The sequence below is a fragment of the Pacificoceanicola algae genome, assembly GCF_049341065.1.
Classification (GTDB): Bacteria; Pseudomonadota; Alphaproteobacteria; order Rhodobacterales; family Rhodobacteraceae; genus Pacificoceanicola.
The window spans coordinates 1-57324 of record NZ_JBMPIX010000022.1 but is presented as its reverse complement, the minus strand read 5'-3'; the positions used below and the strand labels follow the sequence as shown (position 1 = coordinate 57324).

Below are 57324 nucleotides of genomic sequence, written 5' to 3'. Positions count from 1 at the left end.
GACGACATCTCCGGCCAACTGTCAATTCAAGAGCCGATTTCCGCAGTTAGAGATGTTGTCGGAGAGGCTGAGCGCTTCACGTTGCAAGTCGATGGCGTAGCCCGCATGTCGCCGTCGCAACTGGCGACCTTCGACAAATGCCCACGGCGGTTTTTCTTTGCTCATGTTCTTCAAGTTGGGGGGCGTCGCATGGAGTCGGCGCCCATGCGGATGCATAATGCTGTGCAGGCTGTCGTTGATGAACTGACGGCGCGACCCGCCGAGATGCCGGACGAGACAGAGTTAAGGACGATCATCGAAGCTGCCTGGGTCGCACATGGACCTACGGAGCATGGCTATGCCGCCGAGTATCGACAGATTTCCGATGATTTGTTGCAGTTCTTCTTCCAGCTTCGGCGAAGTGAGACCCGGAAGGTACCCCAATCCCTATCGCTTAGGTTTGAAGATGCGGAGATTGTCGTGTCGGCCCATGAGGAGATCGAAACCGGTCACGCGACGGTTTTCCGACGTATCCGCACGGGACGCAAGACAAGCACAGCATTGGATGCGCTCGATGCTGCGGCGTTTCAGATTGCGGCAGAAGGGCGTGGGGAAGCGGAATTTGTGTATTTGACGGGCGGTGATCGGGATCGTTTGAACATGTCAGAGGGTAAAATCAGCACCAGAAAGAAGAAGATCGCGGACGCCGCGATCTCCATCATCGAGGGAAGGTTCCCACCAAACCGTAGTGATCGATGTGCGCGGTGCCCTTACTTTTTCATCTGCAATCCGCCGCCATCCGGCACGCTGAGAAAAAAGATTGGATCTAGCTTACCGGATTCTTCCTGACGCCGCGATTGTCCTTGTGAAGGCGCAGACATGGGGTCTGCGTTCTGTAACATTACAAGGACTAAAAATATGAAACCGCAAGAAAATGATCCTCGCTTCCGTGTTCTCATCGCCGATGAGGACCTCAACTTCAAGAAACACGTCTTCGACGATCCCAAGGTTCTGGGACGCCAGTTGATCGAAGCCGCTGATGGGCACCCTGTTGATGAACATGTGGCCATCGCAATCCTGCCCAACGGCGACTTCGAAGACATCCGGCTCGACGAAAGCTATGATCTGCGCGGTCGTGGTATCGAGAGAGTGCTGGTCGCCCGCTCTGATCGCAGCTTCAAGTTCAAAATCGACGACGCTGATCTCGAATGGCCCCGAGCCTGCGTCAGTGGCTTCGTGTTGCGCAAACTGGCCAAACTGCCGCCCAACTACAATCTCTGGCAAGAGATCCCAGGGCAGCATGACAAGAAGATCATCGATACGGATGTAATTAACCTGGCCGATGCCGGCGTTGAGCGGTTCGTGTCACTGATTGATCAAACGACGGAGGGCGATGCCCTTCCGTCGAAGGACCAAACATACCTTTCCGGTCATGGGTATGAGTTCGAAGTAGTGACAGAGGGCGGCAACACAGGCACCATCCTGAAAGCTGTGCCGCTTCCGGCGGGCAAGTTCGACCATTTGTCGGCTGACGTTCTGATCCTACTTCCCAAGGGCTATCCCGACTGCTCGCCGGACATGTTCTATGTCTCGCCGAAGCTCACCCTGGTGGACACGGGCCAAGTTCCAAAAGCTTGTACTGTTGAGCACCGTTTTGGTGGTCGCGTTTGGCAGCGTTGGTCGCGCCACAACACTGCCTGGCGTCCGGGGGTCGATGGTCTGCAAACCATGGTCGCCCGCGTTCAAACTGCTCTAGCGGAGGCACGGGCCTGATGGATGCCATGGACCTCATCCTTTTGGAGCCGCATGAGGCGCAAATCCAGTCCCTGCTCGCGGCAGGGGCAGGATCGGAGCGCTCGGCCTACATGCTTTTTGGCGTTGCTGATATCGAGTGTGATCCATGGTCAAATCAACCTCGGCGGCGTTTGGTTTCGCATCGGTTCGATCCGGTTGGCGATAACGAACTCGTGTCGGCGTCGGGGCGCCATGTCACCTGGCAAACCGATGGATTCATGCGACTACTAAACGAAGCCAAGACGACTGGCCTCACCCCAGCTCTCGTTCATACCCACCCGAAGGGCAAAGCGCGTTTTTCCGAACAGGATGACCGTAACGAAGCCGAACTCGCCCGCACAGCCCTATTGAAGGGAATGCAGGGTCTGGTGAGCATTATTATCGCAGAGAATGGCGACCTCGCCGCTCGGATCTGGACAACAACTGAAAATGCTGTCGAAATTGGACGTATTCTGCATTCTGGACCTCGCTTACGGATTTCTGGTCTCACTGGAACTCCGGAGAAATTCTTGGATCGTCAGGTCCGGCTTTTCGGCGACGATGCATCACGGCAAGTGTCAGGCTTTCGCTGCGGAATCGCTGGCGGCGGCGCAACTGGAAGTGCGGTGTTACCGCTGCTTTTGCGGCTTGGAGTGAAAGAGGCAGTCCAATTCGACAAAGACATAGTGGACCTGACCAATCTCAACCGCCTCCACGGGGCGCGGCGATCAGATGCTGATGCGAAGTTGCCAAAGACCAATATTCACGCACGAACTGTCGAGGAATCGGCTCTCGGCATGAAGTTGGTAAGCGTCGACGCTTGGGCCGGAGACCCGGTGACATGGGATGCACTCAAAGCCTGCGACGTGATTTTCTGTTGCACAGACGATCATGCAGGTCGGCTGTTTCTGAATCGATTTGCAAGGTTTTACGGCATCCCTGTCATCGACGTCGGGCTGGCCATGCAGCGACGGACCGAAGCTGCATACGACCTCTTTGCCCGGGTCTCGACACTTGTGCCGGGTCACCCTTGCTTGCTGTGCGGCGGATATGTCGATCCGCGCCGAGCCCGGGAAGAAACGTTACGACGCGATGATCCCGATAGCTATCAGCGGTTGAAAGAGGAAGCCTACGTCTTGGGCGAGGGCGATCCATCTCCAGCCGTGGTAACTTTCACGACCGAGGCCGGAGCGATGGCGGTCAATGAGTGGTTGGCGGGTATAACCGGACTTGCCGGAGAGGCCGGTATGTTGCCAACCCGCATGCGGCGATTTCACGCCCGAGACGAACGTAAGCCCTTGGTTGAACCGCAACCGGATTGCCCTTGTTGCAGCCAGGAAGCGACGCTCGGCCGCGCTGACATGCAACCATTTTTGGATGTGGTGAGCTGACATGAAACACATGATCACACGACTTTTCCGTCGGTTGCATCTTCTGCGTTTCGATTTTTTGACGACCCGCGCACCAAAGATACCAGACCGGTCGATGATCGCCCCGGAGGAGCTCACCGTCGTAGAAAACGGCGATATCAAGAAGTGGGCCTGCCTTAACTGTCCGGGCGGATGCGGGGAACTCATCAGTCTTTCTCTTAACCCAAACCAACGACCGCGGTGGCGGATCACCGAAGATTTCTGGTCCCGCCCCACCGTACATCCTTCCATCCACCAGAAGAACGCATGTGGATGCCATTTCTGGATCAAGAAAGGGGAGATAAACTGGTGTCGGGGTGGACGGCCTTCCAATCTGGGGCAAAGGCGAAATCGATAGATGCTGTCCTGAAAAACAGAGGCCAGACTAAGGTCCGCTTTAGGGTAACCATCCGGCGTGGGCCGTCTGACGAGATTTCGGCGGCGGTGCTAAGTACATGGCGAGATAGACAATCCGACCGCAGCGAATGCCCGCATTCCGCCGTCTGTTACGGTCGCTCGAAGGGGGCAGGTCAGCCACACTGGCTGCCCAGATGAGGCCACTCTTTTCCTGCGCGGCGCCAGGCCAAAATGACCGGGTCAGGCAACGCGCAGCCTCGGGCACTTTAGCCGCAGGGTTGGTAAACTCTGAGCGGATTTCCAGATCACCGGCAGTTGTGCCAGCAGCTAGCGCGTCCACGAACCACTGTGGTTTACGCCCACGACCGGACCAGGTGATGGCCGGGTTGTCAGGGTGCTGGTACTTTGGTGCGACTGGGGCGCGCTTGGGTTTGCTATCTGTCCCGACCAGTTCCGCCAGAGAGTAGCCCATTTCTCTGGCCACAGCTTCCACCTTGGTGCGGGCTTCCGCTTTCTGTCGATCCTCTTAGGTGGAGATCGCCTTGGCGACGTCCTTCTGCATTTTCTTCAGCTCGGTGAGCGACAGCGCCTCGATGTCGTAGTCAGCCATGTTATGCCTCGTGGCCTAAATGTTCCGGTATCGATTCCCGTCGTGGCATGACCCCGCAACTCCCGTAGGCAGGGTGCAGGGGGCGAGGGTTGGTTGATCCAAAGTGTCTGCTGCCTTGCGTGCTGGGTTTGGGTTCAGGCGGTTCCGACTGGCAGGATGACAGGGTCTGGCATGGGCTCCCCGCGCCTCTCTGGCTTCTGGTCCATCCCTTCGACTGACAATCCCCTAATCCCGTTCGGTCCCCTGCGCGCAACCCCGCGTCAGCCCGGGCCGTGTTGGCCGCCTGTGGCGTCCTGCCCGCTCCACCCCGGGCCTTTGGGGGTTTCCGATGTCCATGCTGTCCACCGTGCACGCGTCACCCGACGGGCTTTTTCAGGGTCTTGTCGAAGGGACGGTCCCGAAGACAGGAAACACAGGAGCTTATTATGCAGAACATCGTCATCCTCGCCGGCAACATCGGTCAGAAACCCGAAACCCGCACCACTCAAGGCGGCACCAACATCACCAACTTCAGCCTCGCTACCTCGCGCCCCCGCCTCTCGGAAGGTCGCGTGCTGCGCGACGACAACGGCTACCGGGTCATGGACACCGAATGGCACCGCATCACCTGCTTCAACGGGCTCGGCAAGACGGTCGCGGAGCATTGCGAAAAGGGCATGAAGGTCCTCGTCCACGGCCGAATCCACTACACCAAGTGGATCGACAGCATGGGGAACGACCGCTACGGCTGCGAGATCATCGCCGAGAAGGTCGACTTTCTGAGCCGCCCGAAGTCGGCCGAGAACGAAAACCCCGAGCTGGTCGACCGCGACGATGAGATCCCGTTCTGAGGAACGGGGTCTCCCCCTCGAACCCGGCTGGGCAAGCCGCCGGGTTCGCTTCTGCCGCAACGCAGCAAGAACGCCGCGAACGACACCTACTCGGTCCGCAACACGATGATATTATTCAAGAGCGCTGCGACCGGCAGGCACTTCCGATAGGCCTATCACTTGAGAGTGGCATCGCAGCGTGTGATGTTGCTCGTGACGGACATGCAATGGGGGAAGCAAAAGATGGGCACCGATATTCCGAATAGGTGTATTATCAATCTGACCGAAAAAGAACTCGATCAACATATCTACAGGATCATGTCCGAAGATTATGTAATTAGCCTCTTCGCCAAACGAGAGAATGTGCTGAGCCAGATTCATAACTGGAAGGATAAGTTCGAGAATTTTCAGCTCAAGCTGGGAGGTATCCTGAATGGTGAGCCCTTTGAATACGGGTTTCAGGACGATTTCGTGGGTCAGTGTTGGACGCGCGAAAATCTTTCGGAAGCGATGTGGGGGATCTACGCTAACGACCCGCAGTACCGTTTTCTCCGGATCCGGTCAACGCCGCGCAAGCTCATTAATGCGCTTGTCCAAGAACATCCAAAGATGCCACAGGACACCTGTTTCATAGGCAAGGTACTGTACAAGCGCGAAAAAGACCTAAAAGCCCATGTCCATAATGGTGGCACATTGAATCTCGATGTGGAGTCGTTTGCGAAAAGCCTGTTGTTGAAGCGGCGTTCGTTCAAGCACGAAAGCGAGGTGCGCCTAATTTATTCCGGTGAGTCAAAAAACTATGATGAGAAAGGCTTATATCGATATACTGTTGATCCGCATCAGATGATTACACAAATCATGGCAGATCCAAACCGGGACCGCACCACTTGGTTGGCGGACAAGGAGAAGCTTCGAAAGACTACTGGTTACGTCGGCGAGATAAAGCGTTCGAAGATGTACGACCCACCGGAATGGGCCGCACCTACCTTCCACGGCTAACAAAACCCGAAAAGTGACGAACGATGTGGCGGTATTTCCATCCGCACAGAATACGATCGTTCTTAGCCAGAAAGGCCCGGACCTGCATTGCGCTGCAAGTGTGCCGTCACCGGGCGCGCGCTGTCTTTCTAGGTCAGCGTAGGGCGCATCATCCGCATTTCTGCGGTTCATGCCAAGATCTTGAGAGCAAGAGCGAGGTTGGTTGCTTTCGCGATGGGTTGAAGGCTGGGAGAGTGGCTCCCGGTGCCTGTCATGGAGGAATGCCGATGGGCGTTGTAGAAGTTTTGGACCCTGTACAGCCAGCACGGACGGGTGGTTACAAGGTTGATGTGAGCCGAGGTGAGCGGAACGGGCGGGTGTCGTCCGAATGGTTCAACCGGCCCGATGACGAGCGGTATCTCTCGCTCGACGATCTCTGGGCCAATGTGAAAGGTCGGTCGGAACGCAGCCGCAGCAGGGTGGTGCAGACGGCGGATATCCGGGTCGAGGCCGCGCGCGACAACCCTGAGCGGCTGCACCTGATGCTGCCGAAAGCGCATGAACCTGTTGCGCCGACGCATTGGGCGTTTGGCCAGCTTGCCAGTATCGTTGGCGCGCCGGCCTCCTATCTGCGGCAGTTGCCCGCGCCGCTGGCGGGGATCAATCTGCAGTATGGCCTGACCAATCATCGCGCCGAGCAGGTCAAAACCTTCGAGACCGAGGATGGGCGCACGGAACTGCGCGCTGTGACCGGCCCCGATTATGGCCGCATCCACGATTTCGAGCTGGTCGAGGCGGTGCAGCGCATCGCGGGCAATGGCACCGGCGACACACGCTGGAAGGTGCCAGGCGTGCTTGATTGGTCGACCGGGGTCTACAACCCCGATGTCGAGATCAGCCGCGACACGACCACGCTCTATGCCTCGGACCGCGATGTCTTCCTGTTCCTGGTCGACGATCGCAACCCGATTGAGGCGGGCAAGCTGCCCGACGGTTCCCCTGATCTCTACTTCCGGGGCTTCTATTGCTGGAACTCGGAGGTCGGAGCCAAGACGCTCGGCATGGCGAGCTTCTACCTGCGGGCCGTGTGCCAGAACCGCAACCTCTGGGGCGTCGAGGATTTTCAGGAGATCCGCATCCGCCACTCGAAATACGCCGCGTCTCGCTTTGCCCATGAGGCGGCACCCGCGCTGACGCGCTTTGCCAATTCCTCACCACAGGGCTTCGTGAATGGCATCAAGGCGGCCCGTCAGCAGATCGTAGCACGCAGTGACGAGGATCGCGCAGATTTCCTCCGCAAGCGCGGCTTTTCGAAGGCAGAGAGCGGCAAGATCATCGAGAAGGTGCTGATGGAAGAGGGCCGCCCGCCGGAAAGCATCTTTGACTTCGTGCAGGGGATCACGCGGCTGGCGCGCGACAAGACCCAGCAGGATGCCCGCCTCGACATGGAGGGGCGCGCCAAGAAGCTGCTCGACCGGGTCGGCTGACGCGGTGCCGGAGGCTCTGTTGCCTCCGGCCACTTTATTGCCAAATTGAATTGCTACTTGCTTGAAGTGATTCAAGTTGGGCGAACATAAATGGAAGAAATAGATTGGTCGGATCGCGCATTTTACGATGATGGCGAATGGGTTACCTGGTCGGAGATCGACGAGCAGCTTCGCTACAAGGAATGGGGCGCAAAATACCCGAACGCGATCAGGTCCATGATCCCCTATTTTGAGGATCTTATCTCGCTTGCTGAGAGCTATCATCTGGAAACGGGCCTTCACCTTTCTGTCTACGGCGATATCGGTGAACTGTTTGGCGCTATCACATACGGCATCAAGCTGAATAAAACCTATGCCCAAGGGGCTGATGGAAGGCTTGGCAACGACCACGTGGAAGTTAAAACCATTACGCCGTTCAAAACGAAAGACGTGGTCGTGGTCGACACAAATGGAAATTTCAACAAGCTATTGGTCGTGAAGATCAACGAGGACTTTCAGGTGTCGGGCCGAATGATCGACCGAAAGGAATTGCCAAAACGCGAAGGTCGCTACCTGCGGGTTCGATGGAGCGATTTACCAGCGTCCAAATGACGGATCGTTGTCGCTCCTTCGAGTGAGAGGGCAGCTGTTTGGTCTTTGACGGGTGAAGTGGGGAGAGAGGCTTCCCGCACCGTCGGAGATACCCACATGTTCGATCTTCCTTTCCAGACTCAACCGATAACACGCACGACGGGCTTCGCGACGGCGCTCCGGAACACGCCTGCCGATCCCTGTTTATCCTTTACGTTGACGACTGCGACGCGAACGCCTGCCGCCATGATGTCTGGACAGGCGCACCCCAAGATCCTGGATCGTTTCGATACGCTGGCCGAAGCCATGCGAGGGGCGATCGACCATGCCGAAGATATCGGCCCTGATGCCGCTCCGCAGCTTCTTGCGATACTTGATCGCGACGAACGCCTTGTTCTGGCGGGGGCCGCCAGCGACGGCGCAGTCGCATGGTGCAATCCTGTTGCGAACGCAGTCGAGGCTCGCGCTGTCGTAATCGAAGCCTGCCAGTCCCGCACACAAGCCGCCCGCGCTGCCGAATGGGACGAATCCGATCTCGCGCAGCGGCTGCGTCGCCGGGCCGATCTTCTGGACGCACGCCTTGTCGATCCGCTGTGGCGCGCGTTTGCCGCCCGGGCGCTGCAGATCGCGGCGTGAGACTCGAGAGACAGAGGAGGGCCGGGGAGGGTTTGAGCCTTTGGGGGTGCAGAAGAGTGCGCCACCCGAGGGGTCTGACCAGTCCACATTGAACGGAGATTCCCATGACCCATACTGAACCCACTCTTTCAGCCCCTCTGCAGCCTTCCACGGTCGATTTCGGCGCGATCCTCACCGGGCATGCCGAGCTGGCCGACCGGATCGAGGCCCTTCGGCCCGGCAACAAGGACCGCCTGTTCGACGGCCTGATGGCAGCCGGCATCACCCATGTCACCGTGATTTTCGATGGTGCCGGTGACAGCGGCCAGATCGAAAGCATCGGTGCCTGGTCCGGCGATAAGGCCGTCGTCTTCCCCGCAACCGAAATCTCCTATGCCGCGATCACCTGGGACGCCCCCGAGGTCGAAATGCGGAGCCTCTCTCTGGAAGTTGTCGTCGAGCAGCTGGTCTACGATTTTCTCAGCGACACCCATGGTGGGTGGGAAAACAACGACGGTGCCTATGGCGAATTTTTGCTTCGACGCGGGCGCGCGCTGCATCCATCTGGAGTTCAACGAGCGGTTCACCTCGTCCGAACTCTTCACCCACGACTTCTGAGGGGGCTAACGATGGCACATCCTTATCACCATGCCCTGTCGTCGGTGAAGAAATGGTACGGTCGAAGATACCTTGGCCGTGCACGCTTGGTTTGACGCCTCGAAATCGATCACAGCGGATTTCCGGCACCGTGCGTTGCGCCACCATGCCGAGGGCATCTTCATGGCCGAGAAGATCTTCGGGCCTACGATCACCCTGTCTACCGGGCGCGTCATCCCGACCCGGTGGGTTGGCGAACAGCACGTGAAAGAAGACTTGGGTTTTATCCCAAGCTTCGCCGACTGGGTGAAAGCGATCCGGCCCGATCCGTGGATGGGCCGAGCCGAAAAGATAGAGGTATTGCTCGATTCGCACATGGTCCCTCGTTTGGCTTCGCCCGTGTTCGAGGTATCCTGACATGACCGACTCCGCTTATCAGCGCCTCGGCCTGCCGCCGACGGCGTCGCCCTTGGCCGTCGTCCGCGCGGCGGTCCGGGCACTACACCCTGACACGCGCGCGGTCCGCGGTTTTCGGACGGCACGCAAGCGCTTCTACCGACAGATGCTCTTCCAGCATGCTGCGCGCCAGGCCGCGACCGAACAGCCTTCCAGCTGATCGGCCGAGCTTAGTCCCAGACATTACAATCAGTGCCCGGCCCATTGGCCGGGTCACTCTCATTTTCAGGAGGTTCCTATGGCGGACTACTTCACCCATTTTTCGTGCCTGATCGACGTCGGCACACCCGACAATGCTGCCCGCGCGCTCGCGCTGTTCCAGCAGTGTCGCGACAAAGATCAGGATGCCAACGAGCCAGAGGTCGCGGGCTTTGATCTTTCCCGTCAGGACGCACCGGAGGGCAGTGTCCTTTGGATCCACGATGACGACCACGGTGATATTGAGGCTGTCATCCGTTTCGTATTGCGCCTTGCCGAAGACCTCGATCTCTCCGGCCTCTGGGGGTTCGAATATGCCAACACTTGCTCGCGTGCACGGCTTGGAGCTTTTGGCGGCGGCGCGCATGTCATCGACCTTGGCAACCGCACCACGACAGGTTGGACCAACACCCAAGAGTGGTTGGCCGCAGCGCTGAACGGGGAGGACGTCGATGCCTGAGGTGATCTGCACGACAGTCTACCAGTTCCCCGAACTCTCTGACGTCGCCAAGGACAAGGCCCGCAGTTGGTATCGCGAACTCGGGCCCCACGACGATTGGTGGGACGCCGTCTACGAGGATTTTGAGCGCATCTGCGATATCCTCGGTATCCGCCTCAAGACCAACCTCGTTCGCCTTATGGGCGGCGGGACAAGGCAGAAACCCTGCATCTGGTTTTCAGGGTTCTGGTCACAGGGGGATGGAGCTTGCTTCGAGGGCTACTTCAGCCACGCCAAGGGCGCGGTCGCCCGCATCCGCAATTATGCCCCGCAGGATCCAACGTTGCACGGCATCGCCGACCGCCTGTTGGCCGTACAGCGGCGGAACTTCTACCAGCTTGTCGCTGAGGCCAGTCACCGCGGCCGCTATTACCACGAATACACCATGTCCGTGGATGTCACCCGGGACAGTCCGAACTGGCAGCCGCCCACCGAGGACGCTGAAGAGATCCTGACCGAGGCACTTCGCGACCTTGCGCGCTGGCTCTACCGCCAGCTTCAGGCCGAGTATGACCACCTCACCTCTGACGAGGCTATCGAGGAGGGGATCATTGTCAATGAATATACCTTCACCAAAGGAGGACGGCGGTTCGGGTGAACCGCCACGCCATCTTGTCTGTCGGAGCGGACGGCTACCTTGCGAGTGACCGCACGAGTGCCACCAAGGGCTCGAAGTCGTGCTGATCGGCGGCTCTGAGTGCTGCGATGTAGGCTGACCGGTGTGCACTTTCGGCGTTCAGCGTTCCACCACCAGACCAGTCGAGGAAGATGTCCGGATTGATCTTCGCCAAGTAGGCGTCCGCCATGATCCGCGCCCAACGTCCATTGCCGTTCGCAAAGGGATGGATCCAGACAAGGCGGTGGTGAAGGCGCGCCGTTGCTTCCAGCGGATCGAAGCTCTTATGGTCACGCCAGTAACGGGCGTCATCGAGACAGGTCCGCAACTCGGTAGAGACGTGCCAGACCGGCACCCCGATGTTCTTGTCGGTCAGACGGAAAACGCCGGCCCAGTCCCAGACTTCCCCGAAAAGACGCTTGTGGATTTCGCGCACCGCGGCATCTGTCAGGACGTCAAACGATTTTGGGCGCCGGTCGAGCCAGGTAAGGCCTGAGATGATGTTCTCCCCTTCGAGTTCGTTCAGCTCGCCGCGCGTCGCAATATGCTTGGCCTTGAGGCCAAGCAACTCGTCGGGCGTCAGGGGGGTGGCGCCGTAAGGTTCGTGAAGCTCGAGCGTCATTGCCAGAAATCCCGTCGACCTTCACGGATAATGTCGGCGGCGAGTTCCTCGATCATCTCGGCTTCGCTGCGCAAACCCTCTGTCTGCTCTTCGAGAGCCATATGCGCCCGCGTGCGCTGGATAATGCGTCGTGCCTTCGCACGGGCTTGGGCCAGAACGATCTCTTCAACGGGGCCTTCGCGCGGGATGATTGCATAGACAAAGCGGCCGCCCATGGCTTCGGCGATCTTCTCCAGTTGGTTCACGGAGATGGTTCCGGCCTGTTCGTTCTGGATCGCGGCATAGATGTTGTTTCGTGAAATTCCGAGGCGTTCAGCAAGGGCCGGGGCATTCATCCCGATCGCTTCCTGGAAGGTGGCGATCCAGCCGCCGATCGGCTTTGCAAGCGACTTCGCCAGGCTGGCAGCCTGGTTGATCCTCTCTTGGGCCTGTCTTTGCTTCGCTCGAGTAACCGACATCTGCCAACCTGTGATCTTGCATTTGCGGCCATACCGCCATGCCACAGTATGGCATAAAGTGAATTTACGCAATGCTATAGATTTTCAACTATATCAATTATGATCTGCCACAGCATGGCGGATAGTCCATGCTTGCAATGCTACGGGATTGCAAGTCTGATGGTCCATCACGGGCCTCAGCTAGAATCGAAACAACTCAGGTACGCTTCCTGCTTCTTCATCCATTAGAATACAGTCACTTGTTCCCGTCGATCCACTTTGACATGAGCCCCTTGTCGCGAAAGCACTCATCCGGCACGGCGCGCCGTTTGATGCGCGCGAGACGCTCGGCGAAGGCGACTTGCTTTGAGGTTGGGCGGTCGTCCTGCGCGACAGGGTTCAGCTTGGCCTGCGCCTCGATCCAGGCGCTGAGGGATCGGCGATCCTGCTGAACATCCCACGGCAGTAGGGTCTGATTGCGCAGTGCCAGTGATCGCGCATAGGCGATCTGCTTTGGCGTCGCGGGCAGGGCATAAATGGTGTTTTCCATCGGGGAATTCCCTTTCTGGCTTTTTTCTAAACATAGAACATAACAGGAACACAATCAAGCTGGCTGTCCAGATCAAGGCGTTTGAGAGAAAGAGGAGGGCCGGGGAAGGTTAGGCCTGAGGGTGCCCGAAAGAGGGTGTCCGGGCCTGATCCTGTCCCTCATCCCGGAGTTTCCAAATGACCCACCTCGCCCCCGTTGCGCCTGCGCGCGCGCTTACGCCCGTCGCCTCAATCCCCTCCCCAGATACTGCTGCAGCGATCATCGCCGTTGCTGAAGCGCTGCAACCCGACCTGGCACAGGGCTTCCAAATCGACGGGCTGCGCCTGCGCCTTGAGATGGAGCACGCCTTTGGCGGCTCAGATGCGACAGGCGCCTGGGACTGGAAGCTGGCCTATGAGGCTTGCGAGGTGGCGCTGGTCCTCTTCTTGCGGAAATTCGGTCGCGCGCTGTTGGCCCGGGCTGGATCGCCTACAGCCTTGCTGCCGATCCTTGCCAAGGTATCAAACCTGTTGCCAACTCATACCCGGCGGTCGGAAGAGATGGAGCGTTTCCAGCAATTCAGCACCCCGCTGCCCATGGGGTTCGCGGCACTTACGGCCGCGCAGATATCCGCGCGCGATCTGGTCTTGGAGCCTTCAGCCGGGACTGGACTTCTGGCCATCTTGGCCACGATCGCAGGCGGCAGCCTCGCGCTCAACGAACTTGCCGAGACCCGCGCCGATCTGCTGCGCCTTCTGTTTCCGGAATCCCCTGTCACCTGCTTTGACGCCGCTCAGATCGACGATTACCTCAACGCGCACCTCCGCCCGAGTGTGATCCTGATGAATCCGCCGTTTTCCGCTCTGGCCAATGTCAATGGCCGCACGACAACGGCGACGGCTCGGCACATCCGTTCAGCTTTGGCGCGGCTTGCCCCAGGTGGGCGACTTGTGGCCATTACTGGCGCAAGTTTCGCGCCCGACGCTCCCGCCTGGGCTGAAGCCTTTGCCCGACTGAGCGAGACCGCGCATCTGGTCTTTACAGGTGCTGTGTCCGGCGCGGCCTTCGCCAAACACGGCACCAGCTTTGAGACGCGGATTTCAGTGTTCGACAAATGCCGCGGTGGTGAGGCAGGTGGCATCACCGCTGATCTGACGCGTCCTATAGGCCCTGATGTGACCAGCCTGCTCTCGCTGATCACAGCCCATGTCCCACCGCGCCTGACGCTGGAAACGCCAGTATTGCGCGCGCAAACTCCTCTTTCCCCCTTTTCGGGAAATTCTGCCCATGCCACGCGAACCGCCAATGGCAGGTCGCACGCTACGTCCGCAACAGCCACCACCAGCACCGCAACACAGATCAAGGCCGAGGATCTTGCCTATACGCTGCGCGATGCGACCGAGGACGGTGCCAATACGCGCTTGTCGGATGCAATTTATGAGACCTTCCGGCTGCAGGCGATCGACATCCCGGGGGCGGAACCGCACCCGACCAAGCTGGTGCAATCGGCGGCCATGGCCTCGGTCGCTCCCCCAAAACCCAGCTATCGCCCCAAGCTGCCCGCTGCCGTACTGTGTGATGGCCTCCTGTCAGACGCGCAGCTTGAGACGGTGATCTACGCGGGCGAAGCGCATGGCACGCATCTCGCCGGGTTTTGGAGTGTGGATGAGACCGGCGATATGGTCTCGGCCGCCAAGGACGACGATCCCGACGCCATCCGTTTTCGGCGCGGGTTCTTCCTTGGCGACGGCACCGGGGCGGGCAAGGGCCGCCAGTCGGCCGGGATTGTGCTCGACAACTGGGCTCAGGGTCGGCGCAAGGCGCTCTGGATCTCGAAGAGCGACAAGCTGCTGGAAGATGCGCAGCGCGACTGGTCCGCACTCGGGCAGGAACGCTTGCTGGTGACGCCGCTGTCGCGCTTTGCGCAAGGCAAGGATATCCCGCTGACCGAGGGCATCCTGTTCACCACCTATGCAACGCTGCGCTCAGAGGAGCGCGGGGCCAGGAAATCCCGCGTCGACCAGATCGTCGACTGGCTGGGGGCGGATTTCGACGGGGTGATCCTGTTTGACGAAAGCCATGCCATGGCCAATGCCGCAGGATCGAAAGGCGAGCGCGGCGATGTCACGGCCTCGCAGCAGGGCAGGGCGGGCCTGCGCCTGCAGCATAAGCTGCCCAATGCCCGCGTGGTCTACGTCTCGGCCACGGGGGCCACTTCGGTTCATAACCTCGCCTATGCGCAGCGCCTCGGTCTTTGGGGCGGCGAGGATTTCCCGTTCGCGACGCGCGCGGAATTCGTCGAGGCGATTGAAGCAGGTGGCGTGGCGGCCATGGAGGTCCTCGCCCGCGACCTGCGGTCCCTTGGCCTCTATACTGCCCGGTCGCTTTCCTACGACGGCGTCGAATACGAGATGCTGGTTCATACGCTGACGCCTGAGCAGCGCGGCATCTACGATGCCTATGCCGGGGCCTTCGCCATCATCCACAACAACCTCGCCGCCGCGATGGAGGCGGCGAACATCACTGGAGATTCTGGCACGCTGAACCGTCAGGCCAAGTCCGCTGCGCGCTCGGCCTTCGAATCCGCCAAGCAGCGCTTCTTCGGCCATCTGCTGACCTCGATGAAAACCCCAACCCTGATCGCTGCCATCGACGCCGATCTCGCCGCGGGCCACGCGGCCGTCATCCAGATCGTCTCGACAGGCGAGGCGCTGATGGAGCGCCGCCTGTCGGACATCCCCACGGACGAGTGGAACGATGTGCGGGTGGATATCACGCCAAGAGAGGCTTGCCTGGACTACCTCGCCCATTCCTTCCCGGTGCAGCTCTATGAGCCGTTCACCGATAGCGAAGGCAACCTGTCCTCGAGGCCCGTCACGCGCGACGGCCAGCCAGTGGAATGTCGTGAAGCGGCGCGCAGGCGCGATGCGCTGATCGAGCATCTGGCCTCGCTGCCGCCGGTGCCCGGCGCGCTGGACCAGATCGTCCAGCGCTTCGGCACTGATCTGGTGGCGGAAGTGACAGGCCGCTCGCGCCGCATCGTGCGCAAGGGCGAAGGGCATGCGGCGCGCCTCGTGGTCGAATCCCGGGCGGGGTCTGCCAATCTCGCGGAAACCGCCGCGTTCATGGATGACCAGAAGCGCATCCTGATCTTCTCGGATGCGGGTGGCACGGGGCGCAGCTATCACGCCGATCTGGGCGCCAAGAACCAGCGCCTGCGGGTCCACTACCTGCTCGAGCCGGGCTGGAAGGCCGATGCCGCGATCCAGGGCCTCGGGCGCACCAACCGCACCAATCAGGCGCAGCCGCCACTGTTCCGCCCCGTCGCCACGAATGTGAAAGCAGAAAAGAGGTTCCTGTCGACCATCGCGCGTCGCCTCGACACGCTCGGGGCGATCACGCGCGGCCAGCGTCAAACCGGCGGGCAGGGGCTGTTCCGGCCCGAGGACAATCTGGAGTCTCCCTATGCCCGCGATGCCTTGCGCCAGCTTTACCGCCGCATCTATCGCGGCGATGTCGCGGGGTGCTCACTTGGCGCTTTCGAGGATGCCACAGGTCTCAGCCTGACCGATGACAATGGGCTGAAGGATGATCTGCCCCCGATCACGACCTTCCTCAATCGCCTGCTGGCGCTGACGATCGACATGCAGGCCGTGCTCTTCGCGGCCTTCGAGGAACTCCTCGACCAGCGAATCGAGGGCGCTATCGCGGCCGGGGTCTATGATCTCGGGCTCGAGACGCTGCGCGCCGAGAGCTTTCAGGTGACGGACGCACGGGTGATCTACACCCATCCCGGCTCCGGCGCGGAAACCCAACTGCTGACCATCGCGGAGAAGCGGCGCAATACGCCGACCTCGCTGGCCGATGCGCTGGACTGGCTCGGTGATCCAAAGGCGCGCCTGCTGGTCAACAGCCGTTCGGGCCGGGCGGCGGTGCAGGTTCCAGCCACTAGCCTGATGTTGGATGACGGCACCATCGAGCCCCGCTTGCGGCTGATCCGGCCAACGGAGGCCAGCACTGTCCCTGCCCGGATGATGGAGGACACCCATTGGCTCGAAGCAGATCGGGCGGCCTTCGCCGCCGCATGGACCGCGGAACTGGCTGAAGTGCCGGAGTTCTCGGAAACCACCCTGCATATCGTGGCGGGGCTTTTGCTGCCGATCTGGAAGCAACTGCCGCAGGACGAGACCCGCGTCTACCGGCTACAAACCGACGATGGTCAGCGCATCATCGGTCGCCGCGTCTCGCCGTCTTGGGTCGCGGCCACGCTGGCCGCTGACGCGCCGCAGCTGACAGCCGCACAGGTTCATGCCCTCGTTCTGGAGGGCAAGACCGTGGTGCGGCTGGCCGAGGGGATGGAGTTGCACCGGTCCCGCGTCATGGGGGTGAACCGGATCGAACTGTCCGGCTTTTTGGGTGCCGCCAAGGACCGGCTGAAGGCAGATGGGTTCTTCTCGGAGATCATCAGCTGGAAACTGCGGCTCTTCTGCCCAACAGACTCGAGCGGCATCGCAGTGCTTGATCGTCTGCTTGCACGTTGTCCTGTGACAGAACTACATGCGCGCGGAGGGTGCTGAGCCATGTATTCTGAGACTGAAGATGTGATCCGCGGTCTGGCGGAGAACGCAGAGAGCGTGTGTCGCGCCTACCTTCCCGCCGGACGGCGGGAAGGGTCCTACTGGATTGTGGGCGATTTGCAGAACAACCCTGGCCGGTCGCTCTTCGTGCGGCTGACTGGGCCTGCGTCAGGGCCGGGTGCTGCCGGCAAGTTCACGGACGGCGCCACGGGTGAGCATGGCGATCTCCTCGATATCATCCGCGAGCGAACCGGGATCTCGCGCTTTCCCGATCTTCTGGCCGAGGCCCGTGCGCATCTAGGCCGTCCCCAGCCGTCCCTCCCGAATACGCCAGTGCCGAAGAAGGCCAAAGCCCCCGGTGGCACGCCAGCGGCGGCGGCGCGATTGTTTGCAGCCTCGGTGCCGGTCGCAGGCACGCTTGCCGACACCTACCTCCGCTCCCGAGGCATCACCCAAGGCGGCACGATGAGCGCGCTGCGCTTCCACCCGAAGTGCTGGCATCGGGATGAGGGTCAGACCCGAAGCATCCCCAGACCGGCGCTGATCGCGGCTGTCACCGATGGGGCAGGGGCCTTGCAGGGCGTGCATCGCACCTGGTTGGCGCCTGACGGACAGGGAAAGGCGGCTGTCGAGACGCAGCGGCGTGCCATGGGTCACCTCCTCGGCAATGCCGTCAGGCTGACCCCGCATGATGACATCCTCGTGATCGGCGAGGGCATCGAGACCATGCTGTCCCTGTCCGAAGCGGCCCCCGGCCTTCCCGTCTGGGCGGCGCTCTCGTCGGGTCACCTCGGGGCGGTCCAGTTGCCGAAGGGGCTGCAGCGCCTTTACATCGCCATCGACCGCGATCCGGCCGGGCAACGCGCGGCAGAGAGGTTGAGCGCCAGAGCAACCGAGGTCGGGATTGCCGTTCGGGTGTTGGAACCGCTGCTCGGAGATTTCAACGATGATCTCCGCGCGAACGGCAAGGAGGCGCTGCGCCAGCATCTGGCAGGGCAGATCGGGCTTGAGGATCGCCAACGCCTGTTGGGCTGAGCCGCATCGCGCAGGGGGCGGTCAGGGGCAGAGGGGGTAGGGGTCCTGCAGTCCTGTCGCGGGTGTGGATCATCACCTTTGCCTCTTCCCGGGTAAATCTCATCCACCCGACACCCGAGCGGCCTTCAAGAGATGGGCAGGCGGCCGTCAAAGGGGACGCCTCATCAAGGGCGGCAGGCAAGCTATTTCCGCCGCGGGGGACGAGCCCCCGCTTTGCATCGCGAAACAAATAGCTTGCCTGCCGCCCTCCTCCACATGCGTTCCGGCCCCGAAGGCGGGGTGAGGGGGCGTCCCCAGTGACAGCTTTCGCAGCCCATGAAGGCCGCGCGGGTTGTCGCGCGGATGAGACAGGCCCGGAGGCAAGAAACTGATGACGATCCACACTCACGACGACACGTATGAACCCGCCCACACCGCATCCCAGACCGCCCATGCGCTCGACGAGTTGCAGCTTTACGGCTACCGCCCCTTTGATGAGCCCGATCCGCGCCCAATGCCCGATGGGCAGCGCCTTGCGGTCGCCGTCGCAGACATTTTCGATGCCCTCGTCGCGACCCTGGAAGACACCCGCATGGAACCCGACCTCGAAGAGGTGCTCTGGGGCCAGGTCAACCTCTTTCACCGCGCCACGGCGAGGATTGAGCGGTCGCTCGACGAGAACGAGCAGGTGCAGCGCCGCCTCCAGCGGGAGCAGGACGGCTCCGAGGTGAAATCCACCGAACTCGAACGCCTGACGGCCGAAGGCCTGACCCTGATCGAACGTCGGAACTGCATGGACATGATGCGCGATCACGCCGCCACCGAGTTCGTCCATCACACTGGATCGACCTGGCGGCCCCGCACCGGCTCGATGGTGAACCGTCAGCACATGACCGCGGCGCTCATCGACAGCCGCGACTTCCTGGCCGCCAAGCGCCGCGCAGAAACCGAGGTGATGTTGCCCGCAGGCCCCAAGGTCGCCCTCACCGGCGGGACCGACTTCAACGATCACCGCCTGATCTGGGGCAAGCTCGATCAGGTCCGCACCAAGTATCCCGATATGGTGCTCTTGCACGGTGGTAGCCCGAAGGGCGCAGAGCTCATCGCCGCCAAATGGGCCGAGGCCCGGGGCGTTACACAGGTGGCCTTCAAGCCCGATTGGACCAAGCACGCCAAGGCCGCGCCCTTCAAGCGCAACGACGCGATGCTGGATGTGCTCCCCGTGGGTGTTCTCGTCTTTCCGGGCACCGGCATCCAGGAGAACCTTGCTGACAAGGCCAAAAAGCTCGGCATCCCGGTCATGAAGTTCGAGAAGGGGGCATGAGCCCCCTTTTCCTCTCGCGGGGAAATCGAGGTGGAAGAGCAGGCTTCCACCTGATATTTTGGAAGAAAGCCTGCTGGATCACGATATGTCTCACTCTGTCGCTCAACTTGAGGTGTTCCCGACCGACCTGCAGATGCGGCGGATCGATCCAGCCTGCAACATGCGGCGGTTTTACCGCATGAGCATTCAGCTCGATCTCTTTGGGGGCGCCAGCTTGGTGCGCGAATGGGGCCGCATTGGCGCGCGCGGGCAGATGATGATTGAGCAGCATCCAGATGAAGGGCGCGCCGTAACCGCGCTGATGAAACTTGCGGCGATAAAGAAGCGGCGGGGTTATGCATGATGCGCGGCCGCGGTTCGAAAAGCGGGCAGACACAGGAAAACGAGGGGGAGATGGCACTCGACACTGACAAGATCGATGATGCGGCTCTCGCGATCCTTAGCCTGACGCTGCATTACGGCGATCAGGTCTGGAAGGGAATCGATTGGGCCATCACCAACCGGCTTTTCGAGAAAGGCCTGATTTTTGATCCCAAAAACAAGGCGAAATCGCTGAGCCTGACCCCAGAAGGGGTCGCGCATGCGCGGGAAATTCTCGCGCGGGAGTTCAGCAAGGCCGAGTGACGGGCGGCTTTGTGGGACCTTCCAGTTGTTCGCTGCTTCTGCGCCGGAGGCTTGGTGCAATGACCTGAGCGGACATTCCTAGGGTCGTCATCATTGTCCTGCGTGCCAGCCACTTGGTGCTGAATTGATCAGAGCTTCACTGCGATGGTTGATCGGGCAACGAGAAACCCATCTCAAGTAAAAAACGTGACGGCTGCTTATTCCATCCCCGATAGTTGTCGGCATAGGAGAGGCAGAGCCACTCTCGCGCACGCGTGATAGCCACGAAGCAGTTGCGTCGCTCCTCTTCCATTTCAGCGCTATTCTCGCCTGCTTTCAGGCTTTGAAAGCTCGGCAAGATGTCCTCCGCCAGTCCGACCACATAAACATGATCGAATTCCTTCCCCTTGGCGCCGTGGATCGTCATAAGGGTCACGGTATTGCTGCCGACTGGGGCCTCCTTTGAGCGGATGGCCAGTTCCTGAAGAAACTGTTCAAGCGGCGCATCGCGGCCGATGGTTTTACCGATACTTCTCACAAGATCGGACCAAGCCGCCCGGTCTTCTGCAATGTCACTGGCTTCATCGTCCTGCGCCGGGATCATCGCGAGGACTGCATCAACAAACTGCCTGAACCGCGCGGGCTCCTTTGCGAAGGTTGCAGCTAGGTCGACGAGAGCGTTGCCATTGACGTCATCTCCAAGCCCGGCTTTGACCGCTACCGCCCATTCATCGAGCAGGGAGCGTTCGGTCAGTTCGGTGGCGGTAACGATGAGATCGACACGGGCGTCAGTGCCAAACCAACGATTGAAAGCGCCGGTCAGGATTTCCAGCGCACGTCGATCAAGCGGACGCAGCCCTTGGCGAAGTACGGCAGCGAGCCATAGGAATTGAGGTGATCTGAAATCATCGCGGCGCTGAGAAATGACCGCGTTGACCTGCTTTTGCGTTAGGGCGGATTGAAGCTTTTCGAGCATGTAGCGCGTGCGGGCCAGTACCGCGACCTCTCCCCATTGAGCGCGGTCGATTTTGGCGATGCCTTCCGCAATCGACGCGGCTTCCACGTCGTCGGTGGAATAGCGTAGGACGCAGATGTGCTGTTCATCGGGATACTTCAGCGAGGTTTTGCCCGCCTCCAGCGGCTGCTTGGCAGTCGTGCGCTGCAGATTGTGGACCACAAGACGGTTGGCGACAGAAACAATTGCAGGTGGACAACGGTAGTTTGTAGGAAGCTGCAATTCCTGCGGGGAAAAGTCGGCCCGGAACCGCTGGATCTGTTGGTAGCTCGCACCGTTCCACTGGTAGATGATCTGGTCATCGTCGGCAACGGCGAAGACATTCCTGAAATCCTCGCCGGCAAGCGCGCGGATTAGTCGGTACTGCCCGTCGGTAGTGTCCTGAAACTCGTCGAACATCCAGTAGGCATAGGTCTTGCGATAGCGTCCAGCAATGCCGGGGAAGGCTGTGACTAGCCGATGAGCTTGGGCGATGAGCGAACCAAAATCTAGGGCGTTGGCTTGGGTGAGCGCCGCCTCGTAAGCGGCGTATACCTGCTCCACGCGTGAGCCATCAGACGGATCACGAAAGTATCGGGCCGAGCCTGCCGGCTGGATGAGCTGCGACTTAAGCTTGTCAATGGTAGACAGCAGCCGAACGTCGTCTGGCCTCAGGCCCGCTTGTTTGATCGCGTCGCGCAGAATTTCCTGACGATCTACGTCGAGCGAGTAGATCGCAAAATCAGGGTTGATGCCAATGTGGGAGCCGTGCTGTTGCAGCATCTGCATGCAGAACGAGTGAAAGGTCCCGATGAGAGCACGGCGCTCCTGTTCAGGTACCAGTGCAGTGACGCGGGCGGACATTTCGTCAGCGGCCTTGTTGGTGAAGGTTAGAGCCAGGACGCGGAACGAACGATCCGGCGTGTCGGCGAGCAATTTGGCGACACGTGTTGTCAACACTCGGGTCTTACCGGAGCCGGGGCCGGCGAGAACGAACATCGGGCCATCGCGCCAAGCGACAGCAACGCTTTGAGCCTCGGTCAGTTCTGACAATGCGACGCTGAGGGAGGAATCGGTCATGTGAGGCCTCTGAGTGCCAGGATTGCATCGCGGAACGGTGCAGGCATGCGCTGAGCCAGCGCCTGGTTCTCGGCGCACTGTTTCGCGAGAACAGCAGCATAGCCACTCTTGTCGTTCTCGAGTGCCGAAATCAACGTTTCATTGTCAAAGTCCGTCGCCGCTGCATTTCCAAAAGAGACGAGGATCGCTTTTAGTTCGTTTTGCAGACCATCTTCTACGAGCTGCTGCTCAAGAAATCCGGCAGGCAAAGAGTAGGTACGTCGTGCGATTTCTGCGGCAGAGAAATTTCTGGCGGTGATCCTGGCGATGTAATCATGCCCTGCGTGGTCTCCGTCTACGACGGCAAGCCATGGATAACCCAGCGCTCGTGCAAGTACCGCAAAAATTTCCGGGCTGCCATTATTCTGAAAATCGATGACGGCGACGCCGTGTTCATCGAGATCATAGCCCAAGCCTTTGGCGATGCCATGAACAAGTTGGTATTCGGATTGCCCTTCAACGAGAAGCCATCGGCGTGCGAAGAAAATTTCGCCGCGGATTCGCCGGGCAAATGTCCCGAGTTTCTCCAATTCTGCGTCAGAGATAAACTCCTGCGATGCATCGCATGCTTTTCGCAGTGCAGCGTGGATGCCCTGCGTGTCGGGGCGTCCGGCATAGGCCACGAGGAGATTGCGATACTGGTTTTCGGGCAACGTGCCGGATAAAACGAGTTCGTTGAGGCTGCGGTCATAGGTGATGATTCCGTCAGAGTCGGCGATGATGGCGTCGATCTGAGGAACATGCGGAACGGGCGCGCGGAATTGCCGAGGGAGTGAGCTCACCGTTGTGCCGTTGGCCTCGACACGGACAACGCGAATATCGCGGAAGGGAACGTGCTGAAGGAAGTACGGCGAATGTGTTGTTACGATCTTCTGGCCTGGCAGTTCACTGATATGACGCCAAAGGCTGCGGGCCGCCTGCGGATGAAGATGTGTCTCCGGCTCCTCCAGCGCCAAGACAGCCGTGCTTTCAGGCCGATACAGGTCGCTAAGGATCAGTTCAACGAATGCTTTGAAGAGGAACATCACAGAAAGGCTCTGCACACCTTGACCGTGCCGCGCCAACGGGAGCCACGGTTTGCCGCCCTCCGTCTGATAGATGACCTCCGCCTTCGAGAGGATATCCCATGTATTGAGGGGCAACAGCCGTAAGTCAGCTTGACCCGGTGCGTCGGAGGCGGCGACACTACTGATATGGGAAAGACCGGTGGCAAGATTGGTCAGAAGCGGATCAGCATCGAGTAGGCGTCGATTCAAGAGATCGAAAATACGCTTTGATCTCTGTTCGAGAGGCTCGGGAATTTGCACCGTCCGAAGCAACTTGCCCCAGAATTGGCTCCTTGAGGAAAATTCGTCTGTGACGTCGCGAAGCGCCTCAAGGTAGAATACAGGCAGAAACTGGAAGAATTCCTGGAGATTGACGGCGCGGGCGCCGCGCCCGGCGAGTGGGTTCCTGTCGACGTTCAGGAATTCCCATCGTGGAACGAAACTCTCTTCGGCCGCGTCCCATGAGCAGCTGACGCGCATGATGATCGACGCACGGCCGGTTACCGGGTCGAGCTGGATGATGTCTTCTAGTTCGCCTTGGAGGTCCTCGGGCCACTCGTTGGCTACAGCCTCCTGGAGCTCGACCTCGATAACAACTGGATCGCCGACTTTTGGATCTGGCCTGCCGTCGCATAGATGCACATCATATTCAGTGAATCCGGTTCCGCGCTGTCCCCACCGTCTGGTCAGCGCGATGCGGATCGCTTCCAGTATTGCCGATTTCCCGGCGTTGTTGGTCCCTATAAGGACTGTAACCGCACCAAACTGAATTTCTGCCTCTTTGATAGAGCGAAAGTTTGATATTTTAAGTCGACTTATTTGCACTATTGAACATCCCTTACGCCCTTGGCCAACGATACCGAGAGAACGGCGCTTTGCACAGCTTGAACCGCACGCATCCGCCGACGGCGGCAGCCGTGTCTTACGGATCGGGTGGTTTTCCGTTCCGCAAGAGTTGGGTGTCCGCTTTCAGGTATATCGCCGGGCGGCACCGACAGGGTTCGGATGTCGGCTATGGGCCGAACACAATACTGCACCTGCGAAATAGGCTTCCATGCTGCGATGTGCGTGACTGTGATGGTGAAGGTTTCGACATGGGCAAGCCCCGCAAGCGGGGTCGGGCTGCTGAGGCTCCGCCCTGAATTCCGACCTTGCTGTCTTCCTGTGCCAATACGTCTTGGTCTGTCTCATCCTGAGCCACCCCAAGCCGTTTGTCACATGGTCGCCATCACGATCCGCTTTCAGCTCTGACGGGTCTGCATCCCTCTTGCAAGGCGGACGCTGCCGCCAGGCGAAGCCGAGGGGCTCTAGTGTTCGCCACTTGGCATATGATTCCGAAGGGCTATGCGTCTGGCTTCTGGTCGAAAAGAATAACATGCGCGCCTTCTTCACTGTCAGGGTTGCCTACCAGCACGAACGGCATATCCGACCCGTACTTCTCGTAGAGACAGCGGTATTTCATCTCGCCGCTGAGCGGATCGCGCACTTGGTCATAGCGAAAGCTGTGCTGAACGCCGTCTTCGATCCAGGCCTTGACGCCATCGGGGGTCACCAGTGCAAGCGGCGCGCCGTCCAGCAAGATTGTCTCGCCAACGTTGAAAATCTCTTTCATCTCATGGGTCTCCTATCGGTCTTCTTTGGCAGCGTTACAAACCGTCGTCGCCTTTGCAACGATCTCTGCCCCGCGTGTTCCCTCTCTCGGTGTCATTGGCCCGGATCACAATCGTGTCCTGCTCCGGTCGCTTGCGAGCATTTTAGGGCTGGAGGCGGTCTATCCCGCGTCCTCATAGGGCTCGTACCTCAGGTTCGCGCCGTCCGCCTGATCAAAGTCATCGGACCATCTGGTACGGCGCATGCCGCAGCTCCATTGGAATACGACGCCGACCTCGACGTCTTCACCGTTTACCGTCGTCCAAATGACTTCGACGGGGTATCCCGCATACTTCTTCATGCTCTTCTCCTGACCTCCATTTGGTCGGAGCCGCAGTAATCAGGTGGCAGGTATCTGCCTGTCCCTATATATGCTTGGCCAACACAAAACGGAGTTTAGTAACTTGCTTTACAGGCCTCTACATATTGCGCTCTTTCTGGGCGCGGCTTCATCGGCTGTCGCTGCCGAGTGGGAGATCGGCTTGTCGCGAGGTCTGGAGACCTATGCTGCGACTGCAAACGACGGGACCTTGCTCTTAGTTTGCGATCCTGACCGTGTCTACAACCCAAACGAGAGCCATGCGTACTTTTTGTCGCGTCACAGCGATGACAAAGCGCCACAACGCATTGTCTTTCTCGCGGCGACCGGAGAGCAGGCTGCCTTTTCAGTGCAGGACGGGATCGCAACGCAACGGGATGCTGATCCTGCCGAATGGGCACAGCTCATCGATATGATCGAGGCGGGCGGTCAGATTGCTGTCGTGACCGCACGCGATGCCTTTACGCTGGATCAGGACGCGCTGCCCGGGCTTCGATGCCGCTGATCTTTTGAGCGAGCTCTTCGATCTCGGAGTGCAGCAGCGCCTTACCGAAGGCGGATAACAGCAGCGTCACCCCATAGACGTTGAGCGGGTCATCAATGCTTGTCTGCAACGCCGCCATATGGGCGGCGTCGAGCCTGATCATCGATTTCATGAAGGGGGCACCAGTGCCTTTGGACTCGGCCAGGCGTGGTCGTGCAGCGGAGGCAACCTCATGCCAGGTCGCGGTGTCGCGCAGGTTTTGCATGCGGGCGCGAACCGCTTTGATCAAGGCACGCCGAACGTAGTCCGGATCAAGGCCAGATCGTTCTGCCAGCGCCTCAATCCGTGCCTGATCCTCAGCTCCGATGCGCACGTAATAGGTTCGAGACTGCCCTTCGGTGCGAGTGCTGCAAGCATCATCCGCCACCGGCTGGGTGGATACCCCTGGGTTGATGCGCGCCGTTTCAGCCGCGGCTGCCTTTTCCCCTTTCCGGGGTTCATTCTTGACCACTGATTTTACCGCTGGGCCTTCTGTCGCGACCGCTTCCGCCGTACTCTGATCGAACGCGGCATATTTCGTGGTGCTCGTGGCGAACTGCCGCGATCGCGCCAGCCTGTCTTCGTTCGAGACAGCGGTCCCGGACCGGCTTGGAATCTTCCTAGCCATTGGCGGAGTCCACCATGGCCTCGATGTCGCAAAGGACATCGCCGCACAGTGTCAGGGCTGAGGAAAGATGCCCCGCCTGCAACCGATGACGAAGATCCTGTTCATAAATGTCCCGCACGTATCCCAGCGGTCCGGTCAACGGCATGCGCTGGATCGCGGCGAGATGGGGCACCGGCGTTGGTAGGAGCGGCAGGGTTGAAATCACCTCGAAGACCTCAAGGTCCTGCCGGTGAACCCTGCGTCTTGCCGCATCACGCTCAAAGTCATCGCCTGCGGTCACGAAATCGATCGCGCGTTTGTCCGCGTTCATCAATACCGCGGAAAACAGCGGGGCGGGGTCATCCGGTCCGAGGGTCTCGATCATGCGCATTACCCATGTCAGGGTTTTCAGGGCCGCCACGAAATCCGATTGTACCGGCACGGCCGGCACCAGGATCATGTCGCAGGCCAGCGCCAGTGTTTCGGTGTCGGGGTGCTCGCCGGGGCGGGTGTCGATCAGAACCAGATCCACACCTTCAGCCTCAAAGCCGTCCAACGCGTGGTAAAGGCCTTCAACGGTCTCGGGGGCATCGGCCACGGTCAAGCCTGTGGGCCATGGAAGGCGTGGCAGATCACCGAAGTCGGCGCGCGCGCTTTTAGATTCCCATTCGAGGATCTGCTTGTCAGCATCCGCATCCATGACATGCACACGGCGGCCGCGTGCGAGCATGGCGGACGCAAGCATCTGTATGAGAGTTGTCTTTCCCGATCCGCCCTTTGCGGAGATGGCCGTCACAACAAGCATTCCTCGACTCCATAACGTATATCTTGCGCCGTTATGGCGATGCCTCGGGATGGCGTCCAGACCTTGCGCGATACAGGCGTTCAACCTTTGGGTCCGACAGATGTGCAGCTGCTGTGGCGATGTGCTGTTTTGGCGATCATCTGTGTACGCGTTCGGTCAATCGGTCAGCAGGTCACTCACGCCGACCCTCATTGCAGCGTCCATTCATTTCGCCATCGCGTCGTTGTGACAATTTCCCAATGCTGCCATCAGCCTTCGAGGTGTCGGGTCACCTGACCATCGACTATCCGTATCAGCGCCGAGGTAATACGCACGGTGCTGCGCAGGCGTTCCAATCCCACAAGGTCTTCTTCTCCTTCCGGGAGAACCCCTTTGAGCATTCAACGCCAATGAAGGGATATCGTGTCGGCTGCGCCGACGTCATTCCCGCGCCTGTTCAGGATCCGGGCCAGTGTCCCGGATCGCGGCGCGGGGGAGGCGGTGTCCCTTCGGTCTGTTAGTTGTCGCGTGGGGTGTACAGCAGGCATGGCCAAGGCCCTGCCTGCTGATCACCGAAGGTGCGACAACGGACCGAAGGGACGTTGACAGGAACGGTATTGTGTATGACAAAACTTGCACGGCGACTCATTAGAGTTTTCGTGTTTACAAAAACTATCTAATGATAAATCTTGCCGCCTATGTCCAAACGCCTCTCCACCATAGCCCGACAAGAGGTTCTCCGGCTCGCTGCTCAAGGGCTTGGCGATGGGGAGATCGCCGTGCGTGTTGGCTGCTCCCGGCCCACTGTCGCCCGCGTGCGGGCGCGCGGTGTGGTGACGGATCGAACCACAAAGGGCCGCGTGCTGCAGGTTCGGGTGTCCGCCCGTGAGGCTGAAGCATTCGAGGCGCTTGTGGCTGAGACGGGCATGACCACGTCGGGTTTGCTCCGGCACATGATCCGTCTGTCATCCGGCATTGTCGCGTTTCGCCGGGACGAGGTCACGGCGCTCAAGGCGTCGGCCAATCAGCTCAATGCCTTGGCGCGCAATCTTGTGCAGATGCTGAAGCTTGCCCATGCGGGCAAGCTGCGGTGGAACGCGCGCGACGCGGCAATGGTCGGTCGGCTTGCGGACCGGGCCGAAGAGGTTGCTCGGGCCGTGCAGGCTTTGCGCGCGGCCTCGCTGCGCGGGTCCTTCGTCCGGGTGTCCGATCTTCGGGACGTTGGGGAGGGGCAGCGCGATGGCTGAAACACGCACCCTCCAGCAGGCGGTATTGGGCGAGATACTGCCTCATGTGGGGCGGCGGTCTGCAGCCATGGCGGGCGAGGCGCGCGTATCGCCGGGCCGTCGGCGTGGCGCGTCCGGCGGGACGGTTGCGGTAATGTCCTGGAACGCGCTGCGGGTGCCGCAAAGCGTGGTGAAGCGGGTCGGCACGGGCGGGTGTCATTCACCCAAAGAGTTACGCCGACAGATGAAATACATCCTGCGCGACGAGGCGCGGATCGCAGCCTGGTCGAACCAGATCGGCATCGATCGTGTCTTTGGCGAGCGCGGCATGGAAAATGTCATTGCCGATTGGAGTGCATCCTGGTGCGGGGCGCCGAAACGGGGTCACACCGATCACATCATCCTGTCCTTTCCCAAGGGAACCGAGGCGGAGTTGGCGGAAGCCATCTCGCGCGAATGGGCGCAGGAGGTGTTCGGCGGGGATTACCGGGATCGATATCGGTATGTGGCGGCCCTCCATTGCAACACAGATCATGTGCATGCCCATGTCCTTGTCGACAAGGTCGGGATGGAGGACGGCAAGTTCCTCTCGATCAGCCGCCATTCCGAGATCAGCTATGACATGATGCGCGAACTGCATGCGCAGATCGCGGGCGAGCACGGGCTGGTGCTGAACGCCTCTTCCCGTCTGTCGCGTGGCATCATGGAAAACGCCCCGCGGGACACTGATTTGCAGGCGGCCCGCAAGGAGGGACGGGAGCCAATGGTTGCCCCGCTGGATCCTGAAAGCCGCGCTCTGCGAGAGGCCGAGATACGCAGGCACGCCGAGGGGTATCGTCAGCTGGCGCAACTTGCCGGGATGCGCCTGGAGGCCAACACCCCTCCGGATGGATGGATGGGGCGCATCGCGGAGAGCGCAGAGCTTGCCGCCACCAACTTGATGAAAGGAATGCCGGTGAAAGAAGGGTTTGCCGAAGGGGTTGATATCCCCGCTGCCGGAGCGGATGTAATCGGTCGTCTGATCGCCGCCCGCGAGACATTGCAAGCGGAAGCCGACACCGCCTGGAGCGCCATTCAGGACATGGCGCCCGGTGCCGAAAAGGTCGAACTGGAACAGCTCTTTGCGGGGCAGGCCCGCGAAATGGGCACGCTTCTGGGCCGCGACTTTCTTGCGGATCATTCTTCATCGGTGTCGCCCGAGCGCGATCCCTACAGTGTTCAGGGGATTGCGGGGCTGGCTGCACGGGCAGCAGAGGAGGGCAATCCGCTCGTCGCCGAGGCCGATGCTGCATTGGGTCAATTCAGAGCGGAGTTGGCGCGCGTTCTGGCACCGATGGAGGCACGACTCGAGGAGGCGGGCAGCAGTATCGAAGAAGTTGCTGCCCGTTTCACCGCACCCCATCGCAGCGAGGCGCAACTCGAAGCCTCACGCCCAGTGGACGCCCAGGAGCGCTCGGACTGGCTTGGGCTCGAACGCGACCTGCAGGCGCGCGCGCGTGATGTTTTTGCGGGGCTGCACATGGATCGTGATCTTTTGGCGGATCTGGCGCGTCAGGATATTCTTGACGCGGGGCAGGGCAGTCGCCTTGCCGACATCGCCACGCTGGACAAGCTGATCTCCGACGTGCGGCAAGACCTGCGCGACGGGGATATGGATCAGCTGGCCGCTGGCCGGATCGATCCGCTCATGGACCGCATCGAAGACCCCGGTCTGCGACAAGCCGTGTTCTCGGAGCTAAAGGCCATCGCCGCAGTGGATGCGGGTGATGACATTACCGGGCGCGACAGCGAACCCGCCGCCACCTACCGGACCCGGATCGAGGCTTTCGAGCGCGCCGAGGAGCGGGGGCGCGACCGGGACGATACCAGTGGCGATTACGGCCTCTAGAGGATTCAAAACATGCTGCATGCAATGGAAAGCCGTTGGCGGTATCCGATCGCCATCCTGCTCGGTCTCGGTGTTGGCACCTGGATCGGTGCCGCGATCGCCACGCTCTATCTGATGGTGCGATTTGGCGAAGACCTGGGTGGGTTCGATATTTTCGAACTTTGGCTGCTCAATCTGTCTGATCCACGGATCAAGGCAAACCCTGCGGTGGAACATACTGCGTGGCTCATCACGGCACTTCCTGCCCTGCTTCTGGCGGCGACAGGAGCGACATCCGTTCATCGCGGGTCGCTCACCGATTATGATGATGCGCATTTCCAGTCGCGTCCCGAGCTCCGCCGCAACCGTATGTCGGCGTCTCTTTCCCAGAACGGCTTTCTGTTCGGCAAGCTCGGGTCACCTGCGTCCCCTGCGCCTTTCGTGTCTGCCACGCCAGATCGCTTCCCACACGCTATGATGATCGCGCCAACGGGCCGGGGCAAAGGGGTAGGCTTCGTTTTACCGAACCTTTTGCACTTCCAGGGCAGTGCCGTGATCCTCGACGTTAAGGGCGAGAATTTCGAGAAGACATCCATCCACCGCAAAAAGGCGCTGAACAATCAGGTCTGGTACTTTTCGCCCTATGACTACGTTCAGCCCGAGGGCAAGAACGGGCCCGTCCTGACCCGCACGCACCGGTTCAATCCTCTCCAGCGCATTGCCGATCTGCCCAGCCCCGAGCAGCAATACACCGCCGTCAACACCATGGCGGACTTGTTCCTCATCGTCGAAAGCGTGAACGCGCAGAGCTTTTTCCAGGCCGGACGCAGCCTGTTCGTGGCGTCTTGCCTCTATGCCATCGAGACCGGCAAGCCGACGATCGGTGAGGCGCTGCGGATCATGACTGGCGGCGGCAATAAAAAGGAATTCTACAAACGGGCCGCCATGCAGACCGCGAACCCGGTGGTGGCAGAGATTTTCCTGAGCATGGCAGACGAAGTGGACAAGATTCTCGATTCCTATGTCAGTGTGATCCGCGGTGCCGGATTGGAGCTCTGGCTCGATCCGGCGGTGGACCGAGCGACACAGGCAAGCGATTTCGACTTCGGGACGTTCCGACGAAAGCCACAGTCGCTCTATATTGTCGTGCAGCCGGAGCACCTGAAAACACTGGCCCCCCTGATCCGGCTCCTGTTCGCCGATGCCATCGCATGTCTGCAGCGCGCGCATCCCGGACCGGACGAGCCACATCCCGTCATGTTCCTGATGGATGAATTCGACCAACTGGGCAAACAACCCCTGGTCTTGCAGAGCATCAAGACGATCCGTTCCTATGGCGGGCGGCTCTTTATCATCTCGCAGTCGATCCCCGGTCTTGAGGGCATCTACGGCGAAACCGACCGCCGCGCGCTGCAGGCCGGTGCGGGTGTACAGATCTACATGACCCCGCAAGATGATCGCACTGCCGACGTGCTGTCCGCAGCCCTCGGCAAACGCACGATCGTGGGCAAGACCAGATCACAGGCAACCGTGCGCAAGCTCTCGGAAAGCGCAAATATCAGCCGTCGCTCGGAAGAACGGGCGCTGGTATCCCCCGCTGAATTGCTGCGTTTCCCGCTCGACAAGGTCCTTGTCCTGCCCGAGGGGCAATATCCCATCAAGGCGGATCACATCCGCTACTATGCGGACCGGCATTTTGAGGAGATCGACAAAGCACGGCAAGGGCATGCCTTGCCCTATCCTCCTGCTGCAGCGCCAGTCTCGAACAGGCCGAAGAAAATCACCCTCGAGCAACCAGAACCCGCAGCACCCGCGGCGATCTCCATGGGCGACAAGGAATTCGAGACTGCGGTCCAGACCTATACAGGCGCGCTACAGGGATACGCAGAAGCCGCCAGGGCAAAGCCAAAGAAAACACGATCTGGTCGTAGGCAACGGAGCTCAGGCTTGGCCGGAACTAGTACAGCCTGACCACTTCTAAATCATTAAACAAATAAAAACCAAGGCTTAAGAAGCGCTTACGATCCTAGTCTGGGCTTAGGTAGTGGATTAAGGTGATGGGGTGGCCGATGGCCGAATGCTTGGAGAAGGGCTGACGCTTGGCTTCGCCCAAGGCTCCGAGTTATTCTTTTTGGCAGTGTAAACAGCTTTGCGCATTTATTTTCAAAGCGTTGCACATTCTGCCGCGAGAGTTAGTGTGACATCATTTCCGAACATATGACCTATGGGGGAACTTTTGCGGATTGTCGACAACACAACCACGCTGCTGGGAGATGATCTGAAAAGCGAGCTGTCCGGCGCGTCGAAATTTCGGGTCGCCGCCGCGTGCTTCTCTATTTACGCATTCGATGCCCTGAAAACGGAATTGAGTGAACTAAAAGAGTTCGAGTTCATTTTTACCACACCGACGTTTACCCCAAACGGTGCGATCGACCGCATCAAGAAGGAGAAGCGTGAGTTTTTCATTCCCAAAGGGCGAGCGGCAGAAACGCTTTCAGGCAGCGAGTTTGAGATTCAGCTTCGGAACAAGATGACTCAACGGGCGGTCGCGCGGGAATGTGCCGACTGGATCCGCAAAAAGGCGCGCTTCAAGTCGAACGTCACATCAGCACCGATGCAGCAGTTCGGACATGTGCAGCGGTCCGAGACCGGTGCGGCCTATATGCCGCTGTCAGGGTTTACCGCTGTTGACCTCGGGTATCAGCGCGGGGATGCGGTCTCAAGCTACACACAGGTCATGGATGAGCCCCAGTTTGCGCAGACCTACCTGAACCTCTTTGACCAGATCTGGAATGATGAGGAAAAGCTGCGAGATGTCACGGCCGAAGTCCTTGAGCACATCGAGTCCGTGTACCAGGAGAATCCTGCCGAACGGGTCTACTTCATGATTCTGTTCAACCTGTTCAGCGACTTCCTGAGCGAGATCGATGAGGACGTTCTGCCTAAGGATCGAACCGGTTATCTTGAAAGTCTTGTTTGGCAGAAGCTCTTCAATTTCCAGCGAGATGCCGCCGTCGGCGTTATCAACAAGCTGGAAACTTATAACGGGTGCATTCTGGCCGACAGTGTGGGGCTGGGCAAAACTTTCACGGCTCTGGCGGTGGTGAAGTATTACGAATTGCGCAACAAGGACGTTCTGGTCCTGTGCCCGAAAAAGCTAGCAGACAACTGGCGCAACTATAATGCAAACCTGACCACCAACATTTTCGCCAAGGACCGGTTTCGATACGACGTGTTGTGCCATACGGACCTTTCACGAACGTCTGGCGAGTCATTCGGGATGCGGCTCGATCGTGTGAACTGGGGCAATTACGATCTGGTCGTCATCGATGAATCCCACAACTTCCGGAACAACGATGTCTACAAGGACCGCGAAACCCGTTACCAACGTCTGATGAACCAGGTGATCAAGGCCGGGGTCAAGACCAAGGTCCTGATGTTGTCGGCGACGCCGGTTAACAATCGTTTCACAGATCTGAGAAACCAACTGGCGCTTGCCTATGAAGGGCATTCAGATGCCCTGAGCAAGAACCTGAAAACCAAGACCAGCGTGGAAGAGATATTTCGTCGCGCGCAGACTGCGTTTAACGTCTGGTCCAACTTACCCCCGGATCAAAGGACGCCAGCCTCCATCCTAAGGGCACTGGATTTCGATTTCTTCGAGCTGCTCGATGCGGTGACGATCGCGCGATCCCGCAAGCATATCGAAACCTTCTACGACACGGCGGACATCGGCAAGTTTCCAACGCGACTGAAGCCGTTGTCACATCATCTGCCGATCACGCACCGTGACGACGTCATCGGCTTCAATGAGATATTCGCCCAGCTGAGCGACCTGAAAATGGCCGTCTATGCACCGGTCAACTATATCCAGCCCAGTCGTTTGAAAAAATACGAAGACCTCTATGACACCAAGACGGAGGGCGGCAAAGGCACGCTGAAACAGGCTGACCGCGAGAAGAGCCTGCAAGCCTTGATGACGACCAACCTGCTCAAGCGGTTGGAAAGCTCTGTCCATGCATTCCGCAAGACCCTTGGCGCGCTGTCCGGCAATATCGGCCGGACGCTGGATGCCATTGCCCAGTTCGAGGCTTCCGGCGGTGCAGCGACGGTCGAGGATTTGGACATCGACCTGGAAGCTGTTGCGGACGAGGATGACGACTTCGCCGATTTCTCTGTAGGTAAGAAGATCAAGATTGATCTGGCAGATATGGACGTCACGGCCTGGAAGCAGGAGTTGTCGGTCGACAAGATCATCATCGATGGCCTGATTGCCGAGATGGAGAAGGTCACGCCCGAAGACGACGCGAAGCTTCAGCATCTAATTGCCGAGATCGCCGGAAAGATGGCCAACCCTCTGAACCCCGGCAACCGCAAGGTGGTCGTTTTCACCGCCTATGCCGATACCGCGAACTACCTGTTCGATCAGCTCGCGCCACATTTCGCCGATGCACAGAACATTCACAGCGGCATTGTCACCGGATCGGGCAATCCGCGAACCACGCTCAAGAAATACTATGACTTCCAATCCGTCCTGACGCTCTTTGCCCCCCGCGCCAAGGAGAAGGACAAGATCATGCCCGATGATCCGGCTGAGCTGGACATCCTGATCGGCACCGACTGCATATCCGAGGGACAGAACCTTCAGGATTGCGACTACCTGATCAACTATGACATCCACTGGAATCCTGTTCGCATCGTCCAGCGGTTCGGCCGGATCGACCGCATCGGCTCGCCCAACACCCAGATCCAGCTGTCCAACTACTGGCCCGACATCAGCCTGGACGAATACATCAACCTCAAGGAACGCGTCGAGAACCGGATGCATATCGTCGACATGGCGGGCACCGGCGAGGATAACGTGCTCACCTCCAAAAGCTCGGACGTCGCCTACCGCAAGGACCAACTTCAGCGCCTTCAGAACGAGGTGATCGAGCTTGAGGACGTGAAGACCGGCATTTCCATCACCGACCTGGGCCTGAACGACTTCCGGATGGACCTGCTCAACTACCTCAAGACCCATGAAGACCTGCCGCGCATGCCGCATGGGTTGCACACGGTCATCCCGTCGGACCCCAAGCGCGGCCTGCACCCCGGCGTGATCTTCACGCTGCGCAACATCCATGACAGCGTGAACGTGGGCCAGCAGAACCGCCTGCATCCCTATTACCTGATCTACATCGGTCAGGACGGCCAGATCATCGCGGACCAGACGCAAGTCAAACGCCTGCTCGATCTGATCCGGTCGGGCTGCAAGGGCGTCACACAGCCCATTCGCGACTTGTGCACAGCCTTCAACGCGGAAACGCAGGACGGGCGCAAGATGGGCACCTACTCAAACCTGCTCAACGACGCCATCCGCTCGATGATCGAGGTCAAGGAGGAACGTGACATCGACAGCCTGTTCTCGGGCGGGCATACCACGGCGCTGACCCAGACCATCGCGGGGCTGGAGGATTTCGAACTCATCGCCTTCATCGTGGTGCGCGACCCATGACGCTGTATCAATACCCGCCCCAAACTGCCTTGAAACGTGTGATCCCCAAGACCCGCATCTATGACGGGGCCGCCGCCAGCACGGCCCTGCGCGAGCGTTTCGTGCGCGAGGTGGATCAGATCACATGGGCGCACAAGCTCGCCCCCGAAACGCTGAACCTGCCCGCCACGCCTGCGGTGCCGGAAATTCAGGTGTTCCGCGTCACGCTCAAGGGCGACACGCTGCATGACGACATCCTGCGCGCCATGGATCGCGCCATTCCCTTCCCGCTGATGTTCGAGCTGGTGGCGGGGGACCGCATCCAACCCGCCGCCGCCTATAAACGCCCGTCCGAGGCGGAGCGCGGCAAATGGGTGCTGTCCGATCCCTTGCGGGGGGAGTGGACCGCGCATGACGCCCCCCGCGCGCCCTTGCCGGTGGCGGTCAACCTGGGTGTGCTCTATGAGCGGATGCTGTCCGCGCTTATGCCGGTTGCGCCGGTGCCGGGCGAGGATGTGGAGAGCCGCCTTGCGCGACTGACGGCAATCAGGGCAAAAGAGCGTGAGATTGCGCAGCTTCAGTCGAAGTTGAAACGCGAAAGCCAGTTTAATATCAAAGTGACGCTGCACGGCCAATTGGCCGAGGCACAGGCGGCCATTGACCATATGAAAGACCCGGGAAAAACGGGCGGGGGAAACCATGAGTGACGAGATTGAAAAGCTGAAAATGCACAGCCCCGACCTGACCGCGCAGAATGTGGAGCGGATCGCTGCGCTGTTTCCGGGTTGTGTGACGGAAAGCACCGGCCCGGACGGGACGCTGCGCCGCGCGGTGGATTTTGACCTGCTGCGGCAGGAACTGTCGGACAGCATCGTGGAGGGCCCGCAAGAGCGGTATCATCTGGACTGGCCGGGCAAGCGGCAGGCGCTGGTCACGGCCAATGCGCCGATTGCCAAAACCCTGCGGCCTGTGCGGGCGGAGTCGGTGGAGTTCGACACCACCCGGAATTTGTTCATCGAGGGCGATAATCTAGAGGCGCTGAAACTGCTGCAAGAGACCTATTTGGGCAAGGTCAAGATGATCTATATCGACCCGCCCTATAATACGGGGAATGATTTTGTCTATGACGATGACTTTGCCGAAGGCACGGCAGAGTTTCTGGCCAAGTCAAATCAGGTGGATGAGGCAGGCAATCGGCTGGTGGCAAACCAGACTGCCAATGGTCGGTTTCATTCGGACTGGCTTTCAATGATTTATGCTCGATTGAAGCTTGCAAGAAACCTCTTGTCTGATGATGGAATGATCTTTGTTAGTATTGATGACAACGAACAAGGCAACCTGCGCGGACTCTGCGATGAAGTTTTTGGGCACGAAAATTTCGTTGAGTGCTTTGTATGGAAGAAAAGCTATGGAGGGGGGCCGAAAGAAAAATATGCTGTGACGCAGCACGAATACATACTCATGTATGCGCGTAGTATGGCAGATCTATCGCCTTTTGCGTTGCCTTATGATCCTAAGAAGGTTGAACGATATTATAGTGGTCGTGATGAGCACTTTGAGAAACGGGGGCCGTATCGTCTAAAGCCACTCGAAGCAACCAAGAGCATGGATGCAAGGCCAAATTTGGTCTACGAAATTCCGCTTGCTGATGGTGAAATCGTTCGGCCACAGCGACAATGGCTCTGGGGCCGTGATCGTGTATTGGAAGCATTAGAAAACAACCATGTGATTGTTGTGCGCAACAAGGATCGAGTGACGCTAAACTATAAGCAATATCTACGTGATGAGGATGGCGTCGAAAGGGGGGAGAAGCCATTCAGTGTAATTGATGGCATTTATACCCAGCATGGAACAGCTGATCTTTCAGCTCATTTCCCTGAGGCAGTTGTCGTTCAGTTCCCTAAACCAGTTGCCCTGATAAAGCAGTTTATCCAAATAGCACTTTCCAGTGACCCAAATGCAATTATTCTCGATTTCTTTGCAGGAAGTGCGACAACGGCTGAGGCTGTCTTCTCATTGCCAATTGAAGTGCAGAAGAACGTTCAGTTTATCCTTGTGCAAATACCAGAGGACGTTCCAGAAGGAGCACCGGCGCGCAAGGCAGGATTTCAACGGATTACAGATATCTCCAAAGAACGCATCCGCCGCTCGGGGGCAAAAATCCTCGAAGGGGAGTGTCACCCCGACTGGAACCGCGATGTGGGCTTTCGCGTGCTGAAAATCGACAGCTCGAACATGGCCGATGTCTATTACACCCCCGACGCCACCACTCAGGCCGACCTGCTGACCCGCGTGGACAACATCAAACCCGACCGCAGCCCCGAAGACCTGCTGTTTCAGGTGCTGCTGGACTGGGGCGTTGACCTGACCCTGCCCATCACCCGCGAGAGCGTCGCGGGCAAGACCGTCTTCACCGTCGCCGGCACCGCCCTGATCGCCTGTTTCGACAACGGCGTGGATGAAACCCTCGTCAAAACCCTCGCCACCCGCCATCCCCTGCGCGTGGTGTTCAAGGACACGGGCTTCAAGGACGACGCGACAAAGATCAACGTCAAACAGATCTTCAAATCCCTGTCGCCCGACACAGACGTCAAAGCCATCTGATGACCCCCGCCGAGCTGCGCCTCAAACTGACTGACCTGATCGCCACCTGGGAAAACGAGGTGGTCGAGTTCAAGGAGGCGTCCAATTCCTATTCCACAGGGGATATCGGGAAATACTTTTCGGCCCTCTCGAATGAGGCAAACCTGAAGGACGTCGACGCGGGCTGGCTTGTGTTCGGGGTGAATAACAAAAGCAGGACTGTCGTGGGGACGGATTATCGGCCCGCCCCCGAGCATCTGCAAAGCCTGAAACAACAAATTGCCGAAGGTGCAGACCCGAAAATCACGTTCCGGCAAATCCACGAGGTAGATGTGGATGGCAAGCGGGTTGTCATGCTGGAAATCCCGCCCGCCCCAAGGGGTATTCCCATTGCGTGGCAGGGTCAGACCTATGCGCGGGCAGGTGAAAGCCTGAGCGCACTTGGCTTTGCGAAACAGGATGAAATCCGCAACCAAACCCTGCACGGCGATTGGAGCGCGCAGGTGGTGGACGGCGCCACGCTGGACGATCTGGACCCGAATGCGGTGGAGCGCGCGCGCAGTGACTTTGCCCTGAAGCATCAAAATCGGATCGACGCGGATGAGGTGCGCGGTTGGCCGGTGGCGACCCTGCTGGACCGCGCGAAGGTAACCCAACGCGGACAGGTGACCCGCACGGCGCTGTTGCTCTTGGGGCGTGCGGAAAGCGCCTACCTGCTGTCCCCCCATCCCGCACAGATGACATGGAAGCTGGTCGGGCCGGAATCGGCCTATGAACATTTCGGCCCGCCATTCCTGCTGGCGACCTCGCAGCTGTATCAACGTATCCGCAACATCCAGCTGCGGCTGCTGCCCGATGACGAGCTTTTGCCGCATGAGGTGTCGAAATACGATCAGAAGGTGGTGCTGGAGGCGCTGCACAACTGCATCGCCCATCAGGATTACCGCCAGAACCAGCGGATCATCGTGACCGAGCGGCCGGATCGCTTGGTGTTGGAAAACGCAGGGCGGTTCTTTGAGGGCGCCCCCGAGGATTATGTGCGCGGCGACAAGACGCCGAGGGGCTATCGCAACCCCTATCTGGTGCAGGCCATGGTCGAGCTGAACATGATCGACCAGATGGGCTATGGCATTCAGCGGATGTATGAAACGCAGCGTCGGCGCTACCTTCCGATGCCGGATTACGAGGTGTCGGGCGATGCAGTGGTGATGACGGTCTATGGTGGGGTGGTCGATCCGGCCTATACACGCGTTCTGATGGAAAACGGCGGCTTGAAGCTGACCGACGTGCTGGCGCTGGACCGGGTGCAGAAAAGGTTGGAGGTGCCGGATGCGGCGATCCAGGCTCTGAAGCGCAAGGGGCTGGTTGAGGGGCGTAAACCTCGGTTCCGCGTCTCGGCTGCTGTCGCGGCTGCATCGTCCAAGAAGGCCGAATACATCAAGACCCGTGCGTTTGACGATCAGCATTACGCGGACATGGTGGTTGAGTTTTTACGAAAGTTCGGCAGCGCTTCACGAAAGGACGTTGATGACCTGCTCTGGGACAAGTTAAGCGACGCCTTGGATGACACGCAGAAGAGAAACAAAATCGGAAACCTTCTCAGCGGCTTACGGCGCAAAGACGTGATTTTTAACGCTGGCTCCAAACCTGCCCCACAATGGAAGCTGTGCGAATGAAACAAGAACATCCTACGAAAGAAATTACGAAAGAAGCGCTGGATTTAAGAAAGCGACAGTCATGAAAATCAAGTTCAAGTCGCAACCCTATCAGACCGATGCCGTCGATGCGGTGGTCGATTGCTTTGAGGGCCAGCCCCGGCAGGATGTTCTGAAATACACCATCGACCCCGGCGCCGACCGGCAGGCCAAGATGGAGGTGGAGGGTTTTGGCAACGCCCCTGTCAAGCTGCCCGAGGACGTCTTGTTGGAGAACATCCGCAAGGTGCAGCGCGGCGCGATGCTGCCCCCGTCGGACAGCCTGACGCATCACACCGATGACAAGGGCAAGACCAAGCCCGCCAGCTACAAGCCCGGCGCGCAGATCAACCTCGACGTCGAGATGGAGACAGGCACGGGCAAGACCTATGTCTACATCAAGACCATGTTCGAGATGCACAAACGCTATGGCTGGTCCAAGTTCATCATCATGGTGCCCAGCGTGGCGATCCGCGAAGGGGTGGCCAAGTCGATCCAGATGACGGCTGAGCATTTCCAGCAAGAATACGGCAAGAAGGTCCGGGCGTTCGTCTATAATTCAAAGCGGCTGCACGAGCTGGAGAGCTTTTCGTCGGACGCGGGCATCAACGTGATGGTGATCAACGTTCAGGCCTTTAACGCGTCAGGGGCGGATAACCGGCGGATCTATGACGAGCTGGACGATTTCCAGTCGCGCAAGCCCATCGACGTGATCGCCAAGAACCGCCCCATCCTGATCCTGGACGAGCCGCAGAAAATGGAAGGGCCGGCGACGCAAAAAAGCTTACCGCTGTTCAACCCGCTGTTCATCCTGCGCTATTCGGCGACGCACAGAACCGTCCACAACAAGGTGCATCGTCTGGATGCGGTGGATGCCTTCAACAGGAAGCTGGTCAAGAAAATCAAGGTGCGCGGTGTGGAAACCAAAGGCCTGAGCGGGACGAACCCCTATCTGTTCCTGCACCGGATCGAGACCTCAAGCGCCGCGCCGGTCGCCTGGGTGGATATCGAGGTCAAGATGCAGAGCGGGATCAAACGTGTCGCCCGCAAACTGGAACAGGGGCGCAACCTGTTCGATCTGTCCAAGGGGCTGGAGGTCTACAAGGATTTCGTTGTCAGCAATATCGACGCCCGCGATGACACGGTGCATTTCACCAATGGTGATGTACTGCACGCGGGTGAGGCGTCGGGCGATGTGACGGAACGCGACATCCGGCGCATTCAGATCCGCGAAACGATCTCGGCCCATCTGGAACGCGAACAGGCGCTGTTCGCGCGTGGGATCAAGGTGCTGTCGCTGTTTTTCATCGACGAGGTGGTGAAGTATCGTGACTACGACCAGGCTGACGAGCAGGGCGAATATGCCAGGGTGTTCGAGGAAGAATACGCGCAGGCGGTTGACGAGCTACTTGCTGAGTTGCCGCTGGAGAATGTGGAGTATCGCGACTATCTGACCGGGATCGAGGTGGGCAAGACCCATCGCGGTTATTTCTCGATCGACAAGAAGGGGCGGATAACAGACCCCAAGGCTGCCGCCCGTGGCGAGTTGGCGGGCCAATCGACAGAACCCAGTGATTACGATCTGATCCTGAAGGACAAGGAGCGGCTGTTGTCCTTTGAGGAACCCACGCGTTTCATCTTTTCCCACTCAGCCCTGCGAGAAGGTTGGGACAACCCCAATGTCTTCGTGATGTGCATGCTCAAGCACAATGAAAGCCAGAACACCATCTCACGGCGTCAGGAAGTCGGGCGCGGTCTGCGGATCGCGGTCAATCTCAATGGCGAGAGGATGGATCATCCGGTGACCGTGCATGACATCAACGTGCTGACCGTAGTCGCATCGGAGAGCTACAAGGGGTTTGTGACAGCCCTGCAGAAAGAGATCGTCGAGAACCTGTCGGCTCGGCCCAAGCAGGCGGATGCCGAGTATTTTGATGGCAAGACGTTGAAAACCGGCGATCTGGAGTTGGTCTTGGACAAATCGCTTGCCAAAAAGTTGGAGCGCTTCCTGATCAAGAGCGACTATGTCGATGAAGATGGCCACATCACCGCCGCCTATCACGAGGCCCGTAAGTCGGAGGCACTGGCAGAGCTTCCCGAGGAGCTGGAAGCCCATCGCAATGCCGTCTTCGCGCTGATTGACACCGTTTTCAATGGCAGGGCCATCGACGACATGTTCAGCGACGGGCGCACCCCAAAGAGAAACCGGCTGAATGAAAATTTCCAGCGCAAGGAGTTTCAAGAGCTTTGGCGCCGGATAAACCGAAAGGCCGTCTATCAGGTCGAGTTCGACAGCGTCGCACTGGTCCAAAGCTGTATTAACCGGTTGGAAAGCGAACTGCAGGTTGCGCCGCTGCAATATCTGGTGACGGAGGGTGCCTTGTCCGATGACGTGACCGATGAAAACCTTCGGGATGGCAGTGCCTTCGTGCAGGGGAAAATTCGGTCTGAGAGCGGCAAGAGTGCACATTCACGCGTGTCATACGATGTCATCGGATCAATTGCTCAGAATACTGATTTGACACGCAAGACCGTGGGCGAAATCCTGGCCGGGATCCAACCGGCAAAATTTGGTGAGTTTGCCAAGAACCCTGAACAATTCATCGCTGATGCCTCGCACTTGATCCAAGAGCAAAAAGCAACCGCGATCATCGAAAAGCTGACCTACGATGCGGTCGAAGAGCGCTATGATTCCGAGCTGTTCACGGCGGGCGAAACGGGCAACGACTTCAAGAAGGCGACTGAGAAGCTGAAGAACCACGTTTATGATTATGCGATCGTGGATTCAAAGGTAGAGCGCGACTTTGTCAGGGATCTCGATACAAGCGCAGAGGTTGTCGTTTACTCCAAACTACCACGCGGCTTCCTGATCCCGACACCCGTTGGTGACTACAACCCGGATTGGGCGATCGCGTTCAAAGAAGGTGGTATCAAGCATCTCTACTTTGTCGCAGAGACCAAGTCTGACCTCCCCTCGATGAAGATGCGTGAACTGGAACAGACCAAGATCAAATGTGCCCGAAAGTTCTTTGACGAAATCGGTCGACGGATCAATGACAACAGCGTCAAATATGATGTGGTCACCAGCTACTCTGAACTTATGACGCTGGTGAAAGATGTGGGGTGAAGAAACCGCGGTATCTCCCTCGAGTTTCCTGTTGACGCCAAACAGACCATTTTCCGCTTGCAGATCAGGGTGCCCCGTTAAGCATCATCGCTGTGTGCAGGCCCTCTGTGGCGGACTAGCAGATCCCCTCAAGGATTTGAGCTGCCCGGCAGCCACACCTGTTCGACCCCGCGTCTTCCGTCCTTCCGACCAAGCTGCACCACGACATCGATGCTGGACGCGGCATAGCGCCTTACCTCCTCAAAGCTCATATTGATGCCCACCGACATGACCATGAGGGCAAGGCGGTCGAGCGCCTTCTGCGCGGTATCGGCGTGAATTGTGGTGAAAGAGCCTGAATGGCCGGTGTTGATCGCGTCGAGGAAGGTCTTGCACTCATCGCCGCGCAACTCGCCAAGAATGATCCGGTCAGGACGCATGCGCAAAGAGGTCTCCAGCAATTTGGCCGCGGTGCGCTCACTTGAGGGGACACGGTCAGCCTTGAGCATCGCGCGATTGGGCTGCGGAGGAAAGAGCTCGAATGCGTCCTCGATGGTCACGATACGCTCCGTCTTGGTCACCAGCGCGAGAAGCGCCCGGGCAAAAGTCGTTTTGCCCGTGGACGTCCCGCCGCTGATCATGATGTTCAACCGCTCATCGATGCAGAGTTTCATGGCGGCTCGAATATCCCCCGCCTCGGTCAGTGCGATGACCTGTTCGGCTTTTGCCTGTCGTTCGGCACCCAAATCCACCAGTCCACCGTGCAACAGACCGATGTCGCCCAAGGTGAGTTGGTCTTCACTGTAGCGGCGCAAAGTGATCGAGGGCCCGCCATCCACGACGGGCGGATAGACGACCTGTGCCCGGATCGGCTTGCCGTTCATCTCGATCTTGCCGGAGACGAGCGGCTTTTTCTCGCTGATCTGTCCGTGGGTGGCGCTGGCAATGGATGTTGCAAGGTCCCGAGCTTGGGAAGGGGAGTAAAACACACCTTCGAGGCCGACCATATGCTCAGCCCCCCGGGTTTCCACCCAGACCTTTCCATCGGGATTGACCGCTATTTCGACCACGCAGGGATCGGCGAGCGGTGCAGCCAGAGGTTTTAGATAGGTCGAAAGAAAACTGGCTTTTTCTGCCGCCTGGTTCATGGGTGGCCGCCTGTGCGTTTCAGGTTTGTGTTGCTTTGAGACACGCGGCCTCTCCCTTCGGTCGAACGCGTGTTTCGACACCTGATTGTTTTGCCGAACCCGAAACGCACTTAATAGAACTCAAGATCACGGTCGACGATCACACTGATCGCAGCGCCCGGCTGGACCGAGATAACCGGAGGCAGGGTGGCAAATTCGCCGATCACCGCATCGGTGGCCTGCGCAAAACTGCCCGCGACATCCTCGGCAATTTCTGATCTGGTCTCGGAGCTGGCCTCGGATGCGGCGATTGCCGGTCCTGCGCCGATGATCGAGAGCAATGCGGCTGTGCCAAAGCGCAGCCCAAAGCGGGAGTTCACGGAGCCCGTCACGCCCGAGCGGCCCTGATCGTCCGCGCCAAATGCGGCGAGCTGAACCGATTGCCCCTCGGGTGTGACGATGCGTGACCAGCCAACCAGAATGCGGGCCTGGCCCAAAGAGACATTCGAATTGTAGGTCCCGAAGAGGCGGGAGCCTGCGGGAATGAGAACGCGGGACTGATCGAAACTCCAGACCGGGTAGTTCACGATGGCGGTAATCTGTCCGGGCAATGTGGATTCGATGGCGGTTTCCAGTGACGCTTGAATGAGCGTGCCCTGCAGCACCGTATTGGAAGGATTGGCGATAACCTCCGCTGTCGCGACTTGAACGGGCTGGGCACCGTCCAACACGAAGGCGCGCGCCGCCGCATCTCCGACCGCAGGTCCCCTCTCAGGGTCAGATGCCGGACTGCCCGTCTGGCCGCCCGCATCAAAGATCACCCCTTCGGACCGAATTTGTGTGTCGCGCAGTGCCGCCGCCTCGGCACGCCGACGGTCCAGTTCAGCCCGCCGCGCGGCTTCCTCGGCGGCGAGCTGATCCCTCTCGGTTTGCGCGCGTAGAGCGTCACTCATACCGTCATCGATCTGCTGTTGCAGGGCGTCGTTCTGGCGCTGCAGTCCGAGCATTTGCTCCATCAACTGCTCCATCCGGCCATCGGCAACACGCGCGCGTGCGGCAACCTCATCAGCGATACGCTTTTGCGCTTCAAGATCGGCTTCTGCCAACCGGGTGTCCATCTCGCTTTGCATCTGGGCGATGAGCGCCGTGTTCTGTTCCTGGACCGAGCGCAGCGCTTCGGCCAGCTCGGCGGAATTGTCGGGGGCAGGGGCCTCGGCCAGTCTTGCCAACTGGGCTTGTAGGGCGACCACGTCGCTCGCAAGCTTGGCGTTCTGTTCCTCGAGAGCTTGGCGCTGCGCCGCGAGTTCATCCTCGATTGGTCCGGGATCGAACCTCGGCTCTGATCTTTGTTCGGTCGGTTCAGCGTCGGCTGTCATGCGGCCAAACCCGTCACCGTCAACTTGATCCTGAAAGTCGTCGGCTTTCGATGTTTCAACGGCAGAAGTGATGCCGCTGCCTTGCACAAGCGGGTAGGCAATGATGGCGGTCCCTGCCACAAGCAATGCACCCAAACCAAGCCTGAGCCCGAGAGATGCGCGCCGCTTGGGTGCGAAGCTGTATTCCTTTTCCCCGGTTTTCTCGTCGCTCATGATCAGAACTCCCGTCCACGCAGGGCGGCCACGGCAGCAGCCTCGGTCGTGAACCCACCAGTCTCACGGGTAATGCAGATATGATCGTCGCCCATGCGGATCGTGTAGGCGTCCCGCACGCCGGTGACCCGCACGACCGCACCTTGCGTCTGGCTGTTCTGGGTGATCTCGTAGCCCTGGGCGTTCAAGCCGAAGATCGAGGGCCGCACGCCGGGCCGGAATTCAAAGAAGGTCGAGCGCCCATCATTCCAGACCCTCACCGGGCGGATCGCACCGCTGCCCGCGAACTGATAGCCGGTATCTCGGCCTCCAGCCGCAAGCTGGCGCCCGGCGGGGCGCTCGTCGGGAAAGTTTACGACGACCCGGAAAGACTGTGTCCGCGAGCGTCCCTCTGTCAGATAGAAGGCGACAGCGCGGCGGTTGGTAAAGATCGTCAGGTTTGTCGTGGCCCGAGCCTCGACAGGCTTGATCGAGATCGTATTGCGGTTTGACAGAACCTCCACTTCATAGGACGCGGAGTCACCGATCAGGACTTGATTGATCCGTTCGCCGGGACCGAGTTCGATTGACGTGTTTACCCGAAGGTGGGTGTCGATCCGGATCACATCCGTAGGGTTGAAGGTCACGTGGCGAACGCGGGCGTCCTGACCCATGGTGACCGGTGCGCGCTCGGCCAAGGCGGGCGTTCCGAGCAACCCGCCGACCGTTGCGATGGCAATTATGAAGGTTTTCATGAACTATTCTCGTGTCAGTGTTTCGGCATCGACCCGGTAAGCGGTCACCGAGAAGCCAAGGGGATTTTCCCAAACGCGTGTCAGGGAGCGTTCGCGGCGGGGGGCAAATTCAAACCCTACGGTGGCGATGAATGTTTGCGTGACGGGGGTCTGGTTGGGTCGGGTGAGGCGTTTGTCGAACCGGATCTGAGCCACTTCGTCCTGCAGGAAGGTGATCGCCCGCACGCGGACATCGACCTGCGCATTCGCGCCGTAGCTGCGCGGTGGATAATTCTCGGCCCCCGCGGTCCAGAGTTCTATCAGCGAGGCGCGGGCGGGCCCGCTGGAGCGCCGCTGGACACTTTCGAGCCGTTCTTGAATGCCGTTCCTGAAATAGCTTTCGCGGTCGCTGATATAACTGACAAGCAGGGATTCCTTGATCGCTTCCTCATCGGTGATACCAGTCGGCTGAACCTGATAGATGCGTTCTGCTGCACCCGACGTGCTGTCGACGAGGACGGTAAACACTTCGGTTTCGCGCAGGGGCAACATAACCGTAATGGTCAGGGCCAACAGCACGGATACGGCGCAGGAACAGCCCGCAACGATCCATGCGGCGCGCGCTGCCCGGCGCGGACCCATCACCAAATCGATATCGAAATCACTCATGACTATCCCTTCTTCATCTTTCCGGCGAGCTTGACCGCACCGCCCGCATAGCTCCCGGCACGGGCCGCGCTGGACGATCGGTCGGAGACGCCTTGTCCCTGAAGTCCTGCATTGAAGCCCCGTCGCATGTCATCTCCGCCCCGGATCGCGGCACCGGTATTGCGCCACGCGTTCCCGGGCATCCGCGCGGCATTTGCACCGATCGAGGCGAGGCCGATGTTCGTGGCGGCAAGCCCTTGCGCGAAAGTTGGCACGAGCAACATCAGGCCAGCGCCGATCATCATCACCACGACGAACGAAATCGCGTCCCCGAGTGTTTCGACGCTGTCGAGGCTATCAGGTGCGACAGCTTCACCCGTCGCTATGGTGAAGCCAGCCATGGCAGCTACTAACAGCGGCACAAAGGAAAAACCGATGGCGAGTTTGACCCATGCCTCGAACAGCGGCGCCGATTGTTTGAATAATGTGCAAGCCACGACCACAGGTGCGATGGCGATCAATACCGCCAACATGATCTTGGCGGCCGACAGAACGATGATGGTGATCGTCGCCATGGCGGCGGCCACAAGAAACATGACCACGCTGGTCATGGCACCGGCCAGCCAGCCTCCATTCTGGCTGATCGCCTGCCCGACATTCAGGGCTTGGGAGTAGAGATCGTCTATGCCGTCATAAAGGTTTGTGACATCACCACCTGAGAGGGAGTTGAGAATACCTGCACCAAGTTCGGCAGGAGCATTTGTCAGCGCATCGTACGGAACAGAAAGGTTTGCGTAGATCAAAAACACATTGACCAGCACAATGCGCAGCCCTACCGACACGACTGTGGAAACCGAGAGCGGCACGGCTTGCAGACCCACATTTGCGCCTACAAGAACGACCACCAACACAGATGCGGTCTGTACAACCGGGCGTACTGCGGCAACCGTATCAGCATACGTGTCAGCTGCCACGCCCGCGACAGTGGCATCTACCAATGCCAGAACCTCAGCGATTATGGCCATCCTTAACTACCACACCGCTCCAATTGGAAGTTCTGATAGCGCTCGTTTACATCTGACCAATCGCTGCGACGGTATTTGCGAAAGACGCTGAAATCGCTGGTAGTTGCATCCTGCGCCGCTTTGCCAATCCGTTCCTGCGTAAACGCATCGAGCGACCCGAGATCATAGATGCAGCCGCAGAAGCCCTGCGACATTGCAAGCTCTCTCAGGTCGGTGCCGAAGCCCCACCGAACCGCTCCTCGAAAAATCTCGTTGCCGAAAAACTCAGTGTCCGGATAGCTGAAGGTGCAGGTTTGCGGCTTCGGGAACATCAAGAGCCCTCTTGCCTGTACCTCGCGCATGAGATCGAGGAGGCGCTCTTCCTCCCCATTTTCGGTGGCAGTGACGACCTCCCCGAGCAACGTATCGTCGGGCAGGTCTTGCAAGTCTTCCGCCCAGGCACTGCCTGCTAGGGCGATGAAAACTGCAAGTGCTTTGAGTGATGTATTCAAGGGTCAGTCCTCGGCGCCGGAAAAATCAAAGAAGGAGCGTGTGCGGGCCTGCTCGGCCGCGAAATCAATGCCGTTTTGACCTTGCGCCAAGCCTTGGGCGGCATTCAGGCGCCACATCTGGCCCAGCATGTAATTCGTCTCCGCGGCCATACGCGTGTTGAGATCAATCGATTCCTTGAGCGTTTCCTGTTCGCCAATCGCTTCCACCAGCCCATCGATACGCTCGATGCTCTGGGCGGCTTCCTCGTAGGAAATTTGGGCTTGCCCGATAACCATGGCATTGGCAGCCGCCAGATCGGCTATGGCAGCGCCTTGCGGGTTCCCGGCGTCGTTCAGCTCGGTGAGTTTTTCCGAGGTGAACCCCGCACTGGCCATAGTCTCGCGCATGGCATCTGCGGCGCGGCGCTCACCCATGGTGACGTCGCCATCGAGCAGATTGTCCAGCAGGCTGTCAAAATCCCCGAGTGACAGGTTGTCCATGAAACCCGATAGATCGGTGATCTTCTGGGCGCGGGCACGCAGGTCCTCCACATCGTTGTAGAGGGCTGCGATTTCATTCAGGCCGGTAATTGAACCCAGGACGTCATCAAGAAGGCCCTGAATATCAGTGAGGCGTTCGATCTGGGTACGCAATTCCTCGATTTGCTGGAGCTGGTTTTCCGCATCGCGCAGCGCGGCCTGCAGCTGCTCGATATTCTGCGCGAGGTTCGATCCATCGATCACAGGCACACCCTGAGCGAAGGCTGGGGGCGGGTGTGCCGCCATGAGCGTGCCCGCGACAATAATTGCGGCAATGCGGGTGTCAGCCCTCATCGGAATACCTCCAGAAAGTGGATTGCTCTAGGTGATCGGCGGCCTCGGTCAAACCTTGTGCCGCTTCGACTTTCACGTGGGCCGCGCGCAGACGCAGCGTCAGCGCCATGAGCCGCGCCCGTTCAGCAAGCATATAGGTGGAGCGGTCCAGCGCCTCTTTTGCGTTACCGGGCGGATCTTCACGCAAAAGCGCCGCGATCCTCGTCATGGCCTGATCGATCTGGGTGCCCATGTAGGCGCCATAGCCGACCGAGGCATCCGCCCAGTTGCCCCAGGCGGCCGAGGCACCATCGAAGCCCGCCAGTGACCCTGTCATGTCGACGCCGGTGATGGTGCCAAGATAGTCGTTGTAATAGCCGTTGATACGCCGGACGTAGGTCTGGGTTTCCTCGAAAGGAGGCACACCACCATATTCGAGAACACGGCCGGGGCCTGCATTATAGGCCGCCAGAGCGTGATCAATCCGACCGAAGCGGTTCAGTTGCGTGAGAATGTAGCGTGCGCCACCGTCCAGGTTTTCCCAAGGATCATACGGGTTCACACCGAGATCCGATGCTGTGCCCGGCATCAGCTGGCAAAAACCGCGCGCACCCACGTGGGAGACGGCTGCATTGTTGAAACGACTTTCCTGCTTGATCAGTGACTGAAACAGGATACGCCATGTCAGTGGCGTCAGACCGGCGGCCGCAACACCGGGATGACCCTCATAGCGCCGCGCCACCGTGATGATCATGCGCTCCACGTCGCTTGGCTCACCGAAGAGGCGATCGGCATCAGGATGATCTTCCTGGGCTGGGTAAGTCTCTGCAGCGCTCGCCCAGCCGGGCCCACCAGCCTCGAACCCACTCAGGTCGGTGACACCGGTGGTCTCCGCAAGGAAACGTTCGTAGGCTTCAAGCTGCTCTTGATAGATGTCCGCTTGATCCTGGCGGGCGTCGCGCTTCTGGCCCTGCCGCAAGGCGTCGCGTGCGAGCTCTTCGACGCGCGACACAGCGCGGGCAAGGTTGGAGCCATCGATCACTGGCACGCCCTGCGCGGAGGCAAGCGAGCCAAGACCCAAGGCCACCGGAATCGCCATTCTAGAAGCTCTGGAAATCACAATGCGCATTCCGTGAAACAAGGTCGGGAGCAGGGGCCAAGAACGCCATCGCGGGCCGCTCGAAACAGGGCGATCGCACGCCTGTTGATGCACCTTCGCAAGCGCTCAGGGCCGTCATGGCGACGAACAGAAAAAATCGTGCTTTCACATCATGTCCTTCCAAAATTCTTCTTTCTTGCGCCAATCGGCAGGAGCCTTTTCCTCGCCGGTCTTGCCACCACCAAGAACAGTAACCAGGCCGCCCAAGCCTGCGAGGTCGGTATTGACGAACACGCTGTCGGCGCCAGAACGGATCAATGCCAGCCGCAACCCGGCTGTCGGGCTGGAAAGAAAATCCGCCTCGCGCGCATTCAGGCGCAGGATGCTGTAATCCTCCGGATTTGCCCGTGGATTGGGAAACAGGATCTGGGTTGCCACACTTTCTGCGATGATCTGGCCGACCGAACTTTGGTCCAGATGGCCCGGTGTCTGGGTCAACATCATCACCACGCAGTTGCGCTTGCGCATGGTAACCAGCCAGTCATGGAGGCGCTTGACGAAGATATCGTCAGCCAACATCTTCCACGCCTCGTCGATCACAATGATCGTTGGTCTACGATCCTCGATCACGCGCTCGATACGGCGGAAGAGATAGGCGAGCAGGGCTGAGCGTTCTGCGTCCTGGTCCAGAAGTTCGGTCATATCGAGACCAAGGACATCCTCGCCAATGGCAATCGCCTGGGCACTGGGCCTTGAGAAAAGCCAACCGTACCGGCCGACTTCTGTCCATTCCCGCACGCGGGACACCAGGTCGCCATCATCATCGGTGGAGGCCACGAGACTTGCCAAACCGTCGAAGGTTCTGAGGCCCGGCTCCGCGGCGGCGATCTGACGAACCGCCTCGTTCAGCGCGACAGTCTGGACCGTTTCGAGTGGACGGTGACGGGCCAGAATGTCGCCGAGCCAATCTGTCAGCCAGGCGGCCCCCCGCGCATCGGTCTCCGTGGTCATCGGGTTAAAGCCGGTGGGCTGGCCCACCTTGATTTCGCTGTAGCTGCCACCCAAAGCGCGGATCGCCATCTCCAACCCCTGATCCTTGTCGAAAACGATGACTCGCGCACCCACTCTTCGGGCCTGTGCCATGAGAAAAGCCGTGCCGAGTGTCTTGCCGGACCCGGTGCGGCCCAGAACAAGCGTGTGCCCGACGCTTGGTTCATCGGTCCGGCGCCCCGCTTCGTGAAAGTTGAACCGGTAGAGGCTGGAGGTCACGGTCGGGAAGGCCGTGATCGTCTTGCCCCATGGGCTGGCCTCAGGTCCGCGCCCTGGCCGTGTCTTGTGAAAGGCCGCCAGTTCCGCGAAATTGTGCGACGAAACGATCCCGTCACGGATCCGGTAGGCCCAGTTTCCAGGCGCTTGCGCGAAATAGAGTGCCTTTGCGGCCCAGGATTCCCGGACCAGAACGGCACCGGTCTCTTGCCCCGCCCGCCAGATCTCGGAAGCTGCCTGTTCCAGTTCCTCGGCGCTGTCACAGAAAACCTGCACGGAGGCGTGATGTGTCCCAAAGGTCGACCGGCCGGATGCCACGGCGTCGGCGGCTTCGATCAATTGCTCTGTCAGGCTGACACCAGCATCCTCGGAGGCACCCCGCTGGCGAAAGGTGCGTTGAATGCGCTCAACCATCTCATTGGCGCGCCGCGGCGTGAAAGAGTTGGTGATCGTGATGTCATAGGGCAGTTCCAACGCGTCAAGCATGGTTGGCCAGGTGCGACTGGGATAGGATTTTATCCCGAAAATCGCGCCGTATCGTGCGCTGTCGCCGCTTTCCAGCCGCATGGTTTTGCCTTGAAAGCTGACGTCGAAATTGCTCATCGTGTCAGCCAACAGTTGCCCGGGGGCCGCGATGATTTTGCCGTAGCTCTGTCCGTGAACCGCGGCCAACACTGCAAGCCAGTCCCCGCTCGAGACTGTCAGGCGCGCTGCACCTGCGTCGGAATACATCGCCATGAGCAGCGTCATGGCCTCTTCCAGGGCAACAATTCGCGTATCGATGTCTTTCTGGAAATCGCGGCCGCCGCCAAGGGCGCCCAGAACCTTCGAGAATGCCTGCGGCATCGACGGACGCATCAATACTGTCAGCATCAAGGTGCGGGCTTTCAGGTCACGTGCGCGCAGGCTTCTCTGCCACGCCGCGTCTACCGCATTTGCAAAAGGCATACCGTCAGGCGCAGCAAGGTCCGCGACATCCGGGCGTGATACCTTGTTGATGTGGAAACCGAAACGCTCGCCCAACTGACTGACGATCCGGGCAAAGCCTTCACTGATCTCATCGATCCGGGCGTCATCACTGGTGAAGCTGTCGATCCCGCCAAGCGTGACCGACGCCATCAGATCACCCTGCCGCGTCAGGATGACATTGTCTCGCACCGCAGCAATGTAAGGTAGGTGCCGCCCAAGACGCTCGGCTTTCAAAACCTTGTCCCCAAGTGCATCCCGAACAGCGCTGCTGGCAATTAACCCCCGAAACTCACGCGACATAGAGATCGCCCCCATTACAGGATCGCACACTCGTTCGCGGGGTGCGCGACATCACCACGTTCAAAATCTGAAACAGATGTGGATTGCGGTCTGCGACCAGCCAAAGCGGTGGGTAGCCCGCGAGGAAAACCAGCAGGAACCGCATGTCGTCAACCAGAATGAAAGGGATCACGGATGCGAAGACCAGCGCCACAAAATATCCGATCGGGAGACCGAATATCCGTGGCGGCTTGGTCAGCCCCAGAAAGAGTGGTGTGTCGCGCATGGAGGTCTCTGCGGTCGGTCAGATCAAGGAGCCGCAAAGCCGTCGATGATGGTCTCGGCCGAAAAGATCAGCACCACGCCGACAAACACGGCGACGAAGATCGGCCAGTTGAGGCGCCCGAAAAACATCATGACACCCGATCCCACGAGAGCGAGCACACCGAGGCCACGACCGATCGGACCCGTCACCGCGTCGATGATGTTGTCGATCATGTCAGAGACCGGGCTAAGGTCTTGTGCGAGCGCCGGGGCTGCGGCCACTATCAGCAACGCGGCCAATGCCGCCCGGGTATAGTCGATGCGTTTCATATCTGGTCTCCGATGGATTGGGCATAGACGGCCATGACCTTGCGGACATGGCCTTGGGTTTCGCGGTAGGGGGGAATCCCGCCATGGCGCGCCACGGCTTCGGGGCCGGCGTTGTAGGCCGCGAGCGCAAGCTGCGGCGTGCCAAAACGATCAAGTTGTGTCAGCAAGTAGCGGGCGGATCCATGCAGGTTTTGCTCAGGATCATGCGGATCGACGCCAAGCACGCGTGCAGTGTCCGGCATCAACTGCCCAAGCCCGATTGCGCCGACATGCGACCGCGCGCCTGGATCAAATGCGCTTTCAATAGCGATGTTGGCGCGAAAGAATGCGAGCCAGTCGCGAGAGGACATCCCGGCCCTGCGCAGGGCCGGGTGGTCCGCGTAGACCGAACCCACATCAAGGATCATAGTCTCGACCGCAGGGCGGCCCGATGGGACCCGAGGCGGAGAAAGGCGTGGTGAGTCAAGAGGGACGACCTCAGACCGTGCGACAATGTCGCCTTGCTCGGGTTGGGGTCTTGCAAAGTCGAGAACGCTACTGGTCAGTCGACCAACACGGTCTGGAGCATCGAGATCGATAACGGATTGTGCATAAGTGGAAGGGCCTGAAAGCCCCCAGAGAACGAGGCTAGCCGCTGGTAGGATACCTTGTCGTCTCAAACTCCCACGTGCCTCTCTCACCTTCTCGGAGAGGGCAGCTGAATACCTTTGCGTCGAGCTCCAGGCAGAAGCTCATGAGCCCTGCTGCGGTCTTGAAGACGCGTGGTTTAAGATCCCGGTTGGTCACATAGACCGACCGGTGCACACCGCCTTGACCGTCATTGGAGCAGACGAAAACCGTCCAGCCACCCCTATGCGTGTTGCCGCCCTTTTCCGGGGCTTCAACGCATTCCACCTCGATCCATGCCCCACCCTCGATCGCCTCTTGCATGTGCGATGTTAGGATCACGGGGTATTTTGTTCCTGCCATTTTGCCTCCGAAGGAAAGAAGTTCCTACGGAAGTAACCTGCTTTTGCACCGCTTCAAACAGTGCATGTCACAAGATATGCGGCGACGTAGCGGAAAACCCTTTAGATGGTCAATAGATATCTTTTGATTGATTAAGATATTTTTTCAGTGATAGGTCCGACACACGATTCGCCCCCAGATTGTCGGGAGACCACCAGATGTCGCGGTTGCTGGCATGTAGCACATTCATCGCCCTAGCGATCCCAGCAACCGCCGAGACGCTGGCGATGGACTGCGTGGCGCCGTTGCGGCCGGAGCTGGCGGCCTCGCCTGCGCTCCTGAACGAGTACGGCGACGACATCAGAGCCGAGTTCAACACCTACTTCGATGAGGCACAAACCTATCTGAATTGCCTCGCCGCAGCATCAGCTTCCGCGCAGGCCGAAGTCCGTCTTGTGCTTGACGCTTACCAGGAGATGTTCCAATGAAACGACGCGCAAAATATGTCAGTAAATATGACACAATTAACATAAGTCTTATTATACGACAACGCTTTAGCGGCGGCGCTCTGTCATGAGGCGGCTTCTGTCAACTGCCGCGATCATCGCGATCGGGCTTACACCGCTTGCTGCCAAACCTGCCGCCGCACAAGGCTACCAGATCGATTGTGCGATCCTCCTGTGCCTCGCAGGCGGTTGGCCGCCTTCGGTCCCATGTGCCCGGGCGCGCGCGGAGTTTATCCGCCGGATCACGCCCTGGCCAGTCGAACCACCGCTGCAGATCTGGCGTTGTCCAATGCGTGCTGAGTTCGAAGCGCCGAACCCGGTTGAGCGCCTCTACAGGTTGGCGGGGTTCAATCCGGGTCCAGCAGTCTCCCTGCCCCGAGAGCGAGAAACGCTCCAACTCGCCCAAGCTGTCGGGCGTGCCGCCGATATCGATGTGACGGACCCTGCTTTTAATTTCATCCGCTCCATAGATGTCTTTCAGGTTACGGCACGTCAGAGGGAGGGCCGTGACGATTGCAACAGATATGCTTCCGTGCGGCGTGGCACATATGATCAGGACGGCCAATTTCGGTGGCAAAACAGCTCGATAAGTGCCCTTCCTCCAGCCTTCCGAGGGGCCGAGCGATACGGCCAGAACTGCCCCGATATCTGGGTCCGTGCTGTGTTCGTCGATTGGGAGGATTTTGAGGGCACCTATGGCTTCGAACAAGTCAACTACTGATCTCAAACAGTCACAGGCAAACGATAAAAAAGAAGAAACCCCCGCAAGGCGGCAACCAAGCGAGGGGCTCAAAGAACAACGGAATTGGCGTTCCGTCAGATCAAATCAAACTGTGATCTCGTTCTAGCAGTCCCGACAGTCAAGGCAATGAAAAAACGTGTCGCTCGCTGGGACACGGATTCCCTGTTGCAGCCTTGTCCCAATTCACAAGGAGTAGACATTGAACGTGATCCAAACCCATCTCACCCTGCCGGAAGGCTGGACCAAAGGTGCTGTTATGGCACTAATTTCAGAGGTTGCCCCGCATATAGGCTTGCGCCCGGCGCGCCTCGCAGTTCTGAACTACATCATCGGGCGGACTCGCGCATCCGACTGGACCTCTCCCCATCGTGAACCGGTGTTTTTTGGCGCGCAAGATCTCGCAGCGGTCGAACTTGGCAAGACGTCGCGCCAGTTGCGAACGGATGAGGCCGCGCTGGCCAAGCTTGGGCTGATCGTGAAACGTGTCGCGGCGAATGGGGCCCGCTATGGTCGCGCTGGCCTAGGCTTGATACTGACCCCGCTGATCGCGCGACTGGAAGAGTTCATAGCCCTTCGCGATCGGCTCCGTGCGGAACGGAGGCATTTGCGCGCTTTGAAGGATCTTCGGTCCCTTCGTTTGCGTCACATGAAACGGTGCATCGCCGCCCTGCCCTCCTCGGCTATCAAAGATCCTGAGATCGTCAAGATTCTCGCCAGTTTCGATAAATGGCCACGCAGCGATGCTTTAAGCCGTCTCGGTCTGGAGCGGCTCAACGCCCATTTGAAGGCCAGTTCCGATCTGTGCAGCAGCCTTGATGACTGGCTTGAAAAACGTGGGCTTTCTTCCGACCAGCCAGCGGAAAACTTCCGGCCCTTTACACAAAACACCAGAGAAGAAACTCAAACTGTAAAGACGCCGCCCGCTGTGGATAACTCTGAAAGACACGCGGAAATCGCACAGAGTGAATCGCCATCATCAATTCCCTGCCCCGCGCCACCCGCTCTGACGCCAGAGAATCTATATCGCATTGCCGGCGACGGCTTGCGCATGATGCTTGACGCGAGCAGAGATCAAAACCGACCTCTCAAAGAGCGCGACATCATCGAGGCGGCCTGGGCGTTGCTGCCGATGCTCGACATCCATACTTCAGTTTGGCACGAGGGCCAGAGCACCTTGGGCGACCACGGGTTGGCTTTCTGCCTACTATTGGTTGATGCGCAGCGAGATCACCCGAGTTACCCTGTTCGCAATCCTGGCGGTTTGATGCGCGAACTGATCCGTCGAGCCAAGGCAGGAAGGCTGGACTTTGATGCAAGCGTTGCGGCTCTGCAAAAACGGCGCAATGGGGTGAGGTAGAGTTTCCAACCCGCAACTGAACTTGCCCAAAAACGCGCTGAAAATCTGGTAATGAAGTTTATGTTAAATACCATGATTGCTGGTCTGGGAGAGTACCGTAAAGTGTGGGGCAGTTGAATTTTGGGA

General features: G+C 59.3%; 51 protein-coding genes and 3 pseudogenes (1 of these 54 only partly in view). 31 read left to right on the top strand and 23 right to left on the bottom strand.

Features of this window, described 5'->3' with window-relative positions; genetic code table 11:
• The 4 genes from ACOYQJ_RS21450 to ACOYQJ_RS21435 all read left to right on the top strand — a co-directional run.
• Nucleotides 1-828 carry the 3' portion of a UvrD-helicase domain-containing protein gene (locus tag ACOYQJ_RS21450; RefSeq protein WP_422908012.1) on the top strand. It extends 2586 nt beyond the left edge of the window, so 828 of the gene's 3414 nt are visible here — the last part of the coding sequence; its start codon lies beyond the left edge, outside the window; its stop codon occupies nt 826-828.
• A gap of 69 nt (nt 829-897) precedes the next feature.
• Nucleotides 898-1752, top strand: a complete 855-nt coding sequence (locus tag ACOYQJ_RS21445; RefSeq protein WP_422908011.1) for a multiubiquitin domain-containing protein — start codon at nt 898-900, stop codon at nt 1750-1752.
• A complete protein-coding gene (locus ACOYQJ_RS21440; protein WP_422908010.1) occupies nt 1752-3143 on the top strand; it encodes a ThiF family adenylyltransferase in 1392 nt (463 codons plus the stop codon). Before ACOYQJ_RS21445 ends, ACOYQJ_RS21440 begins: the two co-directional genes overlap by 1 nt.
• 1 nt (nt 3144) lies before the next feature.
• Nucleotides 3145-3519: a ubiquitination-like system serine protease family protein gene (locus tag ACOYQJ_RS21435; protein WP_422908009.1), complete on the top strand. Its 375-nt coding sequence runs from the start codon at nt 3145-3147 to the stop codon at nt 3517-3519.
• 294 nt (nt 3520-3813) lie between these two features.
• Here ACOYQJ_RS21435 and ACOYQJ_RS21430 read toward each other — a convergent pair.
• Nucleotides 3814-4128, bottom strand: a pseudogene (locus ACOYQJ_RS21430) (H-NS histone family protein); the annotation flags it as partial.
• Nucleotides 4129-4553: 425 nt separating this feature from the next.
• Here ACOYQJ_RS21430 and ACOYQJ_RS21425 point away from each other — a divergent pair.
• From ACOYQJ_RS21425 to ACOYQJ_RS21380, 10 genes and pseudogenes are all read left to right on the top strand, one after another.
• Nucleotides 4554-4958, top strand: coding sequence for a single-stranded DNA-binding protein (locus ACOYQJ_RS21425; RefSeq protein WP_297778172.1), 405 nt, complete (start codon nt 4554-4556; stop codon nt 4956-4958).
• A gap of 222 nt (nt 4959-5180) precedes the next feature.
• Nucleotides 5181-5936: a hypothetical protein gene (locus tag ACOYQJ_RS21420; protein ID WP_422908008.1), complete on the top strand. Its 756-nt coding sequence runs from the start codon at nt 5181-5183 to the stop codon at nt 5934-5936.
• Nucleotides 5937-6202: 266 nt separating this feature from the next.
• Nucleotides 6203-7402 carry a DUF932 domain-containing protein gene (locus ACOYQJ_RS21415; protein ID WP_422908007.1) on the top strand — a complete coding sequence of 400 codons (1200 nt, stop codon included), beginning with the start codon at nt 6203-6205 and terminating at the stop codon, nt 7400-7402.
• Nucleotides 7403-7492: 90 nt separating this feature from the next.
• A complete protein-coding gene (locus ACOYQJ_RS21410; protein WP_422908006.1) occupies nt 7493-7993 on the top strand; it encodes a hypothetical protein in 501 nt (166 codons plus the stop codon).
• Between the two features lie 96 nt (nt 7994-8089).
• A complete protein-coding gene (locus ACOYQJ_RS21405) occupies nt 8090-8608 on the top strand; it encodes a DNA repair protein RadC (protein ID WP_422908005.1) in 519 nt (172 codons plus the stop codon).
• A 104-nt stretch (nt 8609-8712) separates the two neighbouring features.
• Nucleotides 8713-9205, top strand: a pseudogene (locus ACOYQJ_RS21400) (DUF6878 family protein).
• An 11-nt stretch (nt 9206-9216) separates the two neighbouring features.
• Nucleotides 9217-9601, top strand: a pseudogene (locus tag ACOYQJ_RS21395) (DUF6915 family protein).
• Between the two features lies 1 nt (nt 9602).
• Entirely contained in the window at nt 9603-9800 is a 198-nt protein-coding gene (locus tag ACOYQJ_RS21390) for a hypothetical protein (RefSeq protein WP_422908004.1), read from the top strand.
• 78 nt (nt 9801-9878) lie between these two features.
• Nucleotides 9879-10298 carry a hypothetical protein gene (locus ACOYQJ_RS21385; protein WP_422908003.1) on the top strand — a complete coding sequence of 140 codons (420 nt, stop codon included), beginning with the start codon at nt 9879-9881 and terminating at the stop codon, nt 10296-10298.
• On the top strand, nt 10291-10935 hold the full coding sequence (locus tag ACOYQJ_RS21380) for a DUF8835 domain-containing pootine (protein WP_422908002.1): 645 nt from the start codon (nt 10291-10293) through the stop codon (nt 10933-10935). The genes ACOYQJ_RS21385 and ACOYQJ_RS21380 overlap by 8 nt, the downstream gene beginning before the upstream one ends.
• Before the next feature lie 34 nt (nt 10936-10969).
• Here ACOYQJ_RS21380 and ACOYQJ_RS21375 read toward each other — a convergent pair whose 3' ends face one another.
• The 3 genes from ACOYQJ_RS21375 to ACOYQJ_RS21365 form a co-directional block, all read right to left on the bottom strand.
• Nucleotides 10970-11575: a mobile mystery protein B gene (locus tag ACOYQJ_RS21375; protein ID WP_422908001.1), complete on the bottom strand. Its 606-nt coding sequence runs from the start codon at nt 11573-11575 to the stop codon at nt 10970-10972.
• Nucleotides 11572-12105: a helix-turn-helix domain-containing protein gene (locus tag ACOYQJ_RS21370; protein ID WP_422908000.1), complete on the bottom strand. Its 534-nt coding sequence runs from the start codon at nt 12103-12105 to the stop codon at nt 11572-11574. Before ACOYQJ_RS21370 ends, ACOYQJ_RS21375 begins: the two co-directional genes overlap by 4 nt.
• 163 nt (nt 12106-12268) lie before the next feature.
• Nucleotides 12269-12562, bottom strand: a complete 294-nt coding sequence (locus ACOYQJ_RS21365; protein WP_422907999.1) for a hypothetical protein — start codon at nt 12560-12562, stop codon at nt 12269-12271.
• Between the two features lie 176 nt (nt 12563-12738).
• Here ACOYQJ_RS21365 and ACOYQJ_RS21360 point away from each other — a divergent pair, with 176 nt between their 5' ends.
• The 5 genes from ACOYQJ_RS21360 to ACOYQJ_RS21340 all read left to right on the top strand — a co-directional run bounded on the left by ACOYQJ_RS21360 (nt 12739) and on the right by ACOYQJ_RS21340 (nt 20080).
• Complete coding sequence (locus ACOYQJ_RS21360) at nt 12739-17118, top strand: strawberry notch-like NTP hydrolase domain-containing protein (protein WP_422907998.1); 4380 nt, start codon at nt 12739-12741, stop codon at nt 17116-17118.
• A gap of 3 nt (nt 17119-17121) precedes the next feature.
• A complete protein-coding gene (locus ACOYQJ_RS21355; RefSeq protein WP_422907997.1) occupies nt 17122-18153 on the top strand; it encodes a DUF7146 domain-containing protein in 1032 nt (343 codons plus the stop codon).
• A gap of 370 nt (nt 18154-18523) precedes the next feature.
• Complete coding sequence (locus ACOYQJ_RS21350) at nt 18524-19456, top strand: DUF2493 domain-containing protein (RefSeq protein WP_316780870.1); 933 nt, start codon at nt 18524-18526, stop codon at nt 19454-19456.
• Between the two features lie 85 nt (nt 19457-19541).
• Nucleotides 19542-19799: a WGR domain-containing protein gene (locus ACOYQJ_RS21345; RefSeq protein WP_299616613.1), complete on the top strand. Its 258-nt coding sequence runs from the start codon at nt 19542-19544 to the stop codon at nt 19797-19799.
• A 50-nt stretch (nt 19800-19849) separates the two neighbouring features.
• Complete coding sequence (locus tag ACOYQJ_RS21340) at nt 19850-20080, top strand: DUF6429 family protein (RefSeq protein WP_067296651.1); 231 nt, start codon at nt 19850-19852, stop codon at nt 20078-20080.
• A gap of 136 nt (nt 20081-20216) precedes the next feature.
• On the opposite strand, the gene ACOYQJ_RS21335 is transcribed toward ACOYQJ_RS21340, so the two are convergent.
• From ACOYQJ_RS21335 to ACOYQJ_RS21320, 4 genes are all read right to left on the bottom strand, one after another.
• Nucleotides 20217-22133 carry an ATP-dependent helicase gene (locus ACOYQJ_RS21335; RefSeq protein WP_316780880.1) on the bottom strand — a complete coding sequence of 639 codons (1917 nt, stop codon included), beginning with the start codon at nt 22131-22133 and terminating at the stop codon, nt 20217-20219.
• Nucleotides 22130-24043: an ATP-dependent nuclease gene (locus ACOYQJ_RS21330; RefSeq protein WP_422907996.1), complete on the bottom strand. Its 1914-nt coding sequence runs from the start codon at nt 24041-24043 to the stop codon at nt 22130-22132. Before ACOYQJ_RS21330 ends, ACOYQJ_RS21335 begins: the two co-directional genes overlap by 4 nt.
• Before the next feature lie 517 nt (nt 24044-24560).
• Nucleotides 24561-24830 carry a hypothetical protein gene (locus ACOYQJ_RS21325; RefSeq protein WP_040179869.1) on the bottom strand — a complete coding sequence of 90 codons (270 nt, stop codon included), beginning with the start codon at nt 24828-24830 and terminating at the stop codon, nt 24561-24563.
• A 159-nt stretch (nt 24831-24989) separates the two neighbouring features.
• Complete coding sequence (locus ACOYQJ_RS21320) at nt 24990-25169, bottom strand: hypothetical protein (protein WP_068247264.1); 180 nt, start codon at nt 25167-25169, stop codon at nt 24990-24992.
• A 181-nt stretch (nt 25170-25350) separates the two neighbouring features.
• On the opposite strand from ACOYQJ_RS21320, the gene ACOYQJ_RS21315 reads away from it, so the two are divergent.
• A complete protein-coding gene (locus ACOYQJ_RS21315) occupies nt 25351-25692 on the top strand; it encodes a hypothetical protein (RefSeq protein WP_068247265.1) in 342 nt (113 codons plus the stop codon).
• Here the strand turns inward: ACOYQJ_RS21315 and ACOYQJ_RS21310 are convergent.
• Nucleotides 25649-26338: a hypothetical protein gene (locus ACOYQJ_RS21310; RefSeq protein ID WP_422907995.1), complete on the bottom strand. Its 690-nt coding sequence runs from the start codon at nt 26336-26338 to the stop codon at nt 25649-25651. The genes ACOYQJ_RS21315 and ACOYQJ_RS21310 overlap by 44 nt on opposite strands.
• Nucleotides 26331-27122, bottom strand: coding sequence for a nucleotide-binding protein (locus ACOYQJ_RS21305; protein ID WP_422907994.1), 792 nt, complete (start codon nt 27120-27122; stop codon nt 26331-26333). Before ACOYQJ_RS21305 ends, ACOYQJ_RS21310 begins: the two co-directional genes overlap by 8 nt.
• 677 nt (nt 27123-27799) lie before the next feature.
• Here ACOYQJ_RS21305 and ACOYQJ_RS21300 point away from each other — a divergent pair.
• The 8 genes from ACOYQJ_RS21300 (at nt 27800) to ACOYQJ_RS21265 (ending at nt 43074) form a co-directional block, all read left to right on the top strand.
• Nucleotides 27800-28348, top strand: coding sequence for a helix-turn-helix domain-containing protein (locus ACOYQJ_RS21300; RefSeq protein ID WP_114273193.1), 549 nt, complete (start codon nt 27800-27802; stop codon nt 28346-28348).
• Nucleotides 28341-30215, top strand: a complete 1875-nt coding sequence (locus ACOYQJ_RS21295; RefSeq protein ID WP_422907993.1) for a relaxase/mobilization nuclease domain-containing protein — start codon at nt 28341-28343, stop codon at nt 30213-30215. Before ACOYQJ_RS21300 ends, ACOYQJ_RS21295 begins: the two co-directional genes overlap by 8 nt.
• 12 nt (nt 30216-30227) lie before the next feature.
• Nucleotides 30228-32165, top strand: coding sequence for a type IV secretory system conjugative DNA transfer family protein (locus tag ACOYQJ_RS21290; RefSeq protein WP_422907992.1), 1938 nt, complete (start codon nt 30228-30230; stop codon nt 32163-32165).
• Between the two features lie 253 nt (nt 32166-32418).
• Nucleotides 32419-35691, top strand: a complete 3273-nt coding sequence (locus tag ACOYQJ_RS21285) for a helicase-related protein (protein WP_422907991.1) — start codon at nt 32419-32421, stop codon at nt 35689-35691.
• The gene (locus tag ACOYQJ_RS21280; protein WP_422907990.1) at nt 35688-36377 is read left to right on the top strand and encodes a DUF4391 domain-containing protein; all 690 of its coding nucleotides are present in this window, start codon (nt 35688-35690) and stop codon (nt 36375-36377) included. The genes ACOYQJ_RS21285 and ACOYQJ_RS21280 overlap by 4 nt, the downstream gene beginning before the upstream one ends.
• Nucleotides 36370-38274 (top strand): site-specific DNA-methyltransferase, encoded by a 1905-nt coding sequence (locus ACOYQJ_RS21275; RefSeq protein WP_422907989.1) that lies wholly within the window; start codon nt 36370-36372, stop codon nt 38272-38274. Before ACOYQJ_RS21280 ends, ACOYQJ_RS21275 begins: the two co-directional genes overlap by 8 nt.
• Nucleotides 38274-39929, top strand: coding sequence for an RNA-binding domain-containing protein (locus ACOYQJ_RS21270; RefSeq protein WP_422907988.1), 1656 nt, complete (start codon nt 38274-38276; stop codon nt 39927-39929). Before ACOYQJ_RS21275 ends, ACOYQJ_RS21270 begins: the two co-directional genes overlap by 1 nt.
• A 61-nt stretch (nt 39930-39990) precedes the next feature.
• Nucleotides 39991-43074, top strand: coding sequence for a type III restriction-modification system endonuclease (locus ACOYQJ_RS21265; RefSeq protein ID WP_422907987.1), 3084 nt, complete (start codon nt 39991-39993; stop codon nt 43072-43074).
• Nucleotides 43075-43202: 128 nt separating this feature from the next.
• On the opposite strand, the gene virB11 is transcribed toward ACOYQJ_RS21265, so the two are convergent.
• The 13 genes from virB11 to ACOYQJ_RS21200 all read right to left on the bottom strand — a co-directional run bounded on the left by virB11 (nt 43203) and on the right by ACOYQJ_RS21200 (nt 54614).
• Complete coding sequence (virB11, locus tag ACOYQJ_RS21260; RefSeq protein ID WP_083570465.1) at nt 43203-44201, bottom strand: P-type DNA transfer ATPase VirB11; 999 nt, start codon at nt 44199-44201, stop codon at nt 43203-43205.
• 110 nt (nt 44202-44311) lie between these two features.
• Entirely contained in the window at nt 44312-45769 is a 1458-nt protein-coding gene (locus ACOYQJ_RS21255; RefSeq protein WP_422907986.1) for a TrbI/VirB10 family protein, read from the bottom strand.
• Nucleotides 45770-45771: 2 nt separating this feature from the next.
• Nucleotides 45772-46503 carry a TrbG/VirB9 family P-type conjugative transfer protein gene (locus ACOYQJ_RS21250; protein WP_316780941.1) on the bottom strand — a complete coding sequence of 244 codons (732 nt, stop codon included), beginning with the start codon at nt 46501-46503 and terminating at the stop codon, nt 45772-45774.
• Between the two features lie 3 nt (nt 46504-46506).
• A complete protein-coding gene (locus ACOYQJ_RS21245) occupies nt 46507-47151 on the bottom strand; it encodes a VirB8 family type IV secretion system protein (RefSeq protein WP_111550067.1) in 645 nt (214 codons plus the stop codon).
• A 2-nt stretch (nt 47152-47153) separates the two neighbouring features.
• Nucleotides 47154-48128 carry a TrbL/VirB6 family protein gene (locus tag ACOYQJ_RS21240; protein ID WP_422907985.1) on the bottom strand — a complete coding sequence of 325 codons (975 nt, stop codon included), beginning with the start codon at nt 48126-48128 and terminating at the stop codon, nt 47154-47156.
• Nucleotides 48129-48157: 29 nt separating this feature from the next.
• Nucleotides 48158-48646 (bottom strand): hypothetical protein, encoded by a 489-nt coding sequence (locus tag ACOYQJ_RS21235; RefSeq protein WP_072506894.1) that lies wholly within the window; start codon nt 48644-48646, stop codon nt 48158-48160.
• 3 nt (nt 48647-48649) lie between these two features.
• Nucleotides 48650-49459 carry a type IV secretion system protein gene (locus ACOYQJ_RS21230; RefSeq protein ID WP_072506895.1) on the bottom strand — a complete coding sequence of 270 codons (810 nt, stop codon included), beginning with the start codon at nt 49457-49459 and terminating at the stop codon, nt 48650-48652.
• Nucleotides 49449-50537 carry a lytic transglycosylase domain-containing protein gene (locus ACOYQJ_RS21225; protein WP_422907984.1) on the bottom strand — a complete coding sequence of 363 codons (1089 nt, stop codon included), beginning with the start codon at nt 50535-50537 and terminating at the stop codon, nt 49449-49451. Before ACOYQJ_RS21225 ends, ACOYQJ_RS21230 begins: the two co-directional genes overlap by 11 nt.
• A 165-nt stretch (nt 50538-50702) precedes the next feature.
• A complete protein-coding gene (locus ACOYQJ_RS21220; RefSeq protein ID WP_083570467.1) occupies nt 50703-53072 on the bottom strand; it encodes a VirB4 family type IV secretion/conjugal transfer ATPase in 2370 nt (789 codons plus the stop codon).
• Nucleotides 53062-53337: a VirB3 family type IV secretion system protein gene (locus ACOYQJ_RS21215; protein ID WP_037239481.1), complete on the bottom strand. Its 276-nt coding sequence runs from the start codon at nt 53335-53337 to the stop codon at nt 53062-53064. The genes ACOYQJ_RS21220 and ACOYQJ_RS21215 overlap by 11 nt, the downstream gene beginning before the upstream one ends.
• Nucleotides 53338-53360: 23 nt before the next feature.
• Nucleotides 53361-53645 carry a TrbC/VirB2 family protein gene (locus ACOYQJ_RS21210; RefSeq protein ID WP_037239483.1) on the bottom strand — a complete coding sequence of 95 codons (285 nt, stop codon included), beginning with the start codon at nt 53643-53645 and terminating at the stop codon, nt 53361-53363.
• Complete coding sequence (locus tag ACOYQJ_RS21205; RefSeq protein WP_380716421.1) at nt 53642-54190, bottom strand: lytic transglycosylase domain-containing protein; 549 nt, start codon at nt 54188-54190, stop codon at nt 53642-53644. The genes ACOYQJ_RS21210 and ACOYQJ_RS21205 overlap by 4 nt, the downstream gene beginning before the upstream one ends.
• A gap of 82 nt (nt 54191-54272) precedes the next feature.
• Nucleotides 54273-54614 carry a hypothetical protein gene (locus tag ACOYQJ_RS21200; protein ID WP_009819929.1) on the bottom strand — a complete coding sequence of 114 codons (342 nt, stop codon included), beginning with the start codon at nt 54612-54614 and terminating at the stop codon, nt 54273-54275.
• A gap of 197 nt (nt 54615-54811) precedes the next feature.
• Between ACOYQJ_RS21200 and ACOYQJ_RS21195 the strand changes: the two genes are divergently transcribed.
• The 3 genes from ACOYQJ_RS21195 to repC all read left to right on the top strand — a co-directional run bounded on the left by ACOYQJ_RS21195 (nt 54812) and on the right by repC (nt 57198).
• A complete protein-coding gene (locus ACOYQJ_RS21195) occupies nt 54812-55081 on the top strand; it encodes a hypothetical protein (RefSeq protein ID WP_072506899.1) in 270 nt (89 codons plus the stop codon).
• 85 nt (nt 55082-55166) lie between these two features.
• On the top strand, nt 55167-55820 hold the full coding sequence (locus ACOYQJ_RS21190) for a hypothetical protein (protein ID WP_072506900.1): 654 nt from the start codon (nt 55167-55169) through the stop codon (nt 55818-55820).
• A gap of 226 nt (nt 55821-56046) precedes the next feature.
• Nucleotides 56047-57198: a replication initiation protein RepC gene (gene repC / locus ACOYQJ_RS21185; protein ID WP_422908020.1), complete on the top strand. Its 1152-nt coding sequence runs from the start codon at nt 56047-56049 to the stop codon at nt 57196-57198.
• Nucleotides 57199-57324: the final 126 nt, after the last annotated feature.

What these genes read in the sequence shown, in the direction of transcription:
- ACOYQJ_RS21445 (WP_422908011.1), top strand. Translation starts at nt 898, where the DNA reads ATGAAACCGCAAGAAAATGATCCTCGCTTCCGTGTTCTCATCGCCGAT.
- ACOYQJ_RS21440 (WP_422908010.1), top strand. Translation starts at nt 1,752, where the DNA reads ATGGATGCCATGGACCTCATCCTTTTGGAGCCGCATGAGGCGCAAATC.
- ACOYQJ_RS21435 (WP_422908009.1), top strand. Translation starts at nt 3,145, where the DNA reads ATGAAACACATGATCACACGACTTTTCCGTCGGTTGCATCTTCTGCGT.
- ACOYQJ_RS21425 (WP_297778172.1), top strand. Translation starts at nt 4,554, where the DNA reads ATGCAGAACATCGTCATCCTCGCCGGCAACATCGGTCAGAAACCCGAA.
- ACOYQJ_RS21420 (WP_422908008.1), top strand. Translation starts at nt 5,181, where the DNA reads ATGGGCACCGATATTCCGAATAGGTGTATTATCAATCTGACCGAAAAA.
- ACOYQJ_RS21415 (WP_422908007.1), top strand. Translation starts at nt 6,203, where the DNA reads ATGGGCGTTGTAGAAGTTTTGGACCCTGTACAGCCAGCACGGACGGGT.
- ACOYQJ_RS21410 (WP_422908006.1), top strand. Translation starts at nt 7,493, where the DNA reads ATGGAAGAAATAGATTGGTCGGATCGCGCATTTTACGATGATGGCGAA.
- ACOYQJ_RS21405 (WP_422908005.1), top strand. Translation starts at nt 8,090, where the DNA reads ATGTTCGATCTTCCTTTCCAGACTCAACCGATAACACGCACGACGGGC.
- ACOYQJ_RS21390 (WP_422908004.1), top strand. Translation starts at nt 9,603, where the DNA reads ATGACCGACTCCGCTTATCAGCGCCTCGGCCTGCCGCCGACGGCGTCG.
- ACOYQJ_RS21385 (WP_422908003.1), top strand. Translation starts at nt 9,879, where the DNA reads ATGGCGGACTACTTCACCCATTTTTCGTGCCTGATCGACGTCGGCACA.
- ACOYQJ_RS21380 (WP_422908002.1), top strand. Translation starts at nt 10,291, where the DNA reads ATGCCTGAGGTGATCTGCACGACAGTCTACCAGTTCCCCGAACTCTCT.
- ACOYQJ_RS21375 (WP_422908001.1), bottom strand. Translation starts at nt 11,575, where the DNA reads ATGACGCTCGAGCTTCACGAACCTTACGGCGCCACCCCCCTGACGCCC.
- ACOYQJ_RS21365 (WP_422907999.1), bottom strand. Translation starts at nt 12,562, where the DNA reads ATGGAAAACACCATTTATGCCCTGCCCGCGACGCCAAAGCAGATCGCC.
- ACOYQJ_RS21360 (WP_422907998.1), top strand. Translation starts at nt 12,739, where the DNA reads ATGACCCACCTCGCCCCCGTTGCGCCTGCGCGCGCGCTTACGCCCGTC.
- ACOYQJ_RS21355 (WP_422907997.1), top strand. Translation starts at nt 17,122, where the DNA reads ATGTATTCTGAGACTGAAGATGTGATCCGCGGTCTGGCGGAGAACGCA.
- ACOYQJ_RS21350 (WP_316780870.1), top strand. Translation starts at nt 18,524, where the DNA reads ATGACGATCCACACTCACGACGACACGTATGAACCCGCCCACACCGCA.
- ACOYQJ_RS21345 (WP_299616613.1), top strand. Translation starts at nt 19,542, where the DNA reads ATGTCTCACTCTGTCGCTCAACTTGAGGTGTTCCCGACCGACCTGCAG.
- ACOYQJ_RS21340 (WP_067296651.1), top strand. Translation starts at nt 19,850, where the DNA reads ATGGCACTCGACACTGACAAGATCGATGATGCGGCTCTCGCGATCCTT.
- ACOYQJ_RS21335 (WP_316780880.1), bottom strand. Translation starts at nt 22,133, where the DNA reads ATGACCGATTCCTCCCTCAGCGTCGCATTGTCAGAACTGACCGAGGCT.
- ACOYQJ_RS21325 (WP_040179869.1), bottom strand. Translation starts at nt 24,830, where the DNA reads ATGAAAGAGATTTTCAACGTTGGCGAGACAATCTTGCTGGACGGCGCG.
- ACOYQJ_RS21320 (WP_068247264.1), bottom strand. Translation starts at nt 25,169, where the DNA reads ATGAAGAAGTATGCGGGATACCCCGTCGAAGTCATTTGGACGACGGTA.
- ACOYQJ_RS21310 (WP_422907995.1), bottom strand. Translation starts at nt 26,338, where the DNA reads ATGGCTAGGAAGATTCCAAGCCGGTCCGGGACCGCTGTCTCGAACGAA.
- ACOYQJ_RS21305 (WP_422907994.1), bottom strand. Translation starts at nt 27,122, where the DNA reads ATGCTTGTTGTGACGGCCATCTCCGCAAAGGGCGGATCGGGAAAGACA.
- ACOYQJ_RS21300 (WP_114273193.1), top strand. Translation starts at nt 27,800, where the DNA reads ATGTCCAAACGCCTCTCCACCATAGCCCGACAAGAGGTTCTCCGGCTC.
- ACOYQJ_RS21295 (WP_422907993.1), top strand. Translation starts at nt 28,341, where the DNA reads ATGGCTGAAACACGCACCCTCCAGCAGGCGGTATTGGGCGAGATACTG.
- ACOYQJ_RS21290 (WP_422907992.1), top strand. Translation starts at nt 30,228, where the DNA reads ATGCTGCATGCAATGGAAAGCCGTTGGCGGTATCCGATCGCCATCCTG.
- ACOYQJ_RS21285 (WP_422907991.1), top strand. Translation starts at nt 32,419, where the DNA reads ATGGGGGAACTTTTGCGGATTGTCGACAACACAACCACGCTGCTGGGA.
- ACOYQJ_RS21280 (WP_422907990.1), top strand. Translation starts at nt 35,688, where the DNA reads ATGACGCTGTATCAATACCCGCCCCAAACTGCCTTGAAACGTGTGATC.
- ACOYQJ_RS21275 (WP_422907989.1), top strand. Translation starts at nt 36,370, where the DNA reads ATGAGTGACGAGATTGAAAAGCTGAAAATGCACAGCCCCGACCTGACC.
- ACOYQJ_RS21270 (WP_422907988.1), top strand. Translation starts at nt 38,274, where the DNA reads ATGACCCCCGCCGAGCTGCGCCTCAAACTGACTGACCTGATCGCCACC.
- ACOYQJ_RS21265 (WP_422907987.1), top strand. Translation starts at nt 39,991, where the DNA reads ATGAAAATCAAGTTCAAGTCGCAACCCTATCAGACCGATGCCGTCGAT.
- virB11 (WP_083570465.1), bottom strand. Translation starts at nt 44,201, where the DNA reads ATGAACCAGGCGGCAGAAAAAGCCAGTTTTCTTTCGACCTATCTAAAA.
- ACOYQJ_RS21255 (WP_422907986.1), bottom strand. Translation starts at nt 45,769, where the DNA reads ATGAGCGACGAGAAAACCGGGGAAAAGGAATACAGCTTCGCACCCAAG.
- ACOYQJ_RS21250 (WP_316780941.1), bottom strand. Translation starts at nt 46,503, where the DNA reads ATGAAAACCTTCATAATTGCCATCGCAACGGTCGGCGGGTTGCTCGGA.
- ACOYQJ_RS21245 (WP_111550067.1), bottom strand. Translation starts at nt 47,151, where the DNA reads ATGAGTGATTTCGATATCGATTTGGTGATGGGTCCGCGCCGGGCAGCG.
- ACOYQJ_RS21230 (WP_072506895.1), bottom strand. Translation starts at nt 49,459, where the DNA reads ATGAGGGCTGACACCCGCATTGCCGCAATTATTGTCGCGGGCACGCTC.
- ACOYQJ_RS21225 (WP_422907984.1), bottom strand. Translation starts at nt 50,537, where the DNA reads ATGGCGATTCCGGTGGCCTTGGGTCTTGGCTCGCTTGCCTCCGCGCAG.
- ACOYQJ_RS21220 (WP_083570467.1), bottom strand. Translation starts at nt 53,072, where the DNA reads ATGTCGCGTGAGTTTCGGGGGTTAATTGCCAGCAGCGCTGTTCGGGAT.
- ACOYQJ_RS21215 (WP_037239481.1), bottom strand. Translation starts at nt 53,337, where the DNA reads ATGCGCGACACACCACTCTTTCTGGGGCTGACCAAGCCGCCACGGATA.
- ACOYQJ_RS21210 (WP_037239483.1), bottom strand. Translation starts at nt 53,645, where the DNA reads ATGAAACGCATCGACTATACCCGGGCGGCATTGGCCGCGTTGCTGATA.
- ACOYQJ_RS21200 (WP_009819929.1), bottom strand. Translation starts at nt 54,614, where the DNA reads ATGGCAGGAACAAAATACCCCGTGATCCTAACATCGCACATGCAAGAG.
- ACOYQJ_RS21195 (WP_072506899.1), top strand. Translation starts at nt 54,812, where the DNA reads ATGTCGCGGTTGCTGGCATGTAGCACATTCATCGCCCTAGCGATCCCA.
- ACOYQJ_RS21190 (WP_072506900.1), top strand. Translation starts at nt 55,167, where the DNA reads ATGAGGCGGCTTCTGTCAACTGCCGCGATCATCGCGATCGGGCTTACA.